The 55,899-nt window shown below is 66.1% G+C and carries 59 protein-coding genes; 31 read left to right on the top strand and 28 right to left on the bottom strand.

Annotated features, from left to right (window positions below):
• Both AC3XQU_RS21780 and AC3XQU_RS21785 read left to right on the top strand, forming a co-directional pair.
• Positions 1-138, top strand: a 138-nt coding sequence (locus tag AC3XQU_RS21780; RefSeq protein WP_489876309.1) for a flagellin, incomplete at its 5' end; no start/stop codon positions are given.
• Positions 139-250: 112 nt separating this feature from the next.
• On the top strand, positions 251-1,138 hold the full coding sequence (locus AC3XQU_RS21785; RefSeq protein ID WP_489876252.1) for a hypothetical protein: 888 nt from the start codon (positions 251-253) through the stop codon (positions 1,136-1,138).
• On the opposite strand, the gene AC3XQU_RS21790 is transcribed toward AC3XQU_RS21785, so the two are convergent.
• Genes AC3XQU_RS21790 through AC3XQU_RS21855 form a run of 14 tightly spaced genes read right to left on the bottom strand, consistent with a single transcriptional unit; the run spans position 1,135 to position 13,331 of the window.
• On the bottom strand, positions 1,135-2,160 hold the full coding sequence (locus AC3XQU_RS21790; protein WP_489876253.1) for an aromatic ring-hydroxylating oxygenase subunit alpha: 1,026 nt from the start codon (positions 2,158-2,160) through the stop codon (positions 1,135-1,137). The genes AC3XQU_RS21785 and AC3XQU_RS21790 overlap by 4 nt on opposite strands.
• Positions 2,161-2,162: 2 nt before the next feature.
• Positions 2,163-2,780, bottom strand: a complete 618-nt coding sequence (locus AC3XQU_RS21795; protein WP_489876254.1) for an acetyltransferase — start codon at positions 2,778-2,780, stop codon at positions 2,163-2,165.
• Complete coding sequence (locus tag AC3XQU_RS21800) at positions 2,777-3,535, bottom strand: SDR family NAD(P)-dependent oxidoreductase (protein WP_489876310.1); 759 nt, start codon at positions 3,533-3,535, stop codon at positions 2,777-2,779. The genes AC3XQU_RS21795 and AC3XQU_RS21800 overlap by 4 nt, the downstream gene beginning before the upstream one ends.
• A gap of 2 nt (positions 3,536-3,537) precedes the next feature.
• Positions 3,538-4,593 (bottom strand): ketoacyl-ACP synthase III, encoded by a 1,056-nt coding sequence (locus AC3XQU_RS21805; protein ID WP_489876255.1) that lies wholly within the window; start codon positions 4,591-4,593, stop codon positions 3,538-3,540.
• 2 nt (positions 4,594-4,595) lie between these two features.
• Positions 4,596-4,823, bottom strand: coding sequence for an acyl carrier protein (locus AC3XQU_RS21810; protein WP_489876256.1), 228 nt, complete (start codon positions 4,821-4,823; stop codon positions 4,596-4,598).
• Entirely contained in the window at positions 4,820-5,851 is a 1,032-nt protein-coding gene (locus AC3XQU_RS21815) for a ketoacyl-ACP synthase III (protein WP_489876257.1), read from the bottom strand. Before AC3XQU_RS21815 ends, AC3XQU_RS21810 begins: the two co-directional genes overlap by 4 nt.
• Positions 5,848-6,972: a DegT/DnrJ/EryC1/StrS family aminotransferase gene (locus tag AC3XQU_RS21820; protein ID WP_489876258.1), complete on the bottom strand. Its 1,125-nt coding sequence runs from the start codon at positions 6,970-6,972 to the stop codon at positions 5,848-5,850. Before AC3XQU_RS21820 ends, AC3XQU_RS21815 begins: the two co-directional genes overlap by 4 nt.
• Before the next feature lie 3 nt (positions 6,973-6,975).
• Positions 6,976-9,069: a flagellar biosynthesis protein FlhA gene (locus tag AC3XQU_RS21825; RefSeq protein WP_489876259.1), complete on the bottom strand. Its 2,094-nt coding sequence runs from the start codon at positions 9,067-9,069 to the stop codon at positions 6,976-6,978.
• Positions 9,066-10,205 (bottom strand): flagellar type III secretion system protein FlhB, encoded by a 1,140-nt coding sequence (flhB, locus tag AC3XQU_RS21830; protein WP_489876260.1) that lies wholly within the window; start codon positions 10,203-10,205, stop codon positions 9,066-9,068. Before flhB ends, AC3XQU_RS21825 begins: the two co-directional genes overlap by 4 nt.
• Positions 10,195-10,974 carry a flagellar biosynthetic protein FliR gene (gene fliR / locus AC3XQU_RS21835; RefSeq protein ID WP_489876261.1) on the bottom strand — a complete coding sequence of 260 codons (780 nt, stop codon included), beginning with the start codon at positions 10,972-10,974 and terminating at the stop codon, positions 10,195-10,197. The genes flhB and fliR overlap by 11 nt, the downstream gene beginning before the upstream one ends.
• A gap of 17 nt (positions 10,975-10,991) precedes the next feature.
• Positions 10,992-11,261, bottom strand: a complete 270-nt coding sequence (gene fliQ, locus AC3XQU_RS21840) for a flagellar biosynthesis protein FliQ (protein ID WP_489876262.1) — start codon at positions 11,259-11,261, stop codon at positions 10,992-10,994.
• A 17-nt stretch (positions 11,262-11,278) separates the two neighbouring features.
• Positions 11,279-12,073 carry a flagellar type III secretion system pore protein FliP gene (gene fliP, locus AC3XQU_RS21845; RefSeq protein WP_489876263.1) on the bottom strand — a complete coding sequence of 265 codons (795 nt, stop codon included), beginning with the start codon at positions 12,071-12,073 and terminating at the stop codon, positions 11,279-11,281.
• A complete protein-coding gene (locus AC3XQU_RS21850) occupies positions 12,070-12,429 on the bottom strand; it encodes a FliM/FliN family flagellar motor switch protein (RefSeq protein WP_489876264.1) in 360 nt (119 codons plus the stop codon). The genes fliP and AC3XQU_RS21850 overlap by 4 nt, the downstream gene beginning before the upstream one ends.
• Complete coding sequence (locus tag AC3XQU_RS21855; protein WP_489876265.1) at positions 12,429-13,331, bottom strand: FliM/FliN family flagellar motor C-terminal domain-containing protein; 903 nt, start codon at positions 13,329-13,331, stop codon at positions 12,429-12,431. Before AC3XQU_RS21855 ends, AC3XQU_RS21850 begins: the two co-directional genes overlap by 1 nt.
• Positions 13,332-13,657: 326 nt before the next feature.
• Between AC3XQU_RS21855 and fliE the strand changes: the two genes are divergently transcribed.
• The 17 genes from fliE to AC3XQU_RS21940 all read left to right on the top strand — a co-directional run bounded on the left by fliE (position 13,658) and on the right by AC3XQU_RS21940 (position 27,180).
• Entirely contained in the window at positions 13,658-14,005 is a 348-nt protein-coding gene (gene fliE, locus AC3XQU_RS21860; protein WP_489876266.1) for a flagellar hook-basal body complex protein FliE, read from the top strand.
• 25 nt (positions 14,006-14,030) lie between these two features.
• Positions 14,031-15,743 carry a flagellar basal-body MS-ring/collar protein FliF gene (gene fliF, locus AC3XQU_RS21865; RefSeq protein WP_489876267.1) on the top strand — a complete coding sequence of 571 codons (1,713 nt, stop codon included), beginning with the start codon at positions 14,031-14,033 and terminating at the stop codon, positions 15,741-15,743.
• Positions 15,727-16,749: a flagellar motor switch protein FliG gene (locus AC3XQU_RS21870; protein WP_489876268.1), complete on the top strand. Its 1,023-nt coding sequence runs from the start codon at positions 15,727-15,729 to the stop codon at positions 16,747-16,749. The genes fliF and AC3XQU_RS21870 overlap by 17 nt, the downstream gene beginning before the upstream one ends.
• Positions 16,746-17,432 carry a flagellar assembly protein FliH gene (gene fliH, locus AC3XQU_RS21875; RefSeq protein ID WP_489876269.1) on the top strand — a complete coding sequence of 229 codons (687 nt, stop codon included), beginning with the start codon at positions 16,746-16,748 and terminating at the stop codon, positions 17,430-17,432. The genes AC3XQU_RS21870 and fliH overlap by 4 nt, the downstream gene beginning before the upstream one ends.
• A complete protein-coding gene (gene fliI / locus AC3XQU_RS21880; protein ID WP_489876270.1) occupies positions 17,429-18,745 on the top strand; it encodes a flagellar protein export ATPase FliI in 1,317 nt (438 codons plus the stop codon). Before fliH ends, fliI begins: the two co-directional genes overlap by 4 nt.
• On the top strand, positions 18,742-19,191 hold the full coding sequence (locus tag AC3XQU_RS21885; RefSeq protein ID WP_489876271.1) for a flagellar FliJ family protein: 450 nt from the start codon (positions 18,742-18,744) through the stop codon (positions 19,189-19,191). The genes fliI and AC3XQU_RS21885 overlap by 4 nt, the downstream gene beginning before the upstream one ends.
• Before the next feature lie 61 nt (positions 19,192-19,252).
• Positions 19,253-20,650: a flagellar filament capping protein FliD gene (fliD, locus tag AC3XQU_RS21890; protein ID WP_489876272.1), complete on the top strand. Its 1,398-nt coding sequence runs from the start codon at positions 19,253-19,255 to the stop codon at positions 20,648-20,650.
• 20 nt (positions 20,651-20,670) lie between these two features.
• Positions 20,671-21,060 (top strand): flagellar export chaperone FliS, encoded by a 390-nt coding sequence (gene fliS, locus AC3XQU_RS21895; protein WP_171085854.1) that lies wholly within the window; start codon positions 20,671-20,673, stop codon positions 21,058-21,060.
• Positions 21,053-21,370 (top strand): hypothetical protein, encoded by a 318-nt coding sequence (locus tag AC3XQU_RS21900; RefSeq protein ID WP_489876273.1) that lies wholly within the window; start codon positions 21,053-21,055, stop codon positions 21,368-21,370. Before fliS ends, AC3XQU_RS21900 begins: the two co-directional genes overlap by 8 nt.
• Complete coding sequence (locus AC3XQU_RS21905; protein WP_489876274.1) at positions 21,367-22,581, top strand: flagellar hook-length control protein FliK; 1,215 nt, start codon at positions 21,367-21,369, stop codon at positions 22,579-22,581. The genes AC3XQU_RS21900 and AC3XQU_RS21905 overlap by 4 nt, the downstream gene beginning before the upstream one ends.
• A 10-nt stretch (positions 22,582-22,591) precedes the next feature.
• Positions 22,592-23,050 carry a flagellar basal body-associated FliL family protein gene (locus AC3XQU_RS21910; protein ID WP_489876275.1) on the top strand — a complete coding sequence of 153 codons (459 nt, stop codon included), beginning with the start codon at positions 22,592-22,594 and terminating at the stop codon, positions 23,048-23,050.
• Positions 23,051-23,075: 25 nt separating this feature from the next.
• The gene (locus AC3XQU_RS21915; protein ID WP_489876276.1) at positions 23,076-23,816 is read left to right on the top strand and encodes a FliA/WhiG family RNA polymerase sigma factor; all 741 of its coding nucleotides are present in this window, start codon (positions 23,076-23,078) and stop codon (positions 23,814-23,816) included.
• A gap of 46 nt (positions 23,817-23,862) precedes the next feature.
• On the top strand, positions 23,863-24,774 hold the full coding sequence (gene motA / locus AC3XQU_RS21920) for a flagellar motor stator protein MotA (RefSeq protein WP_489876277.1): 912 nt from the start codon (positions 23,863-23,865) through the stop codon (positions 24,772-24,774).
• A 2-nt stretch (positions 24,775-24,776) separates the two neighbouring features.
• Positions 24,777-25,715, top strand: coding sequence for a flagellar motor protein MotB (locus tag AC3XQU_RS21925; RefSeq protein WP_489876278.1), 939 nt, complete (start codon positions 24,777-24,779; stop codon positions 25,713-25,715).
• Between the two features lie 37 nt (positions 25,716-25,752).
• The gene (flgM, locus tag AC3XQU_RS21930) at positions 25,753-26,028 is read left to right on the top strand and encodes a flagellar biosynthesis anti-sigma factor FlgM (RefSeq protein ID WP_489876279.1); all 276 of its coding nucleotides are present in this window, start codon (positions 25,753-25,755) and stop codon (positions 26,026-26,028) included.
• Positions 26,025-26,453 (top strand): flagellar export chaperone FlgN, encoded by a 429-nt coding sequence (gene flgN / locus AC3XQU_RS21935; RefSeq protein ID WP_489876280.1) that lies wholly within the window; start codon positions 26,025-26,027, stop codon positions 26,451-26,453. The genes flgM and flgN overlap by 4 nt, the downstream gene beginning before the upstream one ends.
• A complete protein-coding gene (locus AC3XQU_RS21940) occupies positions 26,440-27,180 on the top strand; it encodes a glycoside hydrolase family 73 protein (RefSeq protein WP_489876281.1) in 741 nt (246 codons plus the stop codon). The genes flgN and AC3XQU_RS21940 overlap by 14 nt, the downstream gene beginning before the upstream one ends.
• A 15-nt stretch (positions 27,181-27,195) precedes the next feature.
• On the opposite strand, the gene flgA is transcribed toward AC3XQU_RS21940, so the two are convergent.
• Entirely contained in the window at positions 27,196-27,783 is a 588-nt protein-coding gene (flgA, locus tag AC3XQU_RS21945) for a flagellar basal body P-ring formation chaperone FlgA (protein WP_489876282.1), read from the bottom strand.
• 204 nt (positions 27,784-27,987) lie between these two features.
• On the opposite strand from flgA, the gene flgB reads away from it, so the two are divergent.
• The 12 genes from flgB to AC3XQU_RS22005 all read left to right on the top strand — a co-directional run bounded on the left by flgB (position 27,988) and on the right by AC3XQU_RS22005 (position 37,753).
• Entirely contained in the window at positions 27,988-28,347 is a 360-nt protein-coding gene (gene flgB, locus AC3XQU_RS21950) for a flagellar basal body rod protein FlgB (protein WP_489876283.1), read from the top strand.
• Positions 28,348-28,357: 10 nt separating this feature from the next.
• Complete coding sequence (flgC, locus tag AC3XQU_RS21955; RefSeq protein ID WP_489876284.1) at positions 28,358-28,762, top strand: flagellar basal body rod protein FlgC; 405 nt, start codon at positions 28,358-28,360, stop codon at positions 28,760-28,762.
• A 4-nt stretch (positions 28,763-28,766) separates the two neighbouring features.
• Positions 28,767-29,456, top strand: coding sequence for a flagellar hook capping FlgD N-terminal domain-containing protein (locus AC3XQU_RS21960; protein WP_489876285.1), 690 nt, complete (start codon positions 28,767-28,769; stop codon positions 29,454-29,456).
• 11 nt (positions 29,457-29,467) lie between these two features.
• On the top strand, positions 29,468-30,655 hold the full coding sequence (locus AC3XQU_RS21965; protein WP_489876286.1) for a flagellar hook protein FlgE: 1,188 nt from the start codon (positions 29,468-29,470) through the stop codon (positions 30,653-30,655).
• 17 nt (positions 30,656-30,672) lie between these two features.
• Positions 30,673-31,401 carry a flagellar basal body rod protein FlgF gene (locus AC3XQU_RS21970; RefSeq protein WP_489876287.1) on the top strand — a complete coding sequence of 243 codons (729 nt, stop codon included), beginning with the start codon at positions 30,673-30,675 and terminating at the stop codon, positions 31,399-31,401.
• A gap of 26 nt (positions 31,402-31,427) precedes the next feature.
• Positions 31,428-32,213, top strand: coding sequence for a flagellar basal-body rod protein FlgG (gene flgG, locus AC3XQU_RS21975; RefSeq protein WP_489876288.1), 786 nt, complete (start codon positions 31,428-31,430; stop codon positions 32,211-32,213).
• Positions 32,214-32,864 (top strand): flagellar basal body L-ring protein FlgH, encoded by a 651-nt coding sequence (gene flgH, locus AC3XQU_RS21980; protein ID WP_489876289.1) that lies wholly within the window; start codon positions 32,214-32,216, stop codon positions 32,862-32,864.
• 79 nt (positions 32,865-32,943) lie between these two features.
• Positions 32,944-33,996 (top strand): flagellar basal body P-ring protein FlgI, encoded by a 1,053-nt coding sequence (locus AC3XQU_RS21985; protein WP_489876290.1) that lies wholly within the window; start codon positions 32,944-32,946, stop codon positions 33,994-33,996.
• Positions 33,996-34,355, top strand: coding sequence for a rod-binding protein (locus AC3XQU_RS21990; RefSeq protein ID WP_489876291.1), 360 nt, complete (start codon positions 33,996-33,998; stop codon positions 34,353-34,355). The genes AC3XQU_RS21985 and AC3XQU_RS21990 overlap by 1 nt, the downstream gene beginning before the upstream one ends.
• A gap of 78 nt (positions 34,356-34,433) precedes the next feature.
• On the top strand, positions 34,434-35,816 hold the full coding sequence (gene flgK, locus AC3XQU_RS21995) for a flagellar hook-associated protein FlgK (RefSeq protein ID WP_489876292.1): 1,383 nt from the start codon (positions 34,434-34,436) through the stop codon (positions 35,814-35,816).
• Positions 35,817-35,827: 11 nt separating this feature from the next.
• Positions 35,828-36,739: a flagellar hook-associated protein FlgL gene (gene flgL / locus AC3XQU_RS22000; RefSeq protein WP_489876293.1), complete on the top strand. Its 912-nt coding sequence runs from the start codon at positions 35,828-35,830 to the stop codon at positions 36,737-36,739.
• 6 nt (positions 36,740-36,745) lie between these two features.
• Positions 36,746-37,753: a hypothetical protein gene (locus AC3XQU_RS22005; RefSeq protein ID WP_489876294.1), complete on the top strand. Its 1,008-nt coding sequence runs from the start codon at positions 36,746-36,748 to the stop codon at positions 37,751-37,753.
• Positions 37,754-37,997: 244 nt separating this feature from the next.
• Here the strand turns inward: AC3XQU_RS22005 and typA are convergent, their stop codons facing one another.
• The 13 genes from typA to AC3XQU_RS22070 all read right to left on the bottom strand — a co-directional run bounded on the left by typA (position 37,998) and on the right by AC3XQU_RS22070 (position 55,730).
• Positions 37,998-39,830: a translational GTPase TypA gene (typA, locus tag AC3XQU_RS22010; RefSeq protein WP_489876295.1), complete on the bottom strand. Its 1,833-nt coding sequence runs from the start codon at positions 39,828-39,830 to the stop codon at positions 37,998-38,000.
• Between the two features lie 245 nt (positions 39,831-40,075).
• The gene (gene truB / locus AC3XQU_RS22015) at positions 40,076-40,996 is read right to left on the bottom strand and encodes a tRNA pseudouridine(55) synthase TruB (protein WP_489876296.1); all 921 of its coding nucleotides are present in this window, start codon (positions 40,994-40,996) and stop codon (positions 40,076-40,078) included.
• Positions 40,993-41,412, bottom strand: coding sequence for a 30S ribosome-binding factor RbfA (gene rbfA, locus AC3XQU_RS22020; protein ID WP_489876297.1), 420 nt, complete (start codon positions 41,410-41,412; stop codon positions 40,993-40,995). Before rbfA ends, truB begins: the two co-directional genes overlap by 4 nt.
• Positions 41,413-41,544: 132 nt before the next feature.
• Positions 41,545-44,376 carry a translation initiation factor IF-2 gene (infB, locus tag AC3XQU_RS22025; protein WP_489876298.1) on the bottom strand — a complete coding sequence of 944 codons (2,832 nt, stop codon included), beginning with the start codon at positions 44,374-44,376 and terminating at the stop codon, positions 41,545-41,547.
• Positions 44,377-44,422: 46 nt separating this feature from the next.
• Positions 44,423-45,988, bottom strand: coding sequence for a transcription termination factor NusA (gene nusA / locus AC3XQU_RS22030; protein WP_489876299.1), 1,566 nt, complete (start codon positions 45,986-45,988; stop codon positions 44,423-44,425).
• Entirely contained in the window at positions 45,985-46,473 is a 489-nt protein-coding gene (gene rimP, locus AC3XQU_RS22035; RefSeq protein ID WP_489876300.1) for a ribosome maturation factor RimP, read from the bottom strand. The genes nusA and rimP overlap by 4 nt, the downstream gene beginning before the upstream one ends.
• 313 nt (positions 46,474-46,786) lie before the next feature.
• Entirely contained in the window at positions 46,787-48,685 is a 1,899-nt protein-coding gene (gene rluB, locus AC3XQU_RS22040) for a 23S rRNA pseudouridine(2605) synthase RluB (RefSeq protein WP_489876301.1), read from the bottom strand.
• Positions 48,672-49,454, bottom strand: a complete 783-nt coding sequence (gene scpB, locus AC3XQU_RS22045; protein ID WP_489876302.1) for an SMC-Scp complex subunit ScpB — start codon at positions 49,452-49,454, stop codon at positions 48,672-48,674. The genes rluB and scpB overlap by 14 nt, the downstream gene beginning before the upstream one ends.
• Before the next feature lie 422 nt (positions 49,455-49,876).
• Complete coding sequence (locus AC3XQU_RS22050; RefSeq protein ID WP_489876303.1) at positions 49,877-50,905, bottom strand: glucokinase; 1,029 nt, start codon at positions 50,903-50,905, stop codon at positions 49,877-49,879.
• Between the two features lie 147 nt (positions 50,906-51,052).
• Positions 51,053-52,006, bottom strand: coding sequence for a rhodanese-like domain-containing protein (locus tag AC3XQU_RS22055; RefSeq protein WP_489876304.1), 954 nt, complete (start codon positions 52,004-52,006; stop codon positions 51,053-51,055).
• 48 nt (positions 52,007-52,054) lie between these two features.
• Entirely contained in the window at positions 52,055-53,764 is a 1,710-nt protein-coding gene (locus tag AC3XQU_RS22060) for an ABC transporter ATP-binding protein (RefSeq protein ID WP_489876305.1), read from the bottom strand.
• Positions 53,761-54,795, bottom strand: coding sequence for an ABC transporter permease (locus tag AC3XQU_RS22065; RefSeq protein WP_489876306.1), 1,035 nt, complete (start codon positions 54,793-54,795; stop codon positions 53,761-53,763). Before AC3XQU_RS22065 ends, AC3XQU_RS22060 begins: the two co-directional genes overlap by 4 nt.
• Positions 54,792-55,730 carry an ABC transporter permease gene (locus AC3XQU_RS22070; protein ID WP_489876307.1) on the bottom strand — a complete coding sequence of 313 codons (939 nt, stop codon included), beginning with the start codon at positions 55,728-55,730 and terminating at the stop codon, positions 54,792-54,794. Before AC3XQU_RS22070 ends, AC3XQU_RS22065 begins: the two co-directional genes overlap by 4 nt.
• Positions 55,731-55,899: the final 169 nt, after the last annotated feature.

A 55,899-nucleotide genomic window follows, 5' to 3' on the forward strand; every position in this document is an offset into this window, starting at 1 on the left:
GCCGGCCTGATCATGGACGTCGACTTCGCCACCGAAAGCGCCAACATGACTTCCAGCCAGATGCTGCTGCAAGCCGGTACCGCCATGCTCAAGCAGTCGAACAGCATGTCGTCGATGGTCATGTCGCTCCTGCAGTAATCTAGCTTCTCCGGACTTGTCCGGTAGGGAATAGACAAAGGCCAACCGCAGTTTCCGGTTGGCCTTTACTTATTCCATCTTATACTTGTCTGTCCCTCACCTATCCTCGACCATGGTCAGCATCGTCCCGCTCATTCCCGCGATCCTTCCAGCGACGCAGCCCTTGCGCAACGGCGAGCTCGGGATCATGCCCGCGGCTGTCGCCCTCCTGGCCGAGGCCGAACTGGCCCTGCCCGTATCCCAGCCCCAGGCTGCCGCCGCCGCTTCCGCGACGGCCATGGACGACGCGGCCGCGCTGCGTCCGGACCAGGTCTTCCTGGCGCGCCAGATGGCCTACCCTGCCCTGGACGGCCGCGCGCTCGCGTCGAACTGGCGCGCGATGGTGCGCACCTACGGCGACCAGCAGACGCGCCGCGACCTGCAGGCGCGGGCCGGGGCCATGCCGCCGCTGCAGCTGGCCGCCGGCCAGCAGGGCCAGGTGGTGAACCAGCCTCAGGCCCAGCTGCTCGCGGCCGACGCCTGGCGCTTCACCGTCCATGCGGGCAATGCGCTGGCCCACCATCTGGAAGTGGTGGCCGAACGCGAAGACGAGCCGCCTGGCCGGCGCAAGCGCGCCCGTTTCGGACTGCGCCTGGAATTGAGCCTGGCCGACGGCACGCGCGTGGTGGTGCAGGTCGAACCGACGCCTGGCGGCATCGCGCTGGAATTGTGCGCGCAAGGCGCCGAAGCGCTGGGCCGCCTGCGCGCTTTGCAACCGATGCTGGAAAAAGCCGTGGCCCAGTCGGGACTGCAGGTGGTGCGCTGGCGCTTCCGCGATGCGCTCCCGCCGGGGAATGTGCATGCCGCGATGGCGGCGGCCGACGCCTCGAACGCCCTGAGCCTGCCGGTGTTCCGCGCACTGGCGGAGATGGCGCTACTGCTGCCGCTGGGCCCGCGCGTCAGCATCGCGGAAGACGCCGGCGAAGCCGACGACGCCGTCAGGGCCGACGACGCGGCTTAAGCGCCGGCTTGCGCCAGCCAGTCGCGGCAGGACTGGCGGAAGTGGGTGATCTTCGCTTCCGACGCCGCCGGATACGTGAGCGGCGCCGGGCTCCAGCTCGATTTCGGCACCAGCTTGCACACGGCGTGGTCTTCCTCGAACACCTTGCGGTTGATGTCGGCGCTGGACGCGAACAAGGGCGCCAGCAACTGGCCCGCGCGTTCGTTCGCCAGGTGGGCGCCCAGCAGGCGGCTGCTGAAATGCGTGCTTTCCTGACCGTTCGCGGCCGGGAAGAAATGCTGCAGCGAATACGAATAGCCGAAGGTCGACGAGATCATCGTGAACGGGAACAGGTAGATGCTCATATAGCCTTCGTACCCGTAATCGATCGCAAAATGGCGCTTCAAGGACCGCAGCTGCCTGGCCACCCGTTCGTTGCCGAGCGGGGCATGCCACACCGAATTGATTCCCAGGTAGTCGTTGGCGCCGGCCTGCAGGTCGAGCGTGCCCAGGGTCTCGGGATGCACCATCGAGATGTGATAGGGCTCGAGCGCATTCTCGACCGCGATCGGCCAGTAGCAGTCGAAGGCGTGGACGTTCAGGTCCAGGCGCCCCGCGATATTGAAGCCGATGTTCTCCAGCAGTTCGGCCGCGCCGCCCAGCTGCTCGCACAACGCCATGCGCGGCGCGATCCCGACGAACAGGAAGTCGCCGCACCAGTCCAGCTTGAACGTATTGAGCCGCGCGGTGGAGGTGTCGCAGCCTGCGAAGTCTTCCACCAGCGGCACGATCACCCTGCCCTTGTGGTAGCTCCAGCCGTGGTAGCGGCAGGTGGCGCGCTGCTTGCCTTCGTTACCTGCAAACATGCGCGCGCCGCGGTGCGGGCACAGGTTGTCGAATGCGAGCAGCTCGCCCGCATCGTTGAAGACCACCAGCTCGCCCAGCGGCGTGTCCATGCGCAGGTAGTCGCCGGGGGCCGGCAATTCGTTGCGATGGCAGGCCAGGTGCCAGTGCTCGCGGAACAGGCCTGCGTCGAGATCCATCGTCACAGCTTTTTCGCCGGCGCGGTGTACATGGTCGCGCCATCGGGCACGCTACGCAAGACCGTGGCGCCGGCGCCGATGCGCGCTTGCGCCCCGATGCGCACCTTGGGCAGCACGCGTGCGCCGGTGCCGAAGAAGCAGGCTTCGCCTACCTTCACCCAGCCGGTCAGGTCGACCTGCGAGCTCAGGGTCGAATACGCGCCCAGTTCGACGTCGTGCCCGACGCCGCTGAGCGCATTCACGGCGACGAAGTCGCCGACTGTTGCATCGGCCGAGACCACGGCCTGCGGACAGACCACGACGCCCTCGCCGAGTTTCGCGGTGCGCGCCACCACGGCGCTCGGGTGCACCAGCTGCGCGAATTGCGCGCCCTTCTCTTTCAGGCCGAGGACGATGCGGCGCTTGGCCTGCGGGTCGCCGATGGCGACGACCAGGCGGTCGCCCTCCTGCGGCGCGAAGTCGTCGATCGTGCCGAGGTAGTCCAGGGCGTAGTCGTAACCGTCGAGCGTCGTCGCGCTGCTATCGAGGAAGCCGGTGAAGGGCGTGCCGCCATCCTCGGCCCAGTTGATCAGTTCGCGGCCGAAGGCGCCGGCGCCGACCAGGATCAGGCGGGTGTTCATTTGCACAGGTAGCCTCCGTCGACCACTATCGTGGTGCCGGTCACCCAGCGCCCGGCGGGGCCGAGCAGGAAGGCCGCCGCATTGGCAACGTCGCCCGGCTCGCCAAAGCCCAGCAGGTGCTGCTGTTCATAGGCCTGCATGGCGGGGCCGGTGCTGCCGCGCGCCAGCCGATCGTGCATCGGCGTAAGCACCGCGCCGGCGGCAATCGCGTTGACGCGGATCCGGCGCGGCGCGAACTCGCAGGCGAGCGAGCGCACCATGCCGTCGATGCCGGCCTTGGCCGCCGAATACGCCGCCATCCCGGCCTGGCCAGAGGAGCCGGCCACCGAGGACATGAACACCAGCGCGCCGCCGTCCTGCATCGCGCCTTTGGAAGCCATGGCGCGGGCAATGCCCAGGGCCGCGAACAGCGAAGCGCCGAATACGTCGTTCACCTGCTGCTGGCGCAGCAGGCGCACCGGGCGGATGGCTTCGACGCCGGCGGCGTGGAACACGCCCGTGAAGGGGCCGTGCTGCTCGACCAGGGCCTTGAGCCAGTCCGCGGTGCCGTCGGCATCGAGCATGTCGAAAGTAGTGGCGGCATGGCTGCTCCCCGGCAGCGCGCCGACGGCCGCTTCGATGCGGGCCGCGTCGCGTCCGGCGCCGATCACGCGGCCGCCGCAGGCGGCGATCAGGCCGGCCGTCTCGCGGCCGATGCCCGACGAGGCGCCGGTGACCAGGTACGTGCCGCCGGCCAGGTAGGTAGTGGAATACACGCTCATCGTTCTATCGTCTCACAGACACGCAAGGGGCCCACGCTCAGCGAGCTGGAAGCCCAGGAATAGCCGACGCCAAAGCCGAACATGGCGATCCGGGTGGCGCGGGTGCGCAGGGTTTCGGCCAGGTCGGTCGTCATCAGGAGCGGGATCGAGGCCGAACTCGTGTTGCCGTAGCGGTCGATGTTCATCGGGGTTTTTTCGATCGGTAGCTTGGCCTTCTTGGCCAGGTGCTTGAGCATGAACAGGTTTGCCTGGTGGAACAGGAAGGCGTCGTGGGACTCCATCGGGGCGTCCGCATACTCGAAGGTGCGCGCAACCAAGGGTGGCACCGAGCGCAGCGTGAAATTGAAGATCTCGCCGCCGTCCATGTAGAGCGCGTCCAGCTTGCGCCCGTCCAGGCGCGCGTCGCTGCCGGGGACGTGCTCGCGGAAGCCGCCCTGCGGCACGATCAGGTTGGATGCGCCGCGGCCGTCGGTGCCGAGGATGAAGTGGGCAACGTCGCCTTCGCTGCCGGCTTCGATGGCAGTGACCGTGCCGGCGTCGCCGAACAGCAGCGCGGTGGCGCGGTCCTGCGGGTCGACGATGCGGCTGATGGTGTCGCCCACCGCCAGCAGCACGCGCCGCGCGGCGCCGCTTTGCACCATCGTCATGGCCAGCCACAGGCCATAGGGATAGCCCGAGCAGCCCAGGTTGATGTCGAAGGCGATGCAGCCGCTGGGGGCGCCCAGCTCGGCCTGCAGCGCGCAGGCGGTGGCGGGCAGCCGGTAGTCCGGCGTTTGCGAGACGAACAGCACGGCGTCGACCGAATCGGGCGCCCAGTCGAGCTTTGCCAGCAGCTCGGTTCCGGCCTCGCGGCACAGGTCGCGCGTGGTGACGCCAGGTGCGACCTGGCGGCGCGACTGCACGCCGACCAGCTTGACCACGTCGTCCACGGCCTTTTCGCCAAAGGTGGCGACGAAGCTGCTGTTGTCGAGCTCCTGCGCAGGCACGCAGGACACGACGCCCGCGATGCGCGCGCCGCGGGTAGCCGCTTCCCGTCCGGTCGGCCCGCCCACGCTCAGGCCTTCGCAGCCGCGATCAGGGCTTCGATGTCGCCGATGGTCTTGCAGGCGGCCAGCGCGGTCCCGTCGAGCATCACGTTGTAGCAGTCGTCCACCAGCGCGATGGTCGAGACCAGCGCCAGCGAATCCCACTGCGCGTCGGCGCTGCCCAGTTCGAATGCGGGGGTGATGTGCGATGGGTCGATCTCGAAGATCTCCGCCATGCCTTCGTAAAAGTTGCTCATGCTTTGTCCTGTTCAAATGTAAGTAGACACCCGGCCCAGGAATAGCCTACGCCAAAGCCGAGTAACATCAAGGTTTTCGGGGTGTCGAAGCAGCCCAGTTCGCGCATCGCGACCAGGGCCAGCGGGATGGTCGACGAGACCGTGTTGCCGCACTCCTCCACGTGGATCGGGAAGCGCGCCTCGTCCACGTCCATCTTCTTGCGCAGCGATTCGAGCATGAAGCGGTTGGCCTGGTGCAGCACGAAATAATCGACCGCGCTTTTCTCCATGCCGGCCTTGTCGAGCAAGGCATTGGCCGCGCGCGGCACTTCGCGCAGTGAAAAGGCCATCACGTCGGCGCCGGACATGAACAGATGGTCGCGGGTGCGGGTGTTGCCCGATTCGTCGGTGTATTCCGCGGCGGTGGCGTCGGTGCGGCGGCGGCGGAAGCCCCCGGTCTCGACGATCAGCTTGTTGCTGCCGCGGCCGTCGGTGCCGAACACGAACGGCCCGATCGCCGGCGCGCCGCTGTCGCTGGCCACCACGGCGGTGGCCGCGGCGCCGTCGCCGAACAGCGTGCGCACGCTCTTGTCGAGCGGATGGATGAATTTCGAATAGGTGTCGGCCGTCAGCACCAGCACGCAGCGCGCCGCGCCCGTTTCCACCAGGCCCCGCGCCAGCGACAGGCAGTAGACGAAACCGGAGCAGCCCAGGTTGACGTCGAGCGCACCGGCGCTGGTGCGGATGCCCAGCCGGTTCTGCAGGATGCAGGCGGTGGACGGCAGCACGTAGTCGGGCGCCTGGGTGCACAGGATGATGAAGTCGACGTCGATGGGCTTGACCACGCCGCGCGCGAACAGCGCTTCGGCCGCGCGCGCAGCCAGGTCGCCCGCGGTTTCGTCCGCGCCGGCGATGCGGCGGTTGCGGATGCCGGTCTTCTCCAGGATCTTGTCCGCGCTCCAGCCCTCGTACAGGGCGCCCAGCTCCTCGTTATCGAGGACCGTCTCGGGCAGGTAGCCGGCGATGTCGGCGATGCGTGCGACGGTCATGTCCGCGCTCCCAGTACCAGGTCGATGATGCGCTGCTGGTCGGCCTCGACCAGGCCGGGGTAGATCGGCAGGCACAGCACCTGCTCGGCGGCGCGGCTGGCGGCCGGCAGGTTGCCGGGGGCGCTGGACAGCATGCCGCGGTACATCGGGAAGCTCGAAATCAGGGGATAGAAATAGCGGCGCGCCACCACGCCGTGCTCTTTCAGGTGGGCGTACAGGGCGTCGCGGCTCATCGGATACTCCGGGCCGACCAGGATCGGGAAATAGGAGTAATTGCTGGCGAAGCCGTCTTCCATCCAGGGCCGTGCGCAGGTGATGCCCGGCGCCGCCGCAAAAGCCTCGGTATAGCGCCGCGCCACCAGCGCACGCGCCGCGATGGCCGCGTCGATGCCCTTGAGCTGCAGCAGGCCGAAGGCAGCGTTAATCTCGCTCATCTTGCCGTTGATGCCGGGGGCGACCACCGTGGTCTCGTCCACGAAGCCGAAGTTCTTGAGGCGGTCGATGCGCTGCTTGGTGCGCGCGTCCGGGCTGACGATGGCGCCGCCCTCGAAGGTGTTGAACACCTTGGTCGCGTGAAAACTCAGCACCGACAAATCGCCCGCGTTCAGGATGCTCCTGCCCTGCTCCTGCACGCCGAAGGCGTGGGCGGCGTCGTAGACCACCTTCAGGTTGTAGTTGTCGGCAATCGCCTGGATCGCGCGGGTGTCGCAGGGCTGGCCGTAGCAGTGCACCGGCATGATGGCGGTGGTCTGCGGGGTGATGGCCGCTTCGATCCGGCGCGGATCGAGGTTCAGGGTCTCCGGGTCGACGTCGACGAACACCGGCTTGATGCCGTTCCAGAGCAGCGAATGCGAGGTTGCAACGAACGAATACGGGGTGGTGATCACTTCGCCGGTGATGCGCAGCGCCTGCAAGGCCGTCAGCAGCGCCAGGGTGCCGTTGGTGAACAGGCTGATGTGCTCCACGCCCAGGTAGCGGCACAGGGCTTCTTCCAGCTGCTGGTGGAAGGGCCCGCCGTTGGTCAGCGTGCGGTTGCTCCAGATCTGCTCGAGATAGGGATAGAAGTCTTCCAGCGGCGGCATCTCCGGCTGGGTGACGTAGATCGGTTTGCCGTGGTCCATGGCTTAGCCCACCGTGCCGACGATGGAAACATCGTGGTTCTCGGGGATTTCGTTGTACGACAGGACGTGCAGGCCCGGCGCGAACAGGCGCGCGTAGCGGGCCAGCAGCGGGCGCACCTGCGGCAGCACCAGCAGCAGCGGCGGCGTGTGCTGCCCCTTCATCTGCTCGCGCGCCACCGGCATGTTGATCTGCAGTTGCGACAGCAGCTGCGGGTCGATCGGGTAGTTATCCAGCGCCACCTTGCCGCCGCCGTTCTGGCGCGCCTGGTTCAGGGAACCGAGCAGCATGTTTTCCAGTTCGGCCGACAGGTTAAAGGCGGGCATTTCCTTCTTCTTGCCGTACAGGCTGGAGACGATCTGGCGCCGCAGCGCGCAGCGCACCTCGGCCGCCAGCAGGATCGGGTCCTTGGTGGTTTCCGAGCTGTCGAGCAAGGTGGTGGCGATCACCACGATGTCCTTGAGCGACACGCCCTCCCCCAGCAGCACGCGGAACACGCGCAGCAGCTGGGTATGGGTGAGCGCCTTTTCCAGCGCGCCGGCCAGCTTGGGCGACAGGGCGGTGAGGCGCTCGATAATCGCCGGCACGTCTTCGTGGCGGAACAATTCGTGCAGGTATTCGCGCACTACCTTCGAGGTGTGGGTGGCGATCGCGCTCGGCACCTCGACCACCTGGTAGCCCAGGCCGAGGGCATGGCCTTTCTGGTCGGGCGTGATCCAGGTGATCGCCATGCCGTAGGCCGGCTCGATGCCGGGGATGCCATCGATTTCGCCGTACACGCTCGGCGACGGGATCGCCATCAGGTGCTCGGGCATGACCTCGGCTTCGGCCACCACGGTGCCCGACAGGCTGATCGCGTATTGCGAAGGACGCAGGGCCAGGTCGTCGCGCACGGAGATAGCGGGCAGCAGCATGCCCATCTGCTCGGACAGGCTCTGGCGCACGCCCTTGATGCGCTTGGTGAGGGGCTCGCCCTGGGCGCGGTCGATCATGCCGACCAGCTTGTAGCCGACCGCCACCGTCACCGGCTGCACCACGGGCAGCGCCTGCCAGTCGAGTTCCGGCGCGCGCTCGTCGCGCAGCGCCGCCTCGATCGCGGCCACGTTCTTGGTGTCGGGCGGCGCGACGCGCTGGTTCAGGCGCCAGCCGACATAGATCAGGGCGCCCGCGAAGGCGAAGAACGGCAGCTTGGGCATGCCCGGCACCAGGGCCAGCACGATCATCACGCCCGCGGCCGAGTACAGTACCGCCGGCTGGGCCAGCAGCTGGCCGCTGACCTGCTGCTCGAAGTCGCCCGATTCGCCGATGCGGGTCACCAGGATCGCGGCGGCGGCCGACAGCAGCAGCGCCGGGATCTGGCCGACCAGGCCGTCGCCGATGGTCAGCAGCGCATAGACCTTGAACGATTCGCCCAGCGGCAGGTCGTGCATCAGCGACCCGATGGCGATACCGCCGACCAGGTTGATGATCAGGATCATGATCGAGGCGACCGCGTCGCCGCGCACGAACTTCGAGGCGCCGTCCATGGCGCCGTAGAAGTCGGCTTCGGCCGCCACGTCCTTGCGGCGGATGACGGCCTGCTCCTGGTTGATCAGGCCGGCATTGAGGTCGGCGTCGATCGCCATCTGCTTGCCCGGCAGCGCGTCGAGCGTGAAGCGCGCCGACACTTCCGAGATGCGTTCCGCACCCTTGGTCACGACCACGAAGTTGATGATCATGAGGATCACGAACACCACCAGGCCGACCACGAAGTTGCCGCCGATGACGACATTGCCGAAGGCTTCGATCACGTGGCCGGCGGCGGCCGTGCCTTCGTGGCCGTTGAGCAGGACCACCCGGGTCGAGGCCACGTTCAGGGCCAGGCGCATCAGGGTGGTGCCCAGGATCACGGTTGGGAACACCGAGAAGTCGAGCGGCCGCTTGGCCGTCACCGACACCAGGATGACGATCAGCGCCAGCACGATGTTGAAGGTGAACAGGATGTCCAGCAGCACCGGCGGCAGCGGCAGCATGATCATCGCCAGCAGCGCGATCAGGAAGACCGGGCCGGCGAACTTGTGGCGCCGCAGCTCGGCAAGGAAGGACTTCAGGGCATTCATGCGGGAACCTCGCTCAGGTGAGATGGGACGACCACCTCGTTGGGGAACCGTGGGGGCGCGGGGCGCCGGCCTGCACGGAACGCATTCAGTTGCAGGACGTAATTCAGGACCTGCGATACGGCCTGGTACAGCTGCGCAGGAATCTGCTGCTGCACCTGGCTGGTGTTGTAGATCGCGCGCGCCAGCGGCGGCAGCGAAATGGTTTCGATCTTGTGCTCGAGCGCGACGCGGCGGATGTACAGCGCCATCTCGTCCACGCCCTTGGCCACCACGAAGGGCGCTTCGGCGCGGTTGGTATCGTATTTGAGCGCCACCGCATAGTGCTCCGGGTTGACGATGATGACGTCCGCCGTCGGCACGCTCTTGCGCACGCTGCGCTGGGCCAGCTGGTTCTGCAGCTGGCGGATGCGCTGCTTCACTTCCGGCCGGCCTTCGCTGCTCTTGTGCTCTTCCTTCATCTCCTGCTTGCTCATGCGCTGGTTTTTGGTGAACAGGAAGGCCTGCACCGGTACGTCCAGCAGCGCGAAGACGATGAACACGGTTACCAGCGCCATCAGGCCGTCCAGCATCAGCGCGCCGCCGCCGACCAGGGCGTCGGACAGCGGCATGCGCTGCAATTCCACGAAGGCCTTCATGCTCGAGCGGCACACATGCACCAGCACGAAGCCCAGCACGGTCGCCTTGGCCGCCGAGGTGGCGAATCCGATCCAGTGCTTTTGCGTGAACAGGTTGCCCAGGTTGGTCATCGGCGACAGGCGGCTGAACTTCGGCGCCATGTTCTTGCCCGAGGCGATGAAGCCGCCCGGGATCATGCCGGCCACGATGATCGCGAACGGCACCACCGCCAGCGGCAGCACCATCTTGATCAACAACAGCAAGGCGTCCGTGAACACGATCGACATCGCATTCTCGATCGCCCCCGCTTCCCCTAGCGGAACGAACACCATCCGGAACAGCATGCGGAAGGACTCCAGGTAACCCGGCAGCATCATGGCGAACAGCTTCAGGCTGATCAGGATGCCCACCGCCGTGGAGAGGTCGCGCGAACGGACGACCTGGCCCTCGTCGCGCGCTTTCTTGAGCTTTTGCGCTGAGGGCTTTTCGGTCTTGTCGCCACCGGTGCCGCTATCGGCCATGCGCCATCCTCATCTGCTCCTGCAGCATTTCCAGGATCTGGTTGGTCATCGAGACGTAATGCTCGGGTATGAAACGCACCACCTGCACCAGCATCAGCAGGCCGAAGATCGTCACCAGCGAGAATCCCAGCGAAAACAGATTCAGGCTCGGCGCCACCCGGTTCAGGAAGCCGAAGCCGATCTGCACCACCATGGTGGAAAACACGATCGGCAGCGCCAGCAGCACCGCCGCTGAAAACACCCAGGCCAGGTTCAGCGCCACCGCTTCCAGCAGCATCGGCCCGAAGCCGGCGCCCACCGGCCAGGCCTTGAAGCTCTGGCCGACCACGCCCATCAGGACCAGGTGGCCGTCGATCCCGAAGAACACCAGGATCGCCAGCAGCGACAACAGGCCCGAGACCACGTCGGAGGCCTGGCCGTTGACCGGATCGTTCATCTGCGCCATCGAGAAGCCCACCTGGCTCGAGGCCAGGAAGCCCAGCATCGAGACCACCGCCATCGCGAACTGCAGCGCCAGCCCGATCACGCCGCCGATGATGGCCTGCTCGACCATCGCCAGCACGCCGGCCAGCGAGAACGGATCGGGCATGGCGCCGCCCTTGGTCAGCGGCAGCATCATGAAGGCCAGCGCCACCGACAGCAGCGCGCGCACCGGCACCGAGACCGTGCCCTCGCCGAGCACCGGGGCGGTCGAGAGCATGGCCATGATGCGGCAGAAGGGCCACCACAGCGCGCCGATCAGGGGCATCAGGAAGCTGACCAGCTCCATGTCGTAACGGCCCTGCCCTAGCTCGCGAGCGTGGCCGCGCGCTGGAACACGGACACGCAGTAATCCATCAGCGTGCTCGTCATCCAGTGGCCGGCCAGGATCACCGCCAGCAGCGTGACCAGCAGGCGCGGCAGGAAGCTCAGGGTCTGCTCGTTGATCTGGGTCGCGGCCTGGAACAGGGCCACGATCAGGCCCATGACCAGGCCCGGCACGACCAGCACCAGCACCAGCAGCATCACGACCTGCAGGGCTTCGACCACCAGGTCGACAGCGATATCGGGACTCATCTTGACGGTCTCTTGTTCTAGTAGCCGTGGATACTGCCGACCAGCGTGTTCACGGTCAGGGTCCAGCCGTCCACCAGCACGAACAGCAGCAGCTTGAAGGGGAGTGAAATCACCAGCGGCGAGAGCATCATCATGCCCATCGCCATCAGCACCGAGGACACCACCAGGTCGATGATCAGGAAGGGGATGAACAGCATCGCCCCGATCTGGAACGCGGTCTTCAGTTCCGACAGCACGAAGGCGGCCAGCTTGGTGGTGAAGCCGCGCTGCTGGGGCGCCAGGTTGGCCGGCTCGCCAGCCAGGTGCGCGACCTGGGCCAGCGAGGTCTTGCTGGTCTGGGCCAGCATGAAGCGCGAGATGGGCACTTCGGCGATGCGCAAGGCTTCCTCCAGGCCGATCTTGTCTCGGTCGTAGGGCAGGAAGGCGTCGCGCCACACGGCTTCGCCGACCGGGCGCATGACCAGGATGGTGAGGATCAGGGCGATGCCGGTGATGATGCGGCTGGGCAGGCCCTGTTGCAGGCCGAGGGCCTGGCGCAGCAGCGACAGCACGATCACGAAGCGGGTGAAGCTGGTCATCATCATGACCATCACGGGCAGCAGCCCGAGCAGGGTCATCAGGACCAGGATCTGCGACTTGACGGTCATGCCCTGGGTCGAGGGCGGAATCACGCCCGGCAGGATGCTCGGCTGTTGTTGCTGGGCTGCGGCGGGCAGCGCAAGGGCGAGCAGCGCAAGCAGCAGCACGCCGGCCAATACCGGCAGTGCACGGCGCAGCAACGGCAGCTGCGCGCCGCGGACAAGCGAGGTCATTTAGTCAGCGCGTCCAGGTTCAGGCCGTCCAGGTCGATGACCTTCAGGCCGTACTGCTCGCCGGCGACGACGACTTCGGCGCGGCCGATCGGCGCGCCGTTGACCTTGATGACCAGCGGTTCGCCGGCCAGCGCGTCCAGCGGCACCACCGAGGACGGGCCGATCGACATCAGTTCCTGCAGCGAGATGCGGGCCGAGCCGACTTCGAGCGTCAGGGTCACCGGGATCCGGCGCATCATCTGCGGCAGCTGGCGCGCGGCGTTCTTGCCGGCGACGGCGGTGGCGGCATCGACGCCGTCGAGGTCGTCGATGATCAGGTCGGAGCCAGTCAGTTGCTCATTCAAATTCATATCCATTACTCGGCATCTTCAAAAGAGGTTAAACAGAGCTTGCCCTTGTGTTCGGCCACGGCGGCCGTGAACAGGCGCGATTCGTCGAGCAGCACGTCGGCGCGTCCCACCGACACGGGGATCACGTCGCCGACCTTCAGCTCGAACAGCGCGGCCAGCGTGATTTCCTTGCTGGCCAGGCGCCCGTCGAGCTTGACGAACAGGCCGCTCGACAGCGGCTCGCTGCTGCGCGCGGTGCGCACGCTGCTGCGCTCGTCCATCAGGCCCTGCAATACATGCGCCATCAATTCCTGGTCGAGGCCGATCCAGCAATGGCTGTCCGCCTGGCCATGGGCCGCGCGCAGCACGACCCGGATCACCCAGCCGGCCTTTCCCGGGGCGCTGGCCGCGGCAGGCGCGCCCAGCGTCAGGGGATCCACCGAGGATACCGCTTCCAGGCCCGCTGTACCAGCGTCGGCCAGGGCATCGGCGATGCAGGCATGCAGTTGTTCCGCCAGCTGGGCGGTCAGGGTCGCGGCCAGGCGCTCTTCGGTGGCGGTGACGCGCTCGGCCGAGGTATCGCGCGCCGCGCCGGGGGTGGCGCCCTGCGGCGCATTCTTGCGGCCGTAGCGCCCTTCCAGTAGTCCCAGCAGCAGGCTGCGCTCGAATGCGACGGCGGCGGTGCCCAGCGGGCCTTCCACCGACAGCCAGCGCAGGTTCGCTTGTTCGGGTGCGCGCTCGAACGCCAGGCTCGACAGCCGGTAGGCGCCCCAATAGCGGCGGCCGCCCGGCCCGCCCATGGTCGTGCCCAGGACATCGGCGAAGCGGCGCGCAAATTTTGGCAGCAGGTGCACAGGTCGTCCCAGCAAGCTGGGATCGAGTACCTGGTAGTCGCCCTGGCTGGCCCGCGGTCGTTCTGGAAGATTCATCGGCATGTTAATTAATCACTGGGTAACGGTGAATGTGTTTTTTTCATTCTCCTAGGCAACAATTATACATGGAGATTTGACGCAGGTACTTTGACATTCGCCTTTGATTTCCTACTTGCCGTACGGTAAGATCATATCTATTGCATGGCTTCACCCGGCCTCTCCCTATACGTACAGAGGAAAGACCCAGTACCAGGGTCAAGAATAAAACGGCCGTTCGTAGATCATTATTTAACAATCGGGGCCTTGATCCACGCCTCACGTCGACAAAATAAGACACATTTTGTCGCTCCCGAACAACACGTACCTGTTTATTGGAATGACGCATGGGAATCGAACTTGCCGGTCTGATCAAAGCTGACCTCGCCGCACTTACCAACGAAGCCAACCGCCTCGCGATCGCCCCCGCCGCCGACACCTCGGCCCAGGGTGCATTTAACAATTCGCCAAACGAGTTCTCGTTCACGCAAACCATGAAGAACGCGATCGCCAGCGTGGACGGCGAAGACCGCGCCGCCGGCGAGCGCATGGCCGCCGTCGATGCGGGCAAGAGCGATGACCTGGTCGGCGCCATGCTGGCCAGCCAGCAGGCCAGCCTGTCGTTCTCGATGCTCATGCAGGTCCGGAACAAGGTCATGGGCGCCGTCGACGAACTGATCAAGCTCCCGGTTTGATCTCCCTTCTTAAAGAGACGCATCTGTGATTTCCTCCCTCAAGGCCGCAGTCGGCGGCAAGCTGTCGCTGCCCTCGCTGCCGCCGGCATTGCGCAACAACTTCACCCTGCTGCTGGGCCTGGCGGTCGCCATCACGGCCGCCGTCATGATGTTTTCGTGGCAGGACCAGTCCAACTACAAGCCGGTCTTCGGCGCGCGCGAAAAGGTCGCCGCGTCCGACATGATGACCGTGCTCGAAGCCGAAGCCATCCCCTACCGCATCCACCCGGACAGCGGCCAGGTGATGGTGCCGTCCGGCGAACTGGGCAAGGTGCGCATGCTGCTGGCCGCCAAGGGCGTGACCGCCCAGCTGCCGGCCGGCCTTGAGCTGATGGACCGTAACGATCCGCTCGGCGTGTCGTCCTTCGTGCAGGACGTGCGCTTCCGCCGCGGCCTGGAAGGCGAACTGGCGCAGAGCATGCTGACCATGGACGCGATCGCCTCGGCGCGCGTGCACCTGGCCATCGCCAAGTCGAGCTCTTTTGTCGCCGGCGCGGGCGACCAGTCCTCCGCCTCGGTGGTGGTCGCGGTCAAGCCGGGCCGCTCGCTGTCGAACGAGCAGATCGCCGCGATCGTCAACATGGTCTCGAGCAGCGTCGCCAACCTCAGCCCTAGCCGGGTGTCGCTGGTCGACCAGGCCGGCAACTACCTGTCCTCGCGCGTCGACCTGGCCGACGGCTTCGACGGCCAGGTGCAGGGCGACGGCGCCGCCAAGCGCTACACCGACACGGTGCGCTCCAACGTCAACGAACTGCTGGCGCCGGTGCTGGGCGCGAACAACTACAAGGTCAGCGTTACCGCCGACGTCGACAACGACAAGATCGAGGAAACCCAGGAAAAATACGGCGAAGCCCCGAAGGTCACCAGCGAAGCGATGCGCGAGGAGATGGAGCGCAGCCGCATGGCCCTGGGCGTGCCGGGCACCCTGTCGAACCGCCCGCCGGTGGCAGCCGACCCTGCCGCGGCCCAGGCCGATGCGCAGAACCCGGACGCCGACAAGGACAACGGCAGCGCGCGCAAGAACGCCACCACCCGCCAGTACGCCTATGACCGCGCGATCACCCAGATCAAGCGCTCGCGTGGTCGGCTGAAGAAGCTGTCGGTGGCCGTGGTGCTGAACAACGCCAGCGCCGCCAACGCCAAGGTCGGCTACACCCCGGTGGAACTGGCCAATATCGAGAAGATCCTGCGCGGCGGCCTGGGCATCGACGCCGCACGTGGCGACGTGCTGACTGTCTCCGCCCTGACCTTCCCGGCCGCCCCGGTGGCCCAGGAATGGTGGCAGGAGCGCGACAACGTCGTCGACATGACCAGCTACGGCATGTATGCGCTGGGCGCCCTGCTGGCGTATTTGCTGCTGGCCCGTCCGCTGCTGCGCGCCGTGACCACCCGCCTGGCGCCGCAGCCGCCGCTGGTGCCGGCGCCGATCTCGCTGCCGGGCGCGCCTGGCGCAGCCGTCGCTGTTCCTGGCACGGCCGCCCTGCCTGCGGGCGCGCCTGCCGCACTGGGCGCGCCGGCTGCCGCCGCTCCTGGCGCGATGCCGGTGGTGCCGCTGCTGGAAAACTACGATCTCCCGCCGACCGGTTCCTCCGTGGACGTGATGGTCGATCACCTGAAGGTCCTCGCCGGCAAAGAGCCTGAGCGCGTCGCCGAAGTCGTCAAACAATGGGTACAGAAAAAACATGGCCGAGCTGAATAACCTTGAAGGCGCCGAAGGCGCACTGTCCCCGGTCGAGCAGGCCGCCATCGTGCTGCTGTCGATCGGTGAAGAAGGCGCGGCCGCCGTGCTGCGCTGCCTCGAGCGCGACGAGCTGCTGGAGCTGACCCAGGTCATGTCGCGCATGAGCGGTATCAAGGTCGATACCGTCAAGACCGCGGTCCAGAACTTCTTCGACGACTACCGCCAGCAAAGCGGCCTGCACGGCGCCTCGCGCAGCTACCTCAAGCGCTCGCTCGACCTGGCGCTGGGCAACGACATCGCCAACAGCGTCCTGAACACGATCTACGGCGACGCCATCCGCCCGATGATGGCGCGCCTGCAGTACGCTTCGCCGAAATGGCTGGCCGAATTCATCTCGCACGAACACGTGCAGATGCAGGCCGTGTTCCTGGCCTTCCTGCCCCCGGCGATGGCTTCGCACATCCTGGAAGCGCTGCCGGTCGAGGGCCGTGAACTGGTCCTGCTGAACATGGCGCGCCTCGACGAGATCGACCGCGACGTGCTGCACGAACTGGAAGAGCTGGTCAACCGCTGCCTGGCCGCCCTGGATACCCAGAGCGCCAGCGTGGAAGGCGTGCGCCAGGTCGCCGAGATCCTCAACCGCCTGCAGGACAACCGTGCCGGCATGGTCGAGCTGCTGCGCGCCCACGATCCGGATGTCGTCTCGCAGATCGAGATGTCGATGTACGACTTCTTCATCCTGTCGCGCCAGACCGAACAGGTCATCACCCGCCTGCTCGACGAAGTGCCGCTGGAGCAGTGGGCGGTCGCGCTCAAGGGCGCCGAGCCGCAGCTGCGCGACGCCGTGCTGTCGGCGATGCCGAAGCGCCAGGCGCAGAGCTTCGAGGACCTGATGCGCCGTTCGGGCCCGGTCCCGATGTCGCGCATCGAACAGACCCGCCGCGAGATCATGGCCACCGTCAAGGGCCTGGCCGACGCAGGCGAGATCGACATCCAGCTGTTTGCCGAGGCTACCGCCGAATGAAGCAATTCCGGGCTTACCACTTCCCTCCGCTGCACCAGTTCCCCGGGGCCCAGCGCCCCGGCGCGTCCGGCCCTGCAGGCAGCCCTGCCTCGGCCGAAGAATGGCAAAGCGCGCTGGCCGACGGCTACCGCCAGGGCCAGCGCGAAGGCTATGAAGCGGGCCTGGACCAGGGCCGCTCGGACGGCTATCCGGTCGGCCAGAGCGAAGGCCTGCAGCGCGGCATCGAAGAAGGCCGCGAGATGGCCCAGGCCAGCTTCGAAGAGCTGGTCAAGCCGGTCGACGCCATGCTCAAGGCCCTGAAAAAGCTCAAGACCGACATGCGCGCGGCCCAGCGCAAGGAAGTGGTCGATCTGGTCGGCAAGATCGCCCGCCAGGTGATCCGCGCCGAACTGGCGCTGCAGCCCGTGCAGCTGCTGGCGCTGGTGGAAGAAGCGCTGTCGGTGATGCCGCCTTCGCGCGACCAGGTGGAAGTGTTCCTGAATCCGGAAGAACTGCGCCGGGTGCTCGAACTCGATCCGAAGCGCGCCAAGAAATGGACCCTGCTGCCCGACCCGGCGCTCGAACCCGGCGAATGCCGCGTGCGCTCGGGCGACAACGAAGTCGACGCCGGCTGCCAGGGGCGCTTGAGCGCGGTGATGGACCAGGTGCGCGAGCAGCTGCTCGACGACGAGGACGGCGAATGACGGCCCTCGCTTCGCGCCTGCGCGCGGTCGAACTAGGGGCGGTGCCGGTCGCCACCCCCACCGGCCGCCTGGTCGGCGCCCAGGGCCTGCTGCTGGAATCGGTCGGCTGTCCGCTGCACACCGGCCAGCGCTGCCGCATCGAGACCGTCGATGGCGGCTGGCTCGACGCGCAAGTCGTGGGCTTCAAGGAGAAGGTCTCCTACCTGATGCCGTTCAAGAAGGCCACGGGCCTGGCCACCGGCGCGCGGGTACTCCCGACCCCGGTGCCGCCCGAGGTGATGATCGGCCCCTCGTGGATGGGCCGCATGGTCAACGGCCTGGGCGAGCCGATCGACGGCCTGGGCAAACTGGGCGGCGACCAGCCGCTGTCGAGCACCCCGCCCAAGGTCAACCCTTTGAAAAAGGCGCCGGTCGAGGAACCGCTCGACGTCGGCGTGCGCGCGATCAATGCGATGCTCACCATCGGCAAGGGCCAGCGCGTCGGCCTGATGGCCGGTTCCGGCGTCGGCAAGTCCGTGCTGCTGGGCCTGATCACGCGCCAGACCGTGGCCGACGTGATCGTGGTCGGCCTGATCGGCGAGCGTAACCGCGAAGTGCGCGAATTCGTCGAGAAGTCGCTCGGGCCCGAAGGCCTCAAGCGCGCCGTGCTGGTGGTGGCGCCGGCCGACGAGTCGCCCCTGATGCGCGTGATGGCCACCGAGATGTGCCATTCGATCGCGGCGCACTTCCGCGACCGCGGCCAGAACGTGCTGCTGCTGTGCGATTCGCTCACCCGCTACGCGATGGCGCTGCGCGAAGTGGCGCTGTCGCTGGGCGAGCCGCCGGCCACGCGCGGTTATCCGCCGTCGGTGTTCTCGAACATGCCGCAGCTGGTGGAATCGGCCGGCAACGGCGAGAACCCGAAGGGCAGCATGAGCGCGATCTATACCGTGCTGGCCGAAGGCGACGACCAGCAGGACCCGGTGGTCGACTCGGCGCGCGCGATCCTGGACGGCCACATCGTGCTCACGCGCGAGCTGGCCGAGCGCGGCCACTATCCGGCCATCGACGTGGCCCAGTCGATCTCGCGCTGCATGGCGCAGGTGGTCGGCCAGGAACACGCGCTGGCCGCACGCAAGCTCAAGGCCTCGCTGGCGCGCCATGCGCGCGTGCGCGACCTGATCCCGCTGGGCGCCTACGTGCCGGGCGCCGATCCGGAAACCGACAAGGCGGTGCGCCTGCACCCGCACATCGAAGCCTTCCTGTGCCAGGGCACGCGTGAAGAAGCCCCGATGCCGGGCAGCGTCGAACAGTTGAAAGCGATGATGGCATGAGCAATGGCGTGAACGAGAAGCACATGATCGACAGCCTGGGCACGCTGGTGAAGCTGCGCAGCACGGAAGTAGACCGCCTGCAGGCCGACATGGCGACCCAGGAAGCCACCCGCGTGCGCTACCAGAACAACCTGGCCCGCATGGATGCGCTGGCCCAGGGCAGCGGCCCGACAGGCGCCCTGCCCCCGGCGCTGGCGCTGAACTGCGGCGCCTACAAACAGAACGTGATGGCGATGGCCGACCTGCACCGCACCGACCTGGCCCTGCACGAGGCCAACATGGCGGTATCGCAGCGCAAGCTGACCGCCGCCTGGACCCGCCGCGAACTGCTGGGCAAGGTGCTCGAGCAGCAGGAAACCCAGTTGTCGCGCGCCCAGGAGCGCATCGTACGCAAGCGCGAAGACGACATCGCCACCCAGTCCTGGATGGCGGGACGGACCGCTTGAGCACCGAGCGAAATTCAGCACCAGATCAGCAGTACCACAGCAAGTAGTCAGGAGAAACGACATGGCATCCGCAATCACCGCACCGACTTACGACCCGATCAATACCGCCAATTCGCTGGCGGACAAGTACGTCCTGGCGCGCCAGAAGATCCTGGATGCCCAGGGCGCCGCGGCGCGCGCCACCGAAAAGGGCTTGACCGACCTGGGTTCGGCGATGAGCGCATTCCAGACCAGCCTGGCCGCACTGACGGGCCTGAACAAGAGCCTGTACGCGCAGGCGGCCACCTTCAGCGACACCGCGATCGGCAGCGCCACCGCCGGCCCCACCGCGGCCCCGGGCAACTACTCGTTCTTCGTGGCGAAACTGGCCACCGCCAGCCAGGTGTCGTATGCCGGCCTCACCGACAACGCCGGCGTGGCCGGCACCCTGCACATCAACATGGGCGGCTCGCTGGCCTTCGACGTGAACATGAATGCGGCCGACACCGACGGCAACGGCACCCTCACCACGCGCGAGCTGGCGGCGGCGATCAACGGCGCCACCGGCAACACCTCGCTGGTCACCGCCTCGATCGTCACCACCGGCGCCACCTCGGAGCTGGTGCTGACCGCCAAGAACACCGGCGAAGCCAGCCTCATCACCATCGACACCAACGACATCGCGGGCGCCTCGAGCCTGGCGGCGGCCAATGCCGATCCGCTGCGCAAGCGCACCCTGGTGGCGGCGCAGGATGCGGAAGTGTACATCGGCGGCGAGAGCGGCACGCTGCTCAAGCAGGCCAGCAACACCTTCACCAACATCGACGGCGTGAAGATGACCTTCACCAAGGCCCAGGCCCCGGGCAGCGCGCCGGTGTCGATCGCGGTCGGCGCCGACAGCAAGAATACGGTCGCCAACGTGCAGGCCTTCATCGACGCCTACAACAAGCTCAAGACGGTGCTCAACAAGCTGACCGACGCGGGCGATCCGTCCAAGAAGGATGCGGGCGGCGCCTTTGCCCATGACGGCGGCATCCGCGCCCTGAACCAGCGCATGGTCGGCCTGCTGCGCCCGTCGACGACCGGCGACACCCTGGCATCCTTCGGCATCATCGCGACCCGGGACGGCATGCTAGAACTCAAGACCGAGCGCCTGCAAAGCCAGCTGGCACTGAAACCCACCGGCCTCGATACCCTGATCGGCTCGAGCTCGGCCTCGAACCCGACCGGCATCGCCGGCGCGCTCGACAAATTCGTCAAGGGCTGGAACAACGCGGCCGACGGCCAGATCAAGCAGCGCAAGGAACAGGTCAGCAACCTGCAGTCTACGCTGGCCGACCGCCAGGCCTTCCTCGAGCAGCAGCACGAGGCGGCCTACCAGCGCTACCTGAAACAATTCACGGCCCTGCAGTCGCTGCAAGGCGCCATGACCAACAACCTCTCGATGTTCGATGCCATGTTCGGCAACAACAAAGACTAAACGACACTACGGGATCCGACATGTCCTATCAAGAAGCCTACGGCAGCTACCACGCCGTCAACCTCGATGCGCAGACCTCGCGCGCCTCGCCGGTGGAGCTGGTCCTGCTGCTTACCGACGGCCTGCTCGACGAGCTGGCGCGCGCCCGCGCCCACATCGCCGCACGCCGCTTCGAAGCCAAGGCGGCCAGCATCGACAAATGCGTCGAGATCATCAACGGCCTGTCGAGCTCCCTCGATTTCGACCAGGGCGGCGAGACCGTCGCCAACCTGGCGCGCATCTATGATTTCTGCGCCCAGCACCTGCACGGCGCCGGCATCAAGCTCGACCCGACCATGGTCGACGAAGTGATCCGCGTGCTCACCACCATTCGCCAGGGCTGGAAAGGCGTCCAGGAGCGCAATGGATAGGTCGCGCGCCATCGACGGCCTGGCCAAGGTGCTGCAGGACGCCGGCGCCCGCGCCGACTGGGACGGGCTTGCCCACGCCGCGCGCGAGCTCGGCCCCCGGCTGCAGGTGCTGGCCTCCAGCACGCCCTGGAGCGGCGCCGAGCGCGCCGCCCTCGGCCGCCTGCGCAGCGCGCACGACGCCGCAGCCGGCCAAGTGGCCGCGGCCGCCGGGCAGCTGCAGGCGCGCCTGGACGACATGCGCATCAACAAGGACGGCTGGATGGCCTATGCCCTCGCGGGCGAACCCGAATCTGGTAACACCACCACATGAATATCACGATGAACAGCGCCCCCCTGCCGGTTAGCAGCGAAGCCACCGTCGCCGCCAACGGCGCGACCGCCCTCCCGGCCGAAGCCTTGCCGCTCGATCCGGCGCAACTGGCCGCCACGAGCGTCCCGGCAGCCATGCCCTTCCTGCAGTTCATGGACCTGAACGCGGCGGCCATGCCGGCCGGCGAGCATCCGGCGCCGGAACTGGCTGCCGTCGACGCCCCGGCCCCGCTGGATGGCGCCGCGTCTGCACCGGCCGCCGCCGAAGTCGCGGAAGAAGCGCCGGCTGCCAGCACCGACACCCTGCTTGCCGCCATGGCCATGCCCCTGATGCCCTCGATGATGATGGCCATGCCGGCCGCCCTGCCCGCCGGCCTGCGCTTCGCCTCGAGCAAGCCGGAACAGCAAGCCACGAGCAGCGCACCGGTTGCCACCGCTGCTGCGGCCAGCACCACCGGCGCCATCGAGCTGCCGCTGGCTGCCGCCGCGACGCCGGTCGCACCAGCGCCGGACGCCGCCCTGCCGGCGCAAGCCACCGATACCGCCTCGGCCCAGCTGGCGCGCGCCAGCGTGGCCAACGCACAGCCGGCGGCGGTTGCCGGCGCCAGCCAGCCGGCTGCCGCAGCCGTGCAGGCCCAGCCGCGCGAAGCCGCCGCTCCCGAGGCTGCTGCGCCCGCCGGCAGCAATGCAGGCTTCGGCGTCAGTGCTCCCGCCGCACCGGCCACCCCCGTGCGCGACGGCGGCACCCTGACGCTGGCCGGCCCACCGACCGCCTGGCGCCAGTCGCTGCAGGAAGCCCTGGGCGATCGCCTGAACCTGCAGCTGGCCAAGAACGCCGAGCAGGCCGTGATCCGCCTCGAACCGCCGATGCTGGGCCGGGTCGAGATCTCGATCCGCCACAGCGCCGGCGCGCTCGAAGTGAACATCACGGCGACCCACAGCGAAGTGCTGCGCCAGCTGAACACCGTCAGCGACAACCTGCGCAGCGACCTGGCCGGACGCCAGTACACCGACGTGTCGGTCAACGTCAGCCAGGCCACGCCGCGTGCCCAGGCCGCCGCGCAAGCCGGCAGCGGCGCCGGTTTCGGCGCCGGAGCGGATTCGCAGGGCCGCAGCCAGAAAGGCGAGGACCAGGACGAGCGCACACCCGGCGCAGCCCTGGCCGAAGCCCACCATTCCAACACCGCGTTCTCCCTGAGCGGACGCGCTTGAGCCCACGACCATGAACAGTAAAGCCAAACTGATCGCCGCCTTCCTCGGCGTTGCCGTCCTTGCCGCGGGAGCGGCCGGCGGCGCCATGTGGTACATGGCGCCCGCAACCGCCGCCGGCGCCGTCGCCGCCAAGCCGGCCCCGGAAAAGAAGCTGACCAAGTACGTCACCCTCGACAAGGTGATCGTCATGCTGCGCCGCATGCCGAACCAGCCCACCGCCCACTACCTGTCGGTCGACCTGGTGCTGGCCACCACGCCGGAGCAGGAAAAGGAAGCCAAGGAACACCTGCCGCTGCTGCGCAGCGTCGCCGTCTCGAGCCTGTCGGCCTACACGGTGGCGGAAGCGTCCAGCATGACGGTGGACCAGTATGCCCAGCAGCTGAACAAGACTTTCGACGCCAGCTATGCCAAGGAAAACCATGAAAAGCCGTTTTCCGAAGTCATGATCGGCAAGCTGATCGTCGAATGATCATCGATTAAGGACCGGGGACATCGTGGCCTATACAGCCGACTATGCCGATTCCAGCGCCGCTTCCCTGTACGGGGAGGCGCCCGCCAACGCGGGCATGCTGCCTGCCGAGGAGCAGCGCCACCTGCTCGCGTATGCGCCGCTGGTCAAGCGCATCGTGCGCCAGCTGAACTCGCAGGTGTCTGGCGCGGTCTCGCGCGAGGACATGGAGCAGATCGGGCTGATGGGGCTGCTCGAGGCGCTGCGCCGCTATGGGCAGCCCGACAACGGCTTCGGCAGCTATGCCTCGCTGCGCGTGCGCGGCGCCATTCTGGACGAGCTGCGGCGCCAGGACTGGCGCCCGCGCGCGGTGCGCCAGGACAGCCACCGCATGCGCGACGAGCTGCGCGCCCTCACCCGCCGCCTGGGACGCGAACCGAGCGAGAAGGAAGCCGCCGCCGCCCTCGGCATGTCGGCCGACGCATTCCGCCAGCACGTGCTCGACGACGTCGCCGAGGAGATGCTCAGCTTCGACGAGGTGCTGCAGGAAGCCACCGACCACGCCCACAGCGCGCCCAGCCCGGAAGAAAGCTATATGGTGCGGCGCAGCCTGGAGCAGGTGCTGGGCAGCCTGAACGAAAAAGAACAGCGCGTGATCCAGATGATCTACGAGTTCGAACTGAGCTACAAGGAAATCGCCGCCGTGCTCGACCTGTCGGACGCCCGCGTCTGCCAGCTCAACAAGAGCGCACTGGCAAAAATGAAGGCTGCGCTCGGGCGCGCCTGACCTTTTTACTACAGCAACAAGCAGGCAACAAGAAAGGCAGTACGTCATGCAGCAACTACTAGGTCTTGCCATCGTGCTCGGCGCCGTCTTCGGGGGCTTCTCCCTGATGGGCGGCACCTTCGCCTCGATCTTCCACCCGATCGAGCTCCTGATCATCGGCGGCGCCGCCTTCGGCGCCCTGGTGCTGGGCAACCAGAAGCACGTGCTGGGCGAAATGGCGCACCAGCTGAAAAAGGTCATGGCGCGCAGCAAGCACGACTCGGAATTCCAGCGCCAGCTGCTGCTGCTCATGTACGAACTGCTGCAGACCGCCGCCGGCGGCCTGAAGGCGCTCGACGCCCACGTCGAGGCGCCGTCGGAAAGCCCGCTGTTCCAGCGCTACCCGCGCATCCTGGACGAGCCCAAGCTGCTGGCTTTCATCGTCGATAACTTCCGCCTGATGGCGATGGGCAAGATCAACGCCCACGAACTCGAAGGCGTGCTGGAGCAGGAACTGGAAGCCATCCACGAAGAACTGACCCAGCCGGCCAAGTCGCTGCAGAAGATCGCCGAAGCGATGCCGGGCTTCGGCATCCTGGCCGCGGTGCTGGGCATCGTGATGGCGATGTTCTCGGTCTCGGGCGGCGCGGACTCCGGCGAGATCGCCGAAAAGATCGGCGCCGCGATGGTCGGCACCTTCATCGGTATCTTCTTCTGCTACGGCCTGCTCGAACCGCTGGCGAACATGATGAAGCAGCTGGTCAATTCGGAAGCCTCGACCATGGAAACCGTGAAAGTGGTGCTGTGCACCCACGTGGCGGGCAAGCCGGCGCTGCTGGCGATCGACGCCGGTCGCCGCCTGATCCAGCTCAACACCAAGCCCAGCTTCGCCCAGCTCGAACAGTGGATCAATGCGATGGGCGGCGAAGATGAATCGCAGAACAAGCGGCGCCGTACGGCCGACCGCATGACGGGATAATCGTGTCAAAAGCTAACGAAAAGCACGAATCGACCATCGTCAAGCGCGGCGGCGGCAAGCATGCGCACGACGAGCACGGGGGCGCCTGGAAGGTGGCCTTCGCCGACTTTTGCCTGGCTTTGATGGCATTGTTTCTAGTCTTGTGGCTGATTGCCTCGCGGGAACAACAGAATCTCAAGAAAATCGTGCGTGATGCAACCGAGAACGGTATGCTCGACGAAAAGGGCCGCAAGCCCGAGATCGCGGCGGAACCGAGCGGCAGCCTGATCGAGCGTTTCGAGTTGCCGCTGGCCGGCAGCGCCGGCAACCAGGCCCCGGGCAGCCCGAACGCTCCGCGCGTGGCCTACGAGTCGCCGGAAGACCTGGCGGCGCTGTCGAAGGCGCTGGGCGAAATGAGCAAGGATGCGGGCCTGGCGGCCAACCTGGACACCGTGATCACGCCCTATGGCCTGCGCGTCATGCTGCACGACACCGACCGCCAGGGCATGTTCATGCGCGGCAGCGCCCTGCCCACCGGGCGCTTCGTGCGCCTGCTGCGCAAGATGGGACCGCTGTTCGCGCAAATGGAAAACCAGATGCTCATCGTCGGCCATACGGATTCGTCGCGCTTTGCCGGCTCGGACAAGGGCGGCTATTCGAACTGGGCCCTGTCGACCGACCGCGCGCTGTCGGCGCGGCGCGAGCTGCTCGACGGCGGCATGCGCAGCGAGTCCGTGCTGCAGGTGGTGGGCATGTCCGACCGCGCGCCGCTGGAAATGAAGGAACCGCTGGCGGGAGTGAACCGCCGCATCGAACTGCTGATCCTGACGACTGGCCAGTCGCGCATGGTCGCCAGCATGTTCGGCAAGCCCGGCGCCACCACCCCGCTGGGGAAGGACGCGTCGATCAGCATGCCCGACGCGGCGGCACTGGACAAGCTGCGCAGCCAATTGCCGAAGTAAACCCATGAGTATCCAATCGAAAACCCGAGGTACCCGCATGAAAATCACTGGCGCAATCGCTCCTACCGTGACCATCGGCACCGGGCGCACGACCGTGCAGGCGCCTGTCGAGACGGCATCCACCGGGGCCGCCGCGCCCGCGCTGCAATCGAGCGTGCTGCAGCCGGCCGCCGAAGCCCTGCGCGCGATGCCGGACTTCGATGCCGCGCGCGTGGCCGAACTGCGCGACCAGCTGGCCAAGGGCGAGCTGCCCTTCAATGCCGGCCGCCTGGCGGGCCTGATCGAACGCTTCCACGGCGGAGGCCGGGGATGAGCCGCATGACCCGGCCGCAGGCCAATGCCGCCCTGGTGGACGGCGTGCAGGCCGACGTGCGCGACAGCGCCGAAGTGCTGGCACTGCTGGAGCGCCAGTTCGAGGCCGCCTTGCGCCACCAGACGAGCGAACTGAGCGCCCTCGCCGGACTGCTCGCGCCGCTGCTCGACGCGATGGAGGCCCGCCGCGTCCAGCGCGTGACGCTCGTGCGCGCCCTGCTGGGCGAGCACGCCACCATGGCGCAATTCATCGCGACGCTCAACGAACCGGCGCAGGGCGCGCTCGCCGCCGCCTGGGCCGACCTGGAACACACCGTGCAGGCCTGCAAGGCCGCCTCGACCCGCAACGGCAGCCTGCTGGCCGAACAGTACACCGTGATGCAGCGCGTGCTGCATGGCGAGGAAGAGATCTATGCGCCACGCTGATTTTTCGACCGCCCCGATCGCGCCGCTGGCGCCGACCAGTTCCACCCGCCCCACCGCCGCCATCGGCGGCGGCAGTGGCTTTGGCAACATGTTCGGCGAAGTACAGGGCGAAGTGGCGGCCTACATCCAGAATGGCGACGGCGAGACCGGCGCCGCGGCCCTGAGCGCCGAAGGCAGCATCTGGCATGCCCGCGCGGCTGGCTTGATCAGTGGCGAGAACGAAGTCGACGCCGTCGATGGCGTACCCGGCAGCGACACCACGCCCGAGCAGCAGGCATTTTTGGAGAGCATCGCCCCGTGGGCGCGCCAGGCCGGCGAGCGGCTGGGCGTCGCGCCCGAGCTGGTGTCGGCCCATGCCGCGCTGGAATCGGGCTGGGGCCAGCGTCCGCTGAGGAACGGCAGCGGCGAGTCGAGCCACAACCTGTTCGGCATCAAGGCCGGATCGAAGTGGGAAGGCGCCGTGAGCGAGTCCAGCACCACCGAATACATCGGCGGGGCCGCGATCAAGACCCGCGAGCGCTTCCGCTCCTACCCGGACGCGGGCAGCGCCTTCCGCGACTATGCCCAGATGCTGGCCGATAATCCACGCTACAAAGATGCGCTGGGGGTCGGCAACGACGCCAGGGCCTTTGCCCAGGGTTTGGCCAAGGGCGGTTACGCGACCGACCCGGCCTATGCGGCGAAACTCACCCGCCTGGCTGCCAAACTGCAAGGCAGCGGCGGCTAAGCCGGTCTTCTTATCTTATCTCCCCACCCCAGGCGCCTCGACCGGCTCGACCGTGCCGGCGCCGGTCACCCGCATCCGCACCACCTGCCCGCTCGCCGCGTTGCGCACGCGCACTGTGGCGCCGCGCGCGCCGGCGTCAAGGGCCTCGCCCCCCATGCTGATCTCGATGCCTTCGTGGCGCGCCAGCATCAAGACCTGGTCGCCGCGCTTGACCATCAGCGGCGAGGTGAGGCTGCTGGCGCGCAGGATCTCGCCCGCGCGCAGGCTGCGCCGGCTGGTCTGGCCGACCGCTGCCTCCGGCGCGCCGATGGCGTCCGCTACCTGGGTGACGTCGCGCCGCTCGAGGGTCAGGTGCTCGTTGGTGAGCACTTCGTTATTCCGCAGCGGCATGGCCGTCACGGCGACGACCGCAGTAATGCGCGCCCGCACCACGAAATCCTGCTTCCAGCCGCGCTGGTCCGGGCAGCGCGCCACGAAACGCATGCGGGCGTACTGGCGGGTATCGAGGGCCTCGATCGCGACCGGCGCGCTGCAGGGCGGCGGCGGACGCGCGCTGACCACGTCGAGCGCGATTTCCGGCTCGCTCAGACCGCTGGCGAGCAATTGTTTGTCGATTTGGCCACGGGCAGCTTGTTCTATCTGCAAGGAAATAGATTGAGCGGCCTCGGTTGTGGCGCATAAAAGACAGGATACAATGAACGTGGTTGCCCTACGGAAAGCAATCATTGTTAAATAGAGGGTCGCAAGAAGTTAAAGAGTGCGGCCATCATACCGAAACAAACTGCAGGACACCGACAGAGGACCGATATGACGATTAATTTTAAGGAAGCACTTGGCGTACATGCCGACGCATTGCAGGTGCGCGCAGAACGTACCCGCGTGCTCGCCGCCAATATCGCCAACGAAAGCACGCCCGGCTATACGGCGCGCGACATCGATTTCGCCGCTGCCCTGCAGGAGCAGATTTCCATGGAAGCGGGCGAGCCGACCCTGGAAAGCGACGGCCCGCTCTACCGCGTGCCCTTCCATCCTAGCGCCGACGGCAATACCGTCGAGATCGGCGTCGAACAGGCCGCCTTCTCGCAGAACGCGTCCGACTTCCAGACCAGCCTGACCTTCATCAACATGAAGCTGCGCGGCCTGAACAAAGCCATCAACGGCCAATAAGGGAAACACTATGGGTTTCAAGGATATTTCCCAGATCGCCGGATCGGCCATGGCGGCCCAGACCGTGCGCCTGAACACGATCGCCAGCAACCTGGCCAACGCCAATGCCGTGGCCGGCTCGGAAGCCGAAGGCTACCGCGCCCGCAAGCCGGTGTTCGCCGCCATCATGGGCGAATCGGGCGGCGCCAGCGTGCAGGTGCTGGACGTGGTCCAGTCGAGCGAGCCGCTGCGCAAGATGTACGAGCCGGACAACCCGGTGGCCGACGCCGACGGCATGGTCTACTACGCCAACGTCAACGAAGTGGCCGAGATGGCCGACATGATGTCGGCCTCGCGCGCTTTCGAGACCAACGTCGAGGTGATGGGCCGCATCAAGAACATGCAGCAATCGCTGCTGAAGATGGGCGAGGGCTGATTCCATGGTCACCACTACCAACAACGCCTTCGGCTTCAGCACGCCGAACACCAGCGCGGGCAGCGACAAGATCGCCACCAGCACCGCCACCAGCGAGAACAAGGACATGTTCACCAAGCTGCTGGTCGCGCAGATCCGCAACCAGGATCCGCTGGCGCCGTCGGACCCGACCCAGTTCGTGAACCAGCTGTCGCAACTGTCGCAGACCGAAGCGCTGCAGCAGCTGGCCCAGACCACCAGCGCCAGCGCCAGCGTGCTGCAAAGCCTGCAGGTGATGGCGATGGGCGCCCAGGTCGGCAGCGAGGTGTCGGTTGCCACCAGCCGCGTGCGCCTCGGCGAAGACAAGATCAGCGGCAACGTCCAGCTCGGCGGCGCCAGCAGCGCCACCACCCTGGTGCTGACCGGCGTCGACGGCCAGCAGCACCGCGTCAGCCTGCCGACCCACGGCGCCGGCGCCCTGCCCTTCACGCTCGACCCGGCCGCGCTTGGCCTGGCCCCGGGCAACTACAGCATCAGTGCCGAAGCATCGGACGGCACCAAGCCGGCGGTGGAAGTCAACGGCCGCCTCGACTCGGTCCGCATGTCGGCCACCGGCGGCATCCTGCTGCAGGTCGCCGGCATCGGCGAAGTCGATCCATCGAGCGTCACGGGTTTTAACGGTAAGGCCAATGTCCTGGCCGCCACGGATATCTAAAAGGAATTCACATGAGCTTCAATATCGCACTGTCCGGCATCCAGGCCATCAACGAGCAGCTGGAAGCCGTCTCGAACAACATCGCCAACGCCGGCACCTTCGGCTTCAAGAGCAGCCGCGCCAACTTCGCGTCGGTCTATGCCGGCGACCAGGCCAATGGCGTGGAAGTGGCTTCGCTGACCCAGAACATCGGCCAGAACGGCAGCCTGCAGAATACCGGCCGCGGCCTGGACGCCGCCATCCAGGGCCGCGGTTTCTTCACCAGCCGCGACGCCCAGGGCGTGATGCAATTCACCCGCGTCGGCATCTTCTCGGCCAACAAGGACGGCAACCTGGTCGATGCGGCCGGCCGCAACGTGCAGGGCTACGGCCCGACCGTGGGCGGCGTGATCGGCGTGATGGGCGACATCAAGATCCCGACCGGCCAGATCGCGGCCAAGGCCAGCACCGGCATCAACTTCGTGGGCAATCTGTCGTCTGACTGGAAAGTCCCGGCCACCGCTTTCAATGCGGCCGACCCGAAGACCTACAACATGGTGAAGCAGTCGGTGCTGTTTGACTCGCTCGGCACCCAGCACACCGTGTCGCAGTATTTTGTCAAAACCGCCGACACGACCATGGCCGTGTACTACAGCGTCGATGGCGCCGCCCCGCCGGCCACCGCGAACCACACGCTCACTTTCGACACCTTGGGTCAGATTACCGCTGGCGCCAAGAGCGGCCCGCAGACCCTGGCGGCCGCAGGCGGCGCCGCCGCCGTCAACTTCGCCATCGACTACACCGGCTCCACCAAGTTTGCGGGCGAAGCCACCACCACTACCAACCGCAGCGATGGCTATGCTTCCGGCAGCTTCGTGGGCGTGGATCTGGCCGAAGACGGCTCGATCGTGGCCAAGTACAGCAACGAGCAGCAGCAGATCGTCGGCACCCTGGCCATCGCCACCTTCCCGGACGAAGGCAGCCTGATCTCGACCAGCGACACCAGCTGGGCCGCCAACAACGCCTCGGGCACGCCGCTGTTCAGCACCCCGGGCGTGGGCCTGGCCGGCAAGCTGTCGAAAGGCACGCTCGAAGGCTCGAACGTGGACATCACCTCGGAACTGGTGGGCCTGATGACCTCGCAGCGTAACTACCAGGCCAATTCGAAGGTCATCACGACCGAGAACCAGATGATGCAAGCCCTGATGCAAGCCCTCTAAGCTAAAGACAGACCGTCATGGATAAACTGATCTTCACCGCCGTCAGCGGCGCCGAGCGCACCATGCGTGCGCAGCAGGTGCACGCCAACAACCTGGCCAACATCGACACCTCGGGCTTCCGCGCGAACCTCGAAGTGGCCGCGACCCAGGCGCAGCAGCGCGGCTACGGCTACGACAGCATGCACCTGGCCCAGACCCAGGCGGACACGATCTCGACCCGCTCCGGCGCGGTGCGCGAAACGGGCCGCCCGCTGGACGTCGCCATCAATGGCGGCGGCTACCTGGCGGTGCAGTACGACGGCGGCGAAGCCTATACCCGTGCCGGCACTATCGACATCGACGCCAACGGCGCGCTGTCGGTGGGTGGCCATCCCCTGATGGGCGAAGGCGGCCCGATCACCCTGCCGCCGCACCAGGCGGTCGAGATCGGCACTGACGGCACCATTTCCGTGCTGACCGAAGGCGCGACCGCCATGCAGGCGATCGACAAGCTGCGCCTGGTGAACGCCGAAGGCGCGGAACTGACCAAGAACGAAGCCGGCCTGATCGTGTCGCGCCAGGGCGAGCCGCTCGAAGCCGATGCGAACGTCACCGTGCGTGGCGGCGCCCTGGAAGGCAGCAACGTGTCGGCAGTCGAGGAAATGGTCGCCGTGATGAGCCTGAACCGCAGCTTCGAGATCCAGATGAAGCTGTTCAAGGCCAGCGACAGCATGAACGAAGTCGGCAACCGCCTCATCGGCGCTTGATCCATCCCACCATTTAAGGAGTACCCATGAATCCAGCAATGTGGATCAGCAAGACCGGCGTCCAGGCGCAAGACGCCAAGCTGCAGGCGATCGCCAACAACCTGGCCAACGTGAATACCGTCGGTTTCAAGCGCGACCGCGTCGTGTTCGAAGACCTGTTCTACCAGGTCGACGCCCAGCCGGGCGCGCAGAGCGCGGACAACACCGTTTCGAACGGCGTCCAGCTCGGCAACGGTACCCGCCTGGTCGGCACCCAGAAGGTCTTCACCAACGGTAACATGCAGACCACCAGCCAGCCGCTGGACGTCGCCATTTCCGGCGCCGGCTTCCTGCAGGTGCGCCGCCCGAACGGCGAACCGGCCTTTACGCGCGCCGGCCAGCTACAGGTCGACGCCAACGGCACCCTGACCAATGCCCAGGGCCTGGCCCTGGTGCCGCAGATCACCATCCCGCAGAACGCCACCGCCGTTACCATCGGCGAAAACGGCATGGTCTCGGCCACCGTCGCCGGCAGCAGCACCCCGACCGAACTGGGCCAGCTCACCCTGACCAGCTTCGTGAACCCGGCTGGCCTCCTGGCCCTGGGCGAGAACCTGTTCAGCGAAACCGCCGCTTCCGGCACCGCCAACGAAGGCCGTCCGGGCGATGGCGCCCTGGGCAAGCTCAAGCAGGGCGCGCTGGAAGGCTCGAACGTGCAGGTGGTGGAAGAGATGGTCGACATGATCGCCGCCCAGCGCACCTACGAGATGAACACCAAGGTGCTGTCGGCTGCCGACAACATGCTGCAATACCTTGCACAGGCTGCCCGCTAAATGAAAGTCCTGACCGCGGCGCTGTGCGCCCTTCTCCTGAGCGGCTGCGCCTCCAACGCGCCGCGCCAGGCTTCGATCGACGACGACGAGGTGCCGATGGCACGCGCGACGTCGCGCGGCGTCTCGGGCGGCGTGTTCACGGGTGAGACCGTGTCGCTGACCTCGGACAGCCGTGCCTACCGCGTGGGCGACGCGGTCACTGTCATCCTGCAGGAAACCACCCAGGCCAGCAAGCGCGCCGGCACCAGCTTCTCCAAGGGCTCGTCGGTGGCGGTGGCCCCGATCGCCGCGCTCGGCAAGACCTTCGGCAAGACCGCGATCGACATCTCGGCCGACCGTTCGTTTGACGGCGACGCCACCAGCACCCAGCAGAACGCCCTGTCCGGCGCCCTGACCGTGATCGTGCAGGAAGTGCTGCCCAACGGCTTGCTGCGCGTGGCCGGCGAGAAGAATTTGATGCTGAACCAGGGCGAGGAATTCGTGCGCCTGAAGGGTTTCGTGCGCGCCGCCGACATCGATAACGACAACCAGGTCTCGTCGCTGCGCGTGGCCAATGCCCGTATCGCCTATTCGGCGCGCGGCGCCCTGGCCGATGCCAATACCCCAGGCTGGCTGACCCGCTTCTTCAACAGCCCCCTGATGCCGTTCTGAGGACGATATGATTCAAAATCGGCATATTGCCCGGAGTTTTCGTATCATGTTGTGCGCCGCCTTGTTGGGCGGCGCAGCCATGCCTGCCACCGCCGCGCAAGCGCTGCGCAACCTGGTCAGCGTCGAAGGCGTGCGCGACAACCCGCTGGTCGGCTATGGCCTGGTGGTCGGCCTGAACGGCAGCGGCGACTCCAGCCAGGTGAAATACGCCGGCCAGTCGGTCGTCAACCTGCTCAAGCAGTTCGGCGTGCGCCTGCCCGATGGCGAAGACGCCAAGAACAAGAACGTCGCCGCCGTCATGGTCTCGGCCGTGTTCCCGCCGGGCTACCGCCGCGGCCAGGCGATCGATATCACCGTGTCGTCGCTGGGCGACGCCAAGAGCCTGCGCGGCGGCACCCTGCTGCTCACGCAATTGCGCGCGGCCGACAATGAAATCTATGCGCTGGCCCAGGGCAACCTGGTGGTCGGCGGCCTGAACGCCACCGGCAAAAGCGGCTCTTCGGTGACGGTGAACACCCCGACCACCGGCCGCATCCCGAACGGCGCCATGATCGAGCGCGAGATCGCCTCGGACTTCTCGACCCGCCCGCAAGTCATGCTGCGCCTGCGCCAGCCGCACTTCGAAACCGCCACCAACGTGGTCGAAGCGATCAACAAGCGTTACGGCCCGATCGCCACCACCGCCGACGGCACCAGCGTGGAAGTCATTGCCCCCGCCAACCCGACCGAGCGCGTGGCCTTCATGGCCAAGCTGAACAACCTTTCGATCGAGTCCGGCATCGAAGTGCCGAAGGTCGTGTTCAATTCGCGCACCGGCACCGTGGTGATCGCCGACGGCCTGCGCGTCAAGGCGGCCGCGGTCACCCACGGCTCGCTCAAGGTCATCATCTCGGAAAGCGCGCGCGTGAGCCAGCCGGGCCCGTTCTCGCGCGGCCAGACCGCCGTCACGCCGGAATCGAAACTGTCGGTCGACCAGGGTTCTGGCCAGATGTTCCGCTGGCCGCCCGGCGCCAAGCTGCAGACCATCATCGACGTGGTCAACAGCCTGGGCGCCTCGCCCGACGACATCATGGCGATCCTGCAGGCGCTCGACCAAGCCGGCGCGATCGAAGGCGAACTGGTGGTGATCTGATGCGCATCGACCCGACCATGCTGCAGCAGCTTGCTGCGAACGCCGAGGCGCCGGTGGCCCCGGCCGCAGCCCAGCCCGCTGCCGATCCCGTGTACGTAAAAAAGGCCACCAAGGCCGCGGTCGAGTTCGAGCGCTTCTTCATCTCGCACATGCTCAAGGAAATGCGCGCCTCGACCCGCGCCATGGCGACCGAGGACAGCGTATTCAACAACAAGGTCAACCAGGACATGCAAGACATGGCCGACGACCAGCTCGCCACCAGCATGGCCGGCAACCGCGCCTTCGGCATCGCCGACGCGATCTTGCGTCAACTAATACCCGCAGCCCAGCCTTCCTCCAAGCCCGGCAGCAAAACTTAAACCGGGCAAAACTTAATGCCGGGCAATAAACGGTCGCCTTGTTTTAGGTGAACCCTGCCTCTGGAAAGAATCCGCACCATGGCCATCATCAATAACGCATTGTCCGGCGCCCTCGCCGCCCAGGTCGCCCTGTCCGCGAGCAGCCAGAACATCGCCAACCTGCAAACCAAGGGCTATACCCGCCAGGCGGCCTTGCTGACCGCCCTGGGTCCGGACGCCAGCCCGCGTTCGGCCGGCAATGGCGTGGAGGTCAGTTCGCTGCTGCGCTTTTCGGATGGCTACAAGAGCCAGGCCATGTGGCGCGCAGCGGCCCAGCTCGGCGCGCATTCACAGACCCAGCCCTACCTGAGCCAGCTGGAAAACGTCATGAGCGACAAGACTGCCAGTCTGTCGGCTGGTATCGACCTGTTCTTCGGCGCATTGAACGCCGTCGCTGGCGACCCGGGCTCGACCCCGCTGCGCCAGCAGGTGCTGACTTCGGCCAGCCTGATGGGCGAACGCTTCAATGGCCTGAATAACGTATTCAATGCCCAGATACAGTCGGTTACCAGCCAACGCAGCGCCATCGTCGATTCGGCCAATGCGCAGATCAATACGATTGCCCGCTTGAACCAACAGATCAGCGAAGCCCAGGCCAGCGGCGTGAGTGCATCGAGCATGATCGACGCGCGCGACTTGGCCATCGACGAGCTGGCCGGCAAGATGGCGCTGGAAGTGTCGGACAACGGCGACGGCACGCGTGATATTTCACTGAAAACCGGTCAGGCACTGGTGCTGGGCAGCATGGCCGGTGAGCTGAAGGCGACCAAGAGCGCGCCGCAGACGTTTTCGCTGACGTTTGCCAAGACGACCTATGAGCTCGAGGCCCACATGCTGGGCGGTCAACTCGGTGGCCTTGCCAAATACGAGAAAGACACGCTCGCGCCGATGAAAGCCAACATCGAAACGATTGCGGAGCAAATCGCGGCAAGGGTCAACGCGCAGCTCGAACTGGGCCGCAATCCAGGCACCGTCCCCCCCGCGCCGGCAGACGGCAAGGCTTTGTTCGATTTCACGGCGGGCGGCAATGCCGATATGCTCAAGGTCAAGCCCGGTCTTGTCGCCAGCGACCTGGCGTTTTCCGGCGACGGCGCGCCGGGCGATACCGGCAATCTGAAAGAACTGCTGAAGATCAAGAATCAGGACATCGTGGTCGGTACGCTCGGCACCGTGCAGATTTCCGACGCCGATACCCAGATCGTCGGCAGGCTCGGCGTCGAAAGCCAGCTCAACAAGGCGTCGCTGAAAACCACGCAGACAGTGCGGACCCAGTCAGTCGATGACTGGCAATCGACCAGCGGCGTGAACCAGGACGAGGAAGCCGTTAACCTGGTGGAATTCCAGAACATGTACCAGGCGAACATGAAAGTCATTGCCATCGCCAACCAGCTCTTCGACGCCACCCTGGCGATGATGGGTTAAAGGACACCACCATGCGTATCGCCACTTCGCAATACCAATCGACGATGAACCAGTCGCTCCAGGTCAACCAGGAGCGCATCACCCACCTGACCCAGCAGATGGCCAGCAACCAGCGCATCCTGGTGCCCTCGGACGACCCGGTCGACAGCGTTCGCCTGGCGCGGCTGGCGCGCGAAGAAGCCACGGTGCAGCAGTATCGCAACAACATCGGCTCCATCAAGATCCGACTGACCAAGTCCGAAGGGTACTTGAGCAACATGTCGAAGGAAATGGTCAATGGCCGCGACCTGCTGGTCTGGGCATCGGATGGCGGCAATGCCGCCCAAGACCTGAAGGCCATGGTTAGTCCGCTCGAGGCACTGCGCGAGAGCCTGTTCTACAACGCCAACACGATCGACCATGAAGGACGCTACGTGTTCTCGGGCACGCTGACCACCACTGCCCCGATCGCCTTCAACGCGGGCGGGACCGTCGGCGCGCGCTATTCCTACGTCGGCAATACCAACTCGCAGGACGTCTCGGTCGGCAATGGCATTACCCAGCCCGGCAACCAGAACCTGAAAGGCCTGGAACAGCTGCTGAACCAGCTCGACAAGAGCATCGAGGCGCTCAAGACCAATGGCATTACCGCCAACGATCCCGGCCTGCGCGCAGTGTTGGCCGACAACCTCGGCGGTTTCGATGCGGCACTCGATCTCGTCGGCGGCAAGATTGCACTGCTGGGCGGCGCCCAGAACGTCATGGCCACGCTCGACGCGAATCACGCAAACGTCAGCCTGTCGAATAAAATGGCGATTACCGATATCGGTGCGCTCGACATCGGCGAGGCCGCGACCTCGCTCAACGGCTATTCGACCGCGCTGCAGGCCACGTACAAGGCGTACAGCCGGATCGGCACCCTGTCCCTGTTCTCCGTCCTGTAAGCCATCATGGAAGCTGCCCTGCGCCCGGCCAACCCGGCCCTCACGAATACCACCGCCGCCCCCGGCGCCAGCGCCGCCGCGCGCGCCACCGCGATCCGCCCGGCGGACCCGGACAGCCGCGTCGTCACCCAGGTCGGCGCCACCTCCGCCCCGCTCCAGCGCGGCATCAAGTGGGATACCCGGCTGCAGGGCGACGTCGCCCGCGCGCAACAAGCGGTCGACTACCTCGAACGCGTCGCTTCCCAGCTCGAAGCCCTGAAAGCCGACCTGAGCGCCAAGATCTCCGGCCGCAGCGACCCGGCGCGCCAAATCGAAGTGCGCGCCCAGCAACTCGCTAACACCCTGCAGACCCGTGCCAGGAAAAGCGGCGGCGGCGTCGATTCCCAGCTCGAATTCAAGGACGGCCAGGCGGCCACGACCCGTTTCCGCATCCGCGGCTTCGACATGGCGGCCCTGCAGGCGGCCGGCCCGCAGACCTATGCATTCTCGGTCGGCAGTTCCGGCGGCCCGCAGCTGACGGCCACCATCGAGGAAGGCATGACGCCCCAGGAAATCGCCGCCCGCCTCGACCGCACGCTGTCGCCAGTCAAGGTCCGCGTCTCGCTCGACAACCAGCAGCAGCTGGTGTTCGGCGCGCCGGAAAGCGAATGGGTCGGCATCAAGGATGCGATCGCCATCTCCGGCCGGGGCCGCGTGGACACGGCCGAAGAGCCGCCCGTCATCGCACCTGAACAATGGAACATCGGTAACCCCGACGCACTGCGCCAGAGCCTGCGCGAAGTGATGGCCGCCCTGGGCCGCGTGCGCCGCTCGCAGGAAGCCGCCAGCGCCGCCCTCAGCGCCGCCATGGCGCGCACACCGCAACCGGTGCTGCCGGAAGCGGAGCTGGCTGTCATTTCCAACGATTTCACCGCCAGCGCCGCCGGGCACGATTACCAGTCGCTGCTGGCGATTACATCGGCCCTGGTGGGCGTGAGCCGGGAGCGCGTGCAGGCGCTGCTCGGATTGCGCTAAGCGCCCTTCCCGCCGCGAAAAAGCTCCTTCGGGAGCTTTTTTATTTGGTACGGCTTGCCCATTACCTACTTCACACCCGCACACCCGGGGTCAGGTCTGACATTTGGACACGGGCTCTACTGTGGTAAGGCTGGGTTCGTGTCCGAATGTCAGACCTGACCCCGAAGTTGCAAAGTTCATTGATCGCGCGCCCATAAAAAAACCCGCTGCAAGCAGCGGGTTCTTCGTCACACCATCGAAGGAATCAACCTTCGCGATTTGCCTTCTTGCGCTCGTGCTCTTTCAGGAAGCGCTTGCGCAGGCGGATCGATTTCGGGGTGATCTCGACCAGCTCGTCGTCCTCGATGAACTCGACAGCGTACTCGAGCGACATCTGGATCGGCGGCACCAGGCGCACGGCTTCGTCGGTACCCGACGAACGCACGTTGGTCAGCTGCTTGCCCTTGATCGGGTTCACGACCAGGTCGTTGTCGCGCGAGTGGATGCCGATGATCATGCCTTCGTACACCGGATCGTTGTGCGACACGAACATGCGGCCGCGGTCCTGCAGTTTCCAGATCGCGTAGGCGACAGCGGCGCCGTCGTCCTGCGAGATCAGCACGCCGTTGCGGCGGCCGGCCATTTCGCCCTTGCTGTTGTCCACTGGTGCGTACTCGTGGAACACGTGGCTCATCAGGCCGGTGCCGCGGGTCAGGGTCATGAATTCGCCCTGGAAGCCGATCAGGCCACGCGCCGGGATCAGGTACTCGAGACGCACGCGGCCCTTGCCATCCGATTCCATGTTCTGCAGGTCGCCACGGCGGCGGCCCAGTTCTTCCATCACGCCGCCCTGGTTGACTTCTTCGACGTCGACCGACAGGCTCTCGAACGGTTCCTGGCGCACGCCGTCGACCATCTTGAACACGACACGTGGACGCGACACCGCGAGCTCGAAGCCTTCACGGCGCATGTTTTCCAGCAGGATGGTCAGGTGCAGTTCGCCGCGGCCCGAGACTTCAAAGATCGTGTCGTCGTCGGTCGGGGCAACGCGCAGGGCGACGTTGGCCTTCAGTTCGCGGTCCAGGCGCTCGCGCAGCTGGCGGCTGGTGACGAACTTGCCTTCGCGGCCGGCCAGTGGCGAGTTGTTGACCATAAAGTTCATGGTCAGGGTCGGCTCGTCGACGGTCAGCATCGGCAGCGCGTCCGGGGTGTCCGGTGCGCACACGGTCGAACCGATGCCGATTTCTTCGATACCGTTGATCAGGACGATGTCGCCGGCGACGGCTTCGTCGACCAGCACGCGCTCCAGGCCCTTGAAGTTCAGCACCTGGTTGATGCGGCCCTTGATCGGGGTCGAATCAGGACCGTTCAGGACGACGACGTCCTGGCCGGCCTTGATGCGGCCGCGCGAGATACGGCCAATGCCGATCTTGCCGACGTAGGACGAGTAGTCCAGCGAGGTGATTTGCATCTGCAGCGGGCCGTCCGGATTGTCGTCGCGGACAGGAACGTGTTGCAGGATCGCTTCGAACAGCGGCTTCATGTCGCCCGAGCGGACATCTTCGGTCAGGCCGGCGTAGCCGTTCAGGCCCGAGGCGTAGACGATCGGGAAGTCCAGCTGCTCGTCGGTGGCGCCGAGCTTGTCGAACAGTTCGAAGGTCTGGTTGATGGCCCATTCGGCGCGCGCGCCTGGACGATCGACCTTGTTGACGACGACGATTGGCTTGAGGCCCAGGGCCAGCGCCTTGCGGGTCACGAAGCGGGTCTGCGGCATCGGGCCTTCCTGGGCATCGACCAGCAGCAGCACCGAGTCGACCATCGACAGCACGCGCTCGACTTCGCCGCCGAAGTCGGCGTGGCCTGGGGTGTCGACGATGTTGATGTGGGTACCTTCGTACTCAACGGCGCAGTTCTTCGACAGAATCGTAATGCCGCGTTCTTTTTCGAGGTCGTTCGAGTCCATCACGCGGGTTTCGACGGCCTGGTTCTCGCGGAAGGTACCCGACTGGCGCAGCAGCATGTCCACGAGAGTGGTCTTGCCGTGGTCGACGTGGGCGATGATTGCGATATTACGAATCGCGCGTTTGGTGTTTGACATGAATTTTCGAGAAGTTGCGTGTTGTACGAAAGTGTACGAGTGCTGCTGCTGACTGTTGCTAAGTGCTGCTGATACGGTATTGCGGATTACTGGAACCGACTAGTATAGCACGTATAGTGGGTAATCTAGGCGGGCTGGCCGGGAAAGCGCAGGAATTTCAATGGCTTGGCCGGCTCGATAGCGTATTGTGGCGGCGAAGTGTGACGCTCTCGTGACCCGTAGGGTGGGCAGCAAACCCGCCAACCCTACGAGACAGTCGATATCAGGCGTTCCGGGGCCAGAATTGCGTACTCCCCCAGCTGCGCGGTGCCGAGCAGGCGGCCGTCGTGGTACACGCGCACCCTGCCCTGTTCTGCCGGCACCATGACCTCTTCCTTGCCCAGGGCCAGGCGCTGCCCTTGCAGGAAACGCTTCGTCAGTTCGGCCGTCAACTCGATCGACGGGAAGGTCGACAGCAGCGCATCGACGGGGCTGAGCAGCGACATCGGGTCGGGATGCGCCAGCAGCTCGTCCAGCGTCACCATGCCATCCATTGTCAGCGCACCGACCCCCGTGCGGCGCAGCGCATTCAGGTGGGCGCCGCAGCCGAGCGCCGCGCCGATGTCTTCGCCCAGCACGCGCACATACGTCCCCTTGCTGCAGGTGACCAGGATCTTCAGGAAAGGCGCGTTGTATTCCACCAGCGACAGGCCGTGGATCGTGACCGGACGCGCTTCGCGCTCGAGCGTGATGCCTTCGCGCGCGTACTCGTACAGCGCCTTGCCGTCGCGCTTGAGCGCCGAATACATCGGCGGCACCTGCAGGATGGGACCGCGAAAACGCGCCAGCGCCGCTTCGATCTGTTCGAGCGTCACATCGACCTCGCGCTCTTCGATGGTCTCGCCCTCGGTGTCGCCGGTGGTCGTCATGATCCCCAGGTGCACGGTCGCCTCATACGACTTGTCCGCTTCCAGCAGGTCTTGCGAGAACTTGGTCGCTTCGCCGAAGCACAGCGGCAGCAGGCCGGTGGCGAACGGATCGAGCGTACCGGTATGGCCCGCTTTCTTCGCGTTGAACACGCGCTTGGCCTTGATCAGCGCGTCGTTCGACGACAGCCCGACCGGTTTATCCAGCAGCAGGACGCCGTCGACAAGGTCGCGCGGCTTTTTGGCAGGACGCGCGCTCACTCGGATTCTGGCTTCGTGTCGGCAACGGTATCCGGCTCGGCGTCGGCCGCGCGCACCGCATTGGCCTGGTCGATCAGCGCCGACATGGCCAGGCCACGGGTGGTCGAGGTGTCGTGCACGAAGTGCAATTGCGGCAGCGTGTGGATATGCAGGCGCTTGCCCAGCAGGTTGCGCAGGTAGCCCGCCGAGCGGCTCAAGCCTTCGAGCGTCATCTTGATCTCTTCCTTGCTGTCTTTGAGCAGGGTGAAGAAGACCTTGGCGTGGGCGTAGTCGGGCGTGAGCTGCACTTCGCTGATGGTGACCATGCCGATGCGCGGGTCCTTGAGTTCGTAGGCGATCAGTTCCGACAGGTCTTTCTGGATCTGGTCGGCCACGCGCAGGCCGCGCTGGGGGATGCTTTTGCTATGTTTTGCCATGATGTTTGCTACGTTTTATTCTTGTGATGGTCTGGTCGCCGGGTACGAGTCCGGGCCAAAAAAACAGGGGCCAGGCCCCTCGCGGCATCGCCGCGAAGCGTCCTGGCCCCCATGTTACGCCAAGTGCGTGAATTACAGCGTACGCGCCACTTCGGTCACTTCGAACACTTCGAGGACGTCGCCGACCACGATATCGTTCATGTTCTTCAGCGACAGGCCGCATTCCAGGCCGGCGCGGACTTCTTTCGCATCGTCCTTGAAGCGCTTGAGCGAGTCGATCTCGCCGGTCCACACGACGATGTTGTTGCGCAGCAGGCGAACCGAGGACGAACGCTTGACCACGCCATCGGTGACCAGGCAACCCGCGATCGCGCCCACTTTCGAGACCAGGATGACCTGGCGAATCTCGACCTGGCCGGTGATGGTTTCGCGCTTCTCCGGCGCCAGCATGCCCGACAGTGCGGTGCGGACTTCGTCGATCGCATCGTAAATGATGCTGTAGTAGCGAATGTCCACGCCGTTGGCTTCGGCCAGCTTGCGGGCCTGGGCGTCGGCACGGGCGTTGAAGCCGATGATGACGGCCTTCGAGGCCACTGCCAGGTTGACGTCCGACTCGGTGATGCCGCCGACCGCCGCATGGACGACCTGCACGCGCACTTCCGAAGTCGACAGCTTCTGCAGCGAACCGACCAGCGCTTCCTGCGAACCCTGCACGTCGGTCTTGACGATGAGCGGCAGGTTCTTGACTTCGCCTTCGGCCATCTGGTCGAACATGTTCTCCAGCTTGGCGGCCTGCTGCTTGGCCAGCTTGACGTCGCGGAACTTACCTTGACGGAACAGGGCGATTTCACGCGCCTTGCGCTCGTCGGCCATGACCATGACTTCCTCGCCGGCGCTCGGCACTTCGGTCAGGCCCTGGATCTCGACCGGGATCGATGGACCCGCGGTGGTAACCGGCTTGCCGTTTTCGTCGAGCATGGCGCGGACGCGGCCGAACGAGGAACCTGCCAGCACGACGTCGCCGCGCTTGAGGGTACCCGACTGCACCAGGATCGTCGCGACCGGGCCCTTGCCCTTGTCCAGACGGGCTTCGACCACCAGGCCGCGTGCCGGCGCTTCGGTCGGGGCTTTGAGTTCGAGCACTTCGGCCTGCAGCAGCACCTGCTCCAGCAGGTCGTCGATACCGGTACCGACCTTGGCCGAGACCGGCACGAATGGCGATTCGCCACCGTATTCTTCCGGCACCACGCCTTCGGTGACCAGTTCCTGCGTCACGCGGTCGGTGTTCGCGCCCGGCTTGTCGATCTTGTTGATCGCCACCACCAGCGGCACGCCGGCCGCTTTTGCGTGGGCAATCGCTTCCTTCGTCTGCGGCATCACGCCGTCGTCCGCCGCCACCACCAGGATGACGATGTCGGTGGCCTTGGCGCCGCGGGCACGCATGGCGGTGAACGCCTCGTGGCCCGGGGTATCCAGGAAGGTGATCATGCCGCGCGGGGTGTCCACGTGGTATGCACCGATGTGCTGGGTAATGCCGCCGGCTTCGCCCGACGCCACCTTCGCACGGCGGATGTAGTCCAGCAGCGAGGTTTTACCGTGGTCGACGTGACCCATGACGGTCACCACCGGCGCGCGCGAGGTCTGCTCGAACTCGGCGTGCTCGCCCTGGTCGGCCAGCAGCGCTTCCGGATCGTCCTCGGCAGCGGCAAATGCCTTGTGGCCCATTTCTTCCACGAGAATCATCGCGGTTTCCTGGTCCAGCACCTGGTTGATGGTACACATCTGGCCCAGCTTCATCAGCTGCTTGATGACTTCCGATGCCTTGACGGCCATCTTGTGCGCCAGTTCGGCGACCGTGATGGTCTCCGGCACGTGGACGTCCTTGACGATGGCTTCGGTCGGGGCCTGGAAATTGGTCTCGCGGTCGTCGCCATGCGAACGGCGGCCACCACTGCGGCCACCGCTGCGCCAGCCGTCGCGGCCGGTGGAAGCTGGTGCGCCACGGCCTTTCGGGCCGCTCGGTGCGCCGCGCTTCTTGGCGTCGTCCGACCAGGTCGAGGAGACATTGGCCGACTTGATCGACTTCTTGTCGCCCGGCTTCTTGTCGCCCGGCTTGGCGTCGCCCGGCTTCTTGTCGGCCGATACGGCAGGCTTGTGCAGGGTACCGGCTGGCACCGCCGGCGCGGCCGGCTTGGCAACCGGCTCCGGCGCCTTGATGACGCGGCGCGGCTGGCTCATCATGAGCTTGATCTGGGCGACTTCGTCGGCCACGGCCTTGCGTGCCTTCTCGGTCGCGGCGGCACGTTCGGCCGCCTCGCGGGTGGCTTCCTCGGAACGCTTCTTCGCTTCGATGGCGGCGGCTTGCGCCTTCTCGTCGGCAGCGCCACTGGCGGCGGTGGCCGCGGCAGCGTTGGCGGCAGCCTGGGCGGCGGCATCGCGCTTGGCCTGCTCGGCCGCTTCGCGCTTGGCTTCCTCGGCGGCGACCTTGGCCTGGGCGGCTTCTTCCGCTTCGAGCTTGGCCAGGCGGTCCTGCTTCTCACGCAGGTCCGCTTCCTGGCGGGCGATCAGCTCGTTCTGGCGGCGCGCGTCTTCTTCGCGGCGCGCCAGTTCGGCAGCGTCGATCACCGGTTCGGCTTCCACTTTCGGCGCCGGCGCCGGATCGTCGCGCTGGACGAAGGTGCGCTTCTTGCGCACTTCCACCTGGATGGTGCGCGATTTTCCGCTGGAGTCGGCCTGCTTGATCTCGGTCGTTTCCTTGCGGGTTACCGTGATCTTTTTCTTTTCGGTCGGTTCCGCCGCGCCGTGGGTACGGCGCAGGTGGTTCAGCAGCTTGTCCTTATCATCCTTTGACAAGGGATCTGACGTCGAACTTTTTTCGACGCCGGCCGAGCGCAGCTGCGTCAGCAGCAGGTCTGCAGGCATCTTCAGTTCGGTGGCAAATTGGGCTACGTTGTTACTCGCCATTCAGTCCTCTTTTCTATGTGTCGCGGAGATGATAAAGATTTGCAAATTACGCCTTGGCCGTTTCTGCCAGGCTCCAGGCTTTCGCCTGCAGCGCCTTGGCGCGGTCATCGTATTTACTGTCGACCAGCTTCATCTCATCGTCGGTCACATCATTAAATTCATTCTTGATCAGTTCACCGGCACGCTCCGACGACAGGGCCAGGATGGCGCCGAATTCGTCATAGGCGAGTGCCGAAAATGCTTCGACCGTCTTGATGCCGGCCAGGCCAAGCTTGCCGGCGGTGGTACGGTCCATGCCTTCGAGGTTGACCAGTGCTTCTTCCATGCCTTCCAGGCCTTCTTCGGAAGCAATGGCCTCGGTCACCAGCGCGTCACGGGCACGGGTACGCAGCTCGTTGACCGTGTCTTCGTCGAAGGACTCGATCTCCAGCATTTCGGAAATCGGCACGTAGGCGATTTCTTCCAGGCTGGCAAAGCCCTCTTCCACCAGGATGTCGGCCACTTCCTGGTCAACGTCCAGCTTTTCCATGAACAGCGTGCGGATCGCGGCTGTTTCTTGCGCCACCTTGTTGGCCGATTCCTCGGCCGTCATGATGTTGATCTTCCAGCCGGTCAGTTCCGACGCCAGGCGCACGTTCTGGCCCGAACGGCCGATCGCGATGGCCAGGTTCTCTTCGTCGACCACGACGTCCATCGCATGCTTTTCTTCGTCGACCATGATCGACGAGACATTCGCCGGCGCCAGGGCGCCGATCACGAACTGGGCCGGATCGTCCGACCACAGCACGATGTCCACGCGCTCGCCGCCCAGTTCACCGGTGACTGCCTGCACGCGCGAACCGCGCATGCCGACGCAGGTGCCGATCGGGTCGATGCGCTTGTCGCTGGTGAAGACCGCGATCTTGGCGCGCACGCCGGCGTCGCGGGCAGCCGATTTGATCTGCAGGAGGCCCTGCTCGATTTCCGGCACTTCCAGTTCGAACAGCTTCATGATGAAGTCCGGCGCGGTACGCGACAGGATCACCTGCGGGCCACGCATGTTGCGGTCCACGCGCAGGATGAAGGCACGCACGCGGTCGCCGATACGCAGGTTCTCTTTCGGGATCATCTGGTCGCGCGGCAGGCGCGCTTCGATCTTGCCCGACTCGACGATCGCGTCGCCGCGTTCCATGCGCTTGATGGTGCCGGTGACCAGCGAATCGCCGCGCTCGAGGAAGTCTTGCAGGATCTGCTCGCGCTCGGCATCGCGCACGCGCTGCAGGACGACCTGCTTGGTGTCCTGGGCAAAGCGGCGGCCGAACTCGACCGACTCGATCGGGTCTTCGATGTATTCGTCGACTTCGATGTCAGGGATCTGTTCCATGGCTTCGAAGTGCAGGATTTCCTGGTCGGGCAGCTGCAGGCCGGCTTCGTTGGGCACGACGTGCCAGCGGCGGAAGGTCTCGAATTCGCCGGTCTCGCGATCGATTGCCACGCGAATATCGACCTCGCCTTCATAGCGTTTTTTGGTGGCTTGCGCGAGCGCGAACTCGAGCGCTCCGAAAACCACTTCTTTATCGACGTTCTTTTCGCGCGCAAGCGCATCCACCAGCAACAAAATTTCGCGACTCATGCTTTGCGACTCCTAAAATCCACCTGCGGCACCAAACGTGCCTTGTCCAATTCGGCCAGCGTAAATTCCAACAACGCTGCGCCATCTTTATTTTCAATTTCCAAACCGACCTTGTCGTTCTCGACGCCGCGCAGGATCCCGGTAAAGGTCTTGCGATTCTGGGTACCCGGCATCGCGACGCGCAGCTTGACCGTGCACTCATGCCCGGCAAAGCGCGCAAAGTCGGCGAGGGTCCGCACCGGGCGATCAAGGCCCGGCGACGAAATTTCCAACCGTTCGTAGTCCACGTTCTCGACGGTGAACACGTGCGACAACTGGTGGCTCACCGTGGCGCAGTCCTCGACCGTGATCGGGCCCTTCTCTTCCACGGCGTCTGCCGGGAAATCGATATACACGCGCAGGATGCCGCGCTCGCCGCGTTCGACGTCAACAAGTTCGTAACCGAGGCTGGCGACTGTCTTGGCGATTAAATCAAACTGCTGCACGGCACTTCTCCAGGGCGTTAAAACGATTTACCAAAAAAAAAATGGGCATCTGCCCATCTTTTGTATTTGCAACCCAACCAGATGAAAGCACTTGCACCAAGAAAATAATGGGAAGAACTTCGATTAGGCTGCAAATTATACAGCTTTACTGCTCCTCCCGCAATCACCCGACAAGGAGTGCCTTGAGGAATAGAGCAAAAAGCAACAGTTGGCAGGGTGACCACATCGGGGCCTGCGTCGCATTTTACGGCATTGCGAAATCGTGTGCCCGGCGGCGCAAAACAAATTGCGCCACCAAGACATTGTTTCGCGATTAGCCGCGCTTGCCGCGGCGCGGCAACCCGTGCTCGGAACCGCGCGGACCCTGGCCGCCGCGGCGCCCGCCGCCACCCGATCCGGCAAAGCCGAAGGTGGTCTGCAGCGGATCGGGCTGCTTCGGACGGCTGCTGCCGCGCTGCTGGGCCGCACCGAAGCTGCCCGGCTTGCCGCCGCCCTTGCCGCCCTGGCCACCGCCTTGCGGACGGCCGCCCTGGCCGCGCCCGGCCGGCACCACGCCCGGCAGCGCCGGACGGCTGGAGCCCACGCGCGCCGCCTGCGGGCCGAACGGGTCGACATTGCGGTTGGCGTCGGCGCGGTCGATGCGGTTGCCGTCGCTGCGGCGCGCTTCGTCGCCGCGCGGGCCGGCCTGCGGCTTGCCGCCGCGGCCCTTGCCCTGCTCGGGAGCGGCGCCCTTCTTCTCGACGCCGAAGGCGGTCATCAGCGAGCGCACGTCGTTTTCTTCCAGCTCTTCCCAGCGGCCGCGCTTGAGGGCGGTCGGCAGGGTCATGGCGCCGTAGCGGGTACGGATCAGGCGCGAGACGGTCAGGCCGACCGCCTCGAACATGCGGCGTACTTCGCGGTTGCGGCCTTCGCCGATGACCACGCGGTACCACTTGTTGATGCCTTCGCCGCCGCCGTCTTGGATCTTCGAGAACGACGCCAGGCCGTCATCGAGCTCGACGCCCGCCAGCAGCTTCTGGCGCATGCCTTCTTCCAGCTCGCCCAGGGTGCGCACCGCGTATTCGCGGTCGATGTTGTAGCGCGGGTGCATCAGGCGATTCGCGAGGTCGCCCGAGGTCGTGAACAGCAGCAGGCCTTCGGTATTGAAGTCGAGGCGGCCCACGGCCAGCCACTTGCCGGTCTTCATGGTCGGCAGGCGGTCGAACACCGATGGACGGCCTTCCGGATCGTCGTGGCTGACGATCTCGCCGGCCGGCTTGTGGTAGACCAGCACGCGCGGCGGCTTGCTGGTGTTCACGCGGCGCTGGATGAGTTTACCGTTGATGCGCACGGCGTCGGTCGGCAGGATGCGCTGGCCGATGTGGGCCGGTTCGCCGTTGACCGACACGCGGCCGGCAACGATCAGGTCTTCCATGTCGCGGCGCGAACCCAGACCGGCTTCGGCCAGCACCTTGTGCAGTTTCGGCGCGTCGTCGTCCGAGGTCAGGTCGCGGCGTACGGCTTTGGCCGGGGCTTGCCCGCGGCCGCCTTCGCTGGTGTCGAAATCGTCCGAGGTGACGAAGGAGAACACGGCGTCGGCGTCGCTCGATGGCGCACCCGGCTTGCCGCCCTTGCCCTGCTGGGGACGGCCCTGGCCCTTGCCTTGCGGCTTGCCCTGGCGCCCGGCCTGCTGCTGGCCCGGCCCGGTCGGCTGGCCGCGCTTGCCCGGCTTTTGCCCGTTGCGGCCGCGCCCTTCGCGCTGGCCCTGTGGCTGCTCGCCGTCGGCCGGTGCTTCGCCGGATGCGCTCTGGGCCTCGACCGCCGGCGCGCTCTCGAGCTGGCGCAGTTCGCGTTCCTGGCGCTTTTCGCGCATCTGGCGCGGGCCGCGCGGCTTGCGCTCGCCCTGGGCGCTGTCGGCTTGCGGCGCGGCGGCCGGCGCGGCTGATGGCGTTTCGGCAGGCTGGACGTCGGCTGCGGCGGCGCGCGCGGCGCGCGCCTTCGGCGGCTTGGCCGGCTTGACGGCCGGCGCCTCCGCTACGGCGTCGGCCGGGGCGGCGCCCTCGGCGACGACCGCTTTGCGGGTGCGCTTGGGCTTGGCCGCCGCTTCCGGCGCGGCTGCCGCGGCGCCCTCGGGGGCGGCTGCGGCCGCCGGCTTGCGGGTGCGTTTCGGCTTGGCGGCGGCGCCTTCGCCTGCCTCGGCAGGGATGGTCTGGTTCGGTTCAGTTGGGTTCATCGTTCGACTCTTTATTGTGCTGACCTGGCCCAGCGGCTGCCGCCGTTTCGCGGTCAAAAATCGGGACTTCGACCGGCGCCGCATCGTTCTGCGCGCCCGTCTCCGCATCCAGCTCGGGGTGGTGCTCGGTAGGTGTTTCGTCGGCGTCCGCTTGCGCGTGCGCCCTGTCAAAATTGTCGTTCAAGGCCGCTTCCAGCGCCTCGAGGCTGCGGCTGTCCGGCCCGTCCGCGACCGCCTGCAGCGGCGGCAGCTGCGACAGCGAAGCCAGGCCCAGGTCGTCGAGGAACTGCTTGGTGGTGCCCAGCAGCGCGGGGCGTCCCACCACTTCGCGGTGGCCCAGCACGTCGATCCAGCCGCGGTCTTCCAGCATCTTGATCGTCTGCGAGTTCACCGCGACGCCGCGGATTTCCTCGATGTCGCCGCGCGTGACCGGCTGGCGGTAGGCGATGATCGCCAGGGTTTCCAGCGTGGCGCGCGAATACTTCGGCGGCTTCTCGGGCGACAGGCGGTCGAGATAGGGCTTCATCTCGGGCCGGCTCTGGAAGCGCCAGCCGGAGGCGAGGCTGACGACTTCGATGCCGCGTCCCTGCCAGTCCTGGCGCAATTCTTCCAGCAAAATCTTGATCGTGTCGGACCCGACGCCGGCATTGAGTTGGCGTCCGCCCGCGTCGACCTCGGCGAACAGCTTCTTCATGCCGTGGATCGTCATTGGCTCGCGCGCACACAGCAGGGCGGTCTCGAGGACCCGTTTGGCCTCGTCAGTATTCATGTCGCGGTGTCGTCACGCTTCGAATGCAAGAAAAATCAAAAAATGAGAGCCAATCCGGGTTATCACCACGGCTGCGAGCCGCCGGCTGGAACAGCCGCGGTGCAAAGCTACTGCGCGTAAAAAAACTGGAATCCTGGGGCCCGGGCTGGACGCGACGGGCCGGCAAAGGTGGCAGGCTTGGCGCCCGCCACGGCTGCCCGCTTGCCAGGCGGGCGGATAGCTGTCGGCCTTTCGGCCAAAACACAACTCGCGCATTACCTGGGGCAGAGCGGGAAGGCCAGGCTTCCCGGCGCTCGGCACGAGCGATCAAGGCGAGTGAATCACCGCGTTTACGGCAATTGGCGGCCATTGTAACCGATAAAACCGGCCAACGGACAAGCCCACGGCGGCGCGCCGTGTAGGATTCGCCTTAATTTGAATACTTAGGCCGCGGCCGACAGTTTTTCCGACAGCATCGCCGATACGCCGACAAAGGCCGGATAGTCGGCCGTGATCACATAGGTCGGGATCTGCGCCATGTAGCCGGAAAAGCGTCCGCGCTGCTCGAAGCGGCTGCGGAAGGAAGAATCGACGAAGCGCTGTCCCAGGCGCGGCACGATGCCCCCGCCGATATACACGCCGCCCTGCGCGCCCAGCGTAATGGCCAGGTTGCCGGCGGCGGTGCCGAGCATGCCGCAGAAGGTTTCCAGCACCTGGTCGCACAGCGCGCATTCGCCGCTCAGGGCGCGGCGCGAGATTTCCGGCGCGCCCAGGCTTTCGCCGGGGCGGCCGGCGCGGTCGAGCAGTGCACGGTAGATCAGTTCCACGCCGGCGCCCGACAGCAGGCGTTCGCTCGAGACGTGCTCGAATTCGCGCCAGGCGTATTGCAGGATCGCGACTTCCATCTCGTTGACGGGCGAAAAGCTCACGTGCCCGCCTTCGCTGCGCAGCGCGGTCCAGCCGGGCTTGCCGTTGGTGGCGGGGATCAGGCCCGAGACGCCCAGGCCGGTGCCGGCGCCGAGCAGTCCGATGGCCGCATCCTGTTCCGGCACGCCGCCGCCCACCTGCCGCTTCTGGCCGCCCAGGTGCGGCAGGGAACGCGCCAGCGCCGAAAAATCGTTCACCACCAGCAGCGTGTCGAACCCGCATTCCTGGCGCAGGGCTTCGATCGAGAAGGCCCAGTGGTGGTTGGTCATACGCACCTGGTCGCCGGCGACCGGGTTGGCGATCGCGATGGCCGCGTGGCGGATGCCGCCGTGCAAGGCAGCCACTTGCGGCAGCGCCAGGTAGGCGCGGATGGCGTCGGCCAGCGTGGCATGCTCATTACAGGACAACACGTCGATCGCGTCGAAACGCCCCGGGGCGCTCTCCAGCGCGAAACGGGCGTTGGTGCCGCCGATATCGGCGAGCAGGCGCGCGCCGCCGGCGTGGACTGGCGTCAGGGAGGCAGGGCTGGAAGGGAATGCGGTCATTGCAGAAAATCAGGATGCGATGACCCGAGCTTACTAAACTTTGTAGCGCAATTACAAGTTATTTCTGTAGTTTAGGTACATGTACGTCGCATTCGTGCTCCCTGTGCAGCGCAGCATGACAAGCGCAGAAGTAGTCGGACTACCTGATCAGCATGGCGCAGGGTCTGCGTCGGGATGCTCCAGCACCTTGCCGTGGTGGGCATGCCAGGCGTCCAGCCCGCCTTGCAGGGGCCGCGCGCGGTGGAAGCCATTGGCCAGGAACTGCTGCGCTACCTGGGCCGCCGTCACATCGCCCGGGCAGCTGCAATACACGACGATGTGGCGGTCCTTGTCGAGGGTGGCCATCAGCTGGCCGGGAGCGCAGGAGTGGAATACCAGGGCGCCGGGGATCGCCGCCTCGAGTTCCTGGGCGGTGAGGCTGCGGGCGTCGATAATCAGCGGATCGTGCCCGCCGTCGATCAGGGCCTTGAGTTCCAGCATGTCGATGCGCGGCACCGCCACCCGCGCACGGTGGCGGCGGCGCTCGACGAACTTGGCGCCGATGAACAGGGCCAGCAGCACGGCCAGCACCGACAGCGCGGTGCCGCCCATGGTCTCCAGCAGGCCGAGCAGGCCTTCGACGCTGTCGTTAAACAGGATGCCGAGCAGGATGCCGGTGCCGCTCCACAGCATGGCCCCGGTCACCGCAAAGGCCAGGAAGGGACACGCGCGGGTGCCGATGGCGCCCGACAGGGGCGCGGCGATGGTATTGAAGCCGGGGATGAATTTCGACACCAGCAGCGACTTGACGCCGAAGCGGCGGAAGCGGTCTTCGGTCTGGTTGACGCAGGAATCGGGAGACAGCGAGATCTTGCACAGCAATCGCAGCACGCGCTTGCCGTAGAAGCGCCCGGCGCGGAACCAGAACACGTCGCAGATCAGGCAGGCCAGCATGGCGGCCAGCAGGCAGAGCACTGCGCTGACCCGGGCGTCGGCCGACAGGGCGCCCGCCACGACCAGGACGGGAAAGGCAGGAATCGGCAGGCCGAACTGCTCGACAAGGACGATGCCGAACACGATCAGCACACCGTAGGTCTGGAGCAGGTCGATTAGCTGGGGCATCGCATTAGTTTATCTGAATTCCGTGCCCTGCGCCGACCGCCCTGCCCTTCACAATGACGGATTGACGAGGTCCCCGCGCGGTATCGCCGACAGCAGCGTGCGGGTGTAGGCATTCTGCGGATTGCGGTACAACTCGTCCGAATCGGCCATCTCGACCACGCTCCCCTGGTGCATCACCATTACCTGGTCGGCGATGTACTTCACCACCGCCAGGTCGTGCGAGATGAAGATATAGCTCATCTTGTATTCGTCCTGCAGGTCCTGCAGCAGGTTCAGGACCTGGGCCTGCACCGAGACGTCGAGCGCCGACACCGACTCGTCGCAGACCAGGATCTCCGGCTTCATCGTGAGGCAGCGCGCGATCGCGATGCGCTGGCGCTGGCCGCCGGAGAACTCGTGCGGATAGCGGTGGATCGCCTGTTCGGGCAGGCCGACGCGCTTGAGCAAGGCATGGGCCGTCGCGATGCGCTCGCCGTCGTTGGCCCCGATGCGATGGATGCGCATCGGCTCGAGCAGGATCTGCCCGACCGTAAAGCGCGGATTGAGCGAGGCATACGGGTTCTGGAAGACGATCTGGATGCGCCGCTTGTAGCTTTGATACTCGCGGTCCGGCATTGCCAGCAGGTCGCGCCCCTCGAACAGCGCGCTGCCGCCGGTGGCGCGGTGCAGGCGCAGCAGGGTCAGGCCGACCGTGGTCTTGCCCGAGCCGGATTCGCCGACCACGCCCAGGGTCTTGCCGCGCGCCAGCGTGAACGACACATCCTTCACCGCCTTGAACTCGCGCTTCTTGAACAAGCCGTCGCGCAGGTAGAAGCTCTTGGCGAGGTTCCGGACCACCAGCAGCGGCTCGTCGCCGGGCGCGCTGCCGCGCATGCGCTGCGGCAGCGCGATGGGCGCCGGTCCCGCGCCGAGGTAGTCGTCGATGACGGGCAGGCGCAGCGGACGCTCGTCGAGCCTGGGGCGGCAATGCAGCAGCGCGCGGGTGTAGGCGTCGCGTGGCGCGCCGAATACCTGGGCGGCCGTGCCCTCTTCCCGCACCTCGCCATGGCGCATCACGATCACGCGGTCGGCGATCTCGCCCACCAGGGCCAGGTCGTGGGTAATGAACAGCACCGACATCCGGTGCTTCTGCTGCAGCTGCTGGATCAGCTCGACGATCTGCTTCTGGATCGTGACGTCGAGCGCCGTGGTGGGCTCGTCGGCGATCAGTAGCTTGGGCTCGCAGGCGATCGCCATCGCGATCATTACCCGCTGCTGCTGGCCGCCGGACATCTGGCCGGGATAGGCGTCGATCTTTGCCGCAGGGTCGGGAATGCCCACTTCCACCAGCAGCTCGAGCGTGCGCGCCCGCGCCTGTTTGCCATTCATGCCCATGTGCCGGCGCAGCACCTCGCCGATCTGGTAGCCCACCGTGAACACGGGATTGAGCGACGACATCGGCTCCTGGAAGATCATCGCGATCTCCTTGCCGCACAAGCTGCGCCGCTCCTTGCGCGGCAGGTCGAACAGCGCGCGGCCGTCGAAGAGTACGCGCGAAGCGGGATCGACGACGGTGGTGTCGATCGGCAGCAGGCCCATGACGGCCAGCGAGCTGACCGACTTGCCGCTGCCCGATTCGCCTACCAGCGCCACGGTGCTGTTGCGCGGTACGTCGAAGGAGATGCCCTTGACCGCTTCGACGCTGTGCTGCTTGTCGGTGCGGAAGGCGATGCGCAAGTCGCGCACCTGCAGCAGGATGTCGGGATCGATGGCGCTCATTTGAGTTTCGGGTCCAGTGCGTCGCGCAGCGCGTCGGCAAACAGCGAAAAGGCCGTCACCAGCAGCGCCATCGCGCCAGCTGCCGCCGCCAGTTGCCACCACTTGCCGAGGATGAGTTCATTCTGCGCTTCATTGAGCATGCTGCCCCAGGACACGGTGCCGACCGGCACCCCGAAGCCCAGGAAGGACAGGATCACCTCGGCCTTGATGAAGCCCACCACCAGGATCGACATCTGCACCAGGGCCACGTGCGAGACGTTCGGCAAAATGTGGCTGAACATCCGGCGCCAGCTAGAGGCCCCGATGGCATCGGCCGCCATCACGTATTCGCGCGCCTTGTGCTTGATGTATTCCGCGCGCATCAGGCGGTAAGGCCCGGTCCAGCCGGTCAGGCCCAGGATCAGCACGATGGTCATGACGCCTTTTTGCTGCAGCACCGCGGCCACGGTCAGGATCATCAGGATCGAGGGAATCGAGGTGAAGATGCTGTAGAACCAGTTGAACAGGTCGTCCACGATCCCGCCATAAAAGCCCGACAGCGCGCCGAACAGGGTGCCCAGGCTGACCGCCACCAGCGCCGCCACCAGGCCGACCACGATCGAGGTCTCGCCGCCCTTGATGGTCTTCTTAATGACGTCATGGCCCCATTTGTCGGCGCCGAACGGCAGGGTCAGGGCCTTCGGGCGCGGCGCATCGGCGGCGGCCAGCTTCGCCTTGAGTTCGGCCAGCTCCGCGGCCAGCGGGTCGAAGGCATTCGGCGGCGTCGGGCGCGGCTGCGCGGCCGCGGCCAGCGCGCGCGTGCCCGCGTCCGCCCCGATGAAGGATGGCGGCGCATAGTTCACGGCGACTTCTTCTTCCCAGTCGCCCGCGACCAGGCCTGTTGCGGACAGCAGCAGCATCAGCAGGAAGCCGGCGACGACGGCCAGCGCGCCCATGGCGATGCGGTCGGCGCGCAGGCGGCGCCAGGCCAGCGCCCACAGGCCGGGCGAACCGCGGGCCGGTCCTGCGAGCTGGCTTGCCGTCGCCCTCATGTCAGGCGCACCCGTGGGTCGACCGCCTGGTAGAGCAGGTCGGCGAGCAGGTTGAACACCATGGTGGCCGCGGCCACGTAGACCGTGATCGCCTTGATCACGGGGAAGTCGCTGCGCTCGACGGCCAGGATGACTTCGCGCCCGATGCCGGGAATGCCGAAGAAGCGCTCGAGCAGGAAGGCGCCGATCAGGAGCGCCGGCAGGTTGGCCATGACGTGGGTGATGATCGGGATCGCCGCATTGCGCAGCACATGTACCCAGACGATGCGCCGCTCGCTCAGGCCCTTGGCGCGCGCGGTACGCACATAGTCCTGCCCTGCTTCGTCGAGCACGAAGCTGCGGTACAGGCGCAGGGTCGGCGCGATCGACACCGCCAGCCCGATGATGATGGGCAGCAGCGCGTAGCGCAGCAGGTTCTCGCCCAGGCTATTGCCCCAGCCCTGCACCGGGAACAGGCCCAGCTTGTAGGCAAAGACGTACTGGAACACGATGATGTAGACCAGGATCGAGACCGACATGCCGACCGTGCAGGCCACCATCACGGCGCGGTCGGTCAGCGAGCCGCGCACGAATGCAATGGCCAGGGCCAGCGCGATGCCGAACAGGGTTTCCAGGATGGTCAGCGGCACCAGCACCGTGAGCGAGGGGCCGAGACGGCTGGCAATGATCCGGGACACCGGTTCGCCCGTACTCCACGCATTGCCGAAGTCAAAAGTCAGGATCTGCTGAATGAAGATCCACAGCTGGACGGTATATGGCTGGTCGGTGCCGAGCTGGCGCCGGATGTTCTCGATGGCGCCGGCATCGGCCATTTTCCCGGCCAGCAGGTAGGCCGGATCGCCGCCGACCCAGTTGAACAGCACGAACACCAGCAGCACCACCCCAAGCATGGTGGGCAGCATCTGCCACAGCCGCCGCAGGATAAAACTCAGCATAGGTTTCCTGGAGGTCCGAAAGATCGGCGCCGGTCACGCGCCGCCGGGGCCGCCCGCAGGCGGCCGAAGAGGCGTAACGATAGCGCATATTCCGCCGGGTTGACAGGTAGCTATTACGCTACAGGGCTATTCCTTTTTGTTTCCCGTCCATAACGCCAAATCGCATCTT

It is taken from the genome of Telluria sp. AZSoR62 (assembly GCF_058111565.1).

Coding starts and splice junctions, on each gene's coding strand:
- AC3XQU_RS21785 (WP_489876252.1), top strand. CDS start 251: ATGGTCAGCATCGTCCCGCTCATTCCCGCGATCCTTCCAGCGACGCAG.
- AC3XQU_RS21790 (WP_489876253.1), bottom strand. CDS start 2,160: ATGGATCTCGACGCAGGCCTGTTCCGCGAGCACTGGCACCTGGCCTGC.
- AC3XQU_RS21795 (WP_489876254.1), bottom strand. CDS start 2,780: ATGAACACCCGCCTGATCCTGGTCGGCGCCGGCGCCTTCGGCCGCGAA.
- AC3XQU_RS21810 (WP_489876256.1), bottom strand. CDS start 4,823: ATGAGCAACTTTTACGAAGGCATGGCGGAGATCTTCGAGATCGACCCA.
- AC3XQU_RS21815 (WP_489876257.1), bottom strand. CDS start 5,851: ATGACCGTCGCACGCATCGCCGACATCGCCGGCTACCTGCCCGAGACG.
- AC3XQU_RS21820 (WP_489876258.1), bottom strand. CDS start 6,972: ATGGACCACGGCAAACCGATCTACGTCACCCAGCCGGAGATGCCGCCG.
- AC3XQU_RS21825 (WP_489876259.1), bottom strand. CDS start 9,069: ATGAATGCCCTGAAGTCCTTCCTTGCCGAGCTGCGGCGCCACAAGTTC.
- flhB (WP_489876260.1), bottom strand. CDS start 10,205: ATGGCCGATAGCGGCACCGGTGGCGACAAGACCGAAAAGCCCTCAGCG.
- fliR (WP_489876261.1), bottom strand. CDS start 10,974: ATGGAGCTGGTCAGCTTCCTGATGCCCCTGATCGGCGCGCTGTGGTGG.
- fliQ (WP_489876262.1), bottom strand. CDS start 11,261: ATGAGTCCCGATATCGCTGTCGACCTGGTGGTCGAAGCCCTGCAGGTC.
- fliP (WP_489876263.1), bottom strand. CDS start 12,073: ATGACCTCGCTTGTCCGCGGCGCGCAGCTGCCGTTGCTGCGCCGTGCA.
- AC3XQU_RS21850 (WP_489876264.1), bottom strand. CDS start 12,429: ATGGATATGAATTTGAATGAGCAACTGACTGGCTCCGACCTGATCATC.
- AC3XQU_RS21855 (WP_489876265.1), bottom strand. CDS start 13,331: ATGAATCTTCCAGAACGACCGCGGGCCAGCCAGGGCGACTACCAGGTA.
- fliE (WP_489876266.1), top strand. CDS start 13,658: ATGGGAATCGAACTTGCCGGTCTGATCAAAGCTGACCTCGCCGCACTT.
- AC3XQU_RS21870 (WP_489876268.1), top strand. CDS start 15,727: ATGGCCGAGCTGAATAACCTTGAAGGCGCCGAAGGCGCACTGTCCCCG.
- fliH (WP_489876269.1), top strand. CDS start 16,746: ATGAAGCAATTCCGGGCTTACCACTTCCCTCCGCTGCACCAGTTCCCC.
- fliI (WP_489876270.1), top strand. CDS start 17,429: ATGACGGCCCTCGCTTCGCGCCTGCGCGCGGTCGAACTAGGGGCGGTG.
- AC3XQU_RS21885 (WP_489876271.1), top strand. CDS start 18,742: ATGAGCAATGGCGTGAACGAGAAGCACATGATCGACAGCCTGGGCACG.
- fliD (WP_489876272.1), top strand. CDS start 19,253: ATGGCATCCGCAATCACCGCACCGACTTACGACCCGATCAATACCGCC.
- fliS (WP_171085854.1), top strand. CDS start 20,671: ATGTCCTATCAAGAAGCCTACGGCAGCTACCACGCCGTCAACCTCGAT.
- AC3XQU_RS21900 (WP_489876273.1), top strand. CDS start 21,053: ATGGATAGGTCGCGCGCCATCGACGGCCTGGCCAAGGTGCTGCAGGAC.
- AC3XQU_RS21905 (WP_489876274.1), top strand. CDS start 21,367: ATGAATATCACGATGAACAGCGCCCCCCTGCCGGTTAGCAGCGAAGCC.
- AC3XQU_RS21910 (WP_489876275.1), top strand. CDS start 22,592: ATGAACAGTAAAGCCAAACTGATCGCCGCCTTCCTCGGCGTTGCCGTC.
- motA (WP_489876277.1), top strand. CDS start 23,863: ATGCAGCAACTACTAGGTCTTGCCATCGTGCTCGGCGCCGTCTTCGGG.
- flgM (WP_489876279.1), top strand. CDS start 25,753: ATGAAAATCACTGGCGCAATCGCTCCTACCGTGACCATCGGCACCGGG.
- flgN (WP_489876280.1), top strand. CDS start 26,025: ATGAGCCGCATGACCCGGCCGCAGGCCAATGCCGCCCTGGTGGACGGC.
- AC3XQU_RS21940 (WP_489876281.1), top strand. CDS start 26,440: ATGCGCCACGCTGATTTTTCGACCGCCCCGATCGCGCCGCTGGCGCCG.
- flgB (WP_489876283.1), top strand. CDS start 27,988: ATGACGATTAATTTTAAGGAAGCACTTGGCGTACATGCCGACGCATTG.
- flgC (WP_489876284.1), top strand. CDS start 28,358: ATGGGTTTCAAGGATATTTCCCAGATCGCCGGATCGGCCATGGCGGCC.
- AC3XQU_RS21960 (WP_489876285.1), top strand. CDS start 28,767: ATGGTCACCACTACCAACAACGCCTTCGGCTTCAGCACGCCGAACACC.
- AC3XQU_RS21965 (WP_489876286.1), top strand. CDS start 29,468: ATGAGCTTCAATATCGCACTGTCCGGCATCCAGGCCATCAACGAGCAG.
- AC3XQU_RS21970 (WP_489876287.1), top strand. CDS start 30,673: ATGGATAAACTGATCTTCACCGCCGTCAGCGGCGCCGAGCGCACCATG.
- flgG (WP_489876288.1), top strand. CDS start 31,428: ATGAATCCAGCAATGTGGATCAGCAAGACCGGCGTCCAGGCGCAAGAC.
- flgH (WP_489876289.1), top strand. CDS start 32,214: ATGAAAGTCCTGACCGCGGCGCTGTGCGCCCTTCTCCTGAGCGGCTGC.
- AC3XQU_RS21985 (WP_489876290.1), top strand. CDS start 32,944: ATGCCTGCCACCGCCGCGCAAGCGCTGCGCAACCTGGTCAGCGTCGAA.
- AC3XQU_RS21990 (WP_489876291.1), top strand. CDS start 33,996: ATGCGCATCGACCCGACCATGCTGCAGCAGCTTGCTGCGAACGCCGAG.
- flgK (WP_489876292.1), top strand. CDS start 34,434: ATGGCCATCATCAATAACGCATTGTCCGGCGCCCTCGCCGCCCAGGTC.
- flgL (WP_489876293.1), top strand. CDS start 35,828: ATGCGTATCGCCACTTCGCAATACCAATCGACGATGAACCAGTCGCTC.
- AC3XQU_RS22005 (WP_489876294.1), top strand. CDS start 36,746: ATGGAAGCTGCCCTGCGCCCGGCCAACCCGGCCCTCACGAATACCACC.
- typA (WP_489876295.1), bottom strand. CDS start 39,830: ATGTCAAACACCAAACGCGCGATTCGTAATATCGCAATCATCGCCCAC.
- rbfA (WP_489876297.1), bottom strand. CDS start 41,412: ATGGCAAAACATAGCAAAAGCATCCCCCAGCGCGGCCTGCGCGTGGCC.
- infB (WP_489876298.1), bottom strand. CDS start 44,376: ATGGCGAGTAACAACGTAGCCCAATTTGCCACCGAACTGAAGATGCCT.
- nusA (WP_489876299.1), bottom strand. CDS start 45,988: ATGAGTCGCGAAATTTTGTTGCTGGTGGATGCGCTTGCGCGCGAAAAG.
- rluB (WP_489876301.1), bottom strand. CDS start 48,685: ATGAACCCAACTGAACCGAACCAGACCATCCCTGCCGAGGCAGGCGAA.
- scpB (WP_489876302.1), bottom strand. CDS start 49,454: ATGAATACTGACGAGGCCAAACGGGTCCTCGAGACCGCCCTGCTGTGT.
- AC3XQU_RS22050 (WP_489876303.1), bottom strand. CDS start 50,905: ATGACCGCATTCCCTTCCAGCCCTGCCTCCCTGACGCCAGTCCACGCC.
- AC3XQU_RS22055 (WP_489876304.1), bottom strand. CDS start 52,006: ATGCCCCAGCTAATCGACCTGCTCCAGACCTACGGTGTGCTGATCGTG.
- AC3XQU_RS22060 (WP_489876305.1), bottom strand. CDS start 53,764: ATGAGCGCCATCGATCCCGACATCCTGCTGCAGGTGCGCGACTTGCGC.
- AC3XQU_RS22065 (WP_489876306.1), bottom strand. CDS start 54,795: ATGAGGGCGACGGCAAGCCAGCTCGCAGGACCGGCCCGCGGTTCGCCC.
- AC3XQU_RS22070 (WP_489876307.1), bottom strand. CDS start 55,730: ATGCTGAGTTTTATCCTGCGGCGGCTGTGGCAGATGCTGCCCACCATG.